55 protein-coding genes, 1 pseudogene and 1 riboswitch (2 of these 57 only partly in view) are annotated in these 55,496 nt (G+C 65.5%); of the genes and pseudogenes, 25 read left to right on the forward strand and 31 right to left on the reverse strand.

Annotated elements, in window-relative coordinates; all coding sequences use genetic code 11:
* On the forward strand, nt 1-829 hold the 3' portion of the coding sequence (locus CXX84_RS07020; protein ID WP_102975990.1) for a carbohydrate ABC transporter permease. The gene continues 74 nt to the left of window position 1, outside the view; 829 of the gene's 903 nt are visible here — the last part of the coding sequence; its start codon lies beyond the left edge, outside the window; it ends in the stop codon at nt 827-829.
* A 20-nt stretch (nt 830-849) separates the two neighbouring features.
* Nucleotides 850-1,866: a LacI family DNA-binding transcriptional regulator gene (locus CXX84_RS07025; protein WP_102975991.1), complete on the forward strand. Its 1,017-nt coding sequence runs from the start codon at nt 850-852 to the stop codon at nt 1,864-1,866.
* Between the two features lie 18 nt (nt 1,867-1,884).
* Here the strand turns inward: CXX84_RS07025 and CXX84_RS07030 are convergent, their stop codons facing one another.
* The 3 genes from CXX84_RS07030 to CXX84_RS07040 all read right to left on the reverse strand — a co-directional run bounded on the left by CXX84_RS07030 (nt 1,885) and on the right by CXX84_RS07040 (nt 4,984).
* The gene (locus CXX84_RS07030; RefSeq protein ID WP_102975992.1) at nt 1,885-2,679 is read right to left on the reverse strand and encodes an oxygenase MpaB family protein; all 795 of its coding nucleotides are present in this window, start codon (nt 2,677-2,679) and stop codon (nt 1,885-1,887) included.
* Nucleotides 2,680-2,757: 78 nt separating this feature from the next.
* Nucleotides 2,758-4,290: a DUF6297 family protein gene (locus tag CXX84_RS07035; RefSeq protein WP_102976245.1), complete on the reverse strand. Its 1,533-nt coding sequence runs from the start codon at nt 4,288-4,290 to the stop codon at nt 2,758-2,760.
* Nucleotides 4,291-4,306: 16 nt separating this feature from the next.
* Entirely contained in the window at nt 4,307-4,984 is a 678-nt protein-coding gene (locus CXX84_RS07040) for an ABC transporter ATP-binding protein (RefSeq protein ID WP_102975993.1), read from the reverse strand.
* Between the two features lie 81 nt (nt 4,985-5,065).
* On the opposite strand from CXX84_RS07040, the gene CXX84_RS07045 reads away from it, so the two are divergent.
* The 8 genes from CXX84_RS07045 to CXX84_RS19095 all read left to right on the forward strand — a co-directional run bounded on the left by CXX84_RS07045 (nt 5,066) and on the right by CXX84_RS19095 (nt 10,023).
* Nucleotides 5,066-5,578, forward strand: coding sequence for a hypothetical protein (locus CXX84_RS07045; protein ID WP_223253008.1), 513 nt, complete (start codon nt 5,066-5,068; stop codon nt 5,576-5,578).
* A gap of 3 nt (nt 5,579-5,581) precedes the next feature.
* Nucleotides 5,582-5,776 (forward strand): helix-turn-helix transcriptional regulator, encoded by a 195-nt coding sequence (locus CXX84_RS07050; RefSeq protein WP_102975995.1) that lies wholly within the window; start codon nt 5,582-5,584, stop codon nt 5,774-5,776.
* 142 nt (nt 5,777-5,918) lie between these two features.
* The gene (locus CXX84_RS07055; protein ID WP_102975996.1) at nt 5,919-6,323 is read left to right on the forward strand and encodes an Hpt domain-containing protein; all 405 of its coding nucleotides are present in this window, start codon (nt 5,919-5,921) and stop codon (nt 6,321-6,323) included.
* A 243-nt stretch (nt 6,324-6,566) separates the two neighbouring features.
* Entirely contained in the window at nt 6,567-6,899 is a 333-nt protein-coding gene (locus CXX84_RS07060) for a hypothetical protein (RefSeq protein ID WP_102975997.1), read from the forward strand.
* A 78-nt stretch (nt 6,900-6,977) separates the two neighbouring features.
* The gene (locus CXX84_RS07065; RefSeq protein ID WP_102975998.1) at nt 6,978-7,442 is read left to right on the forward strand and encodes a DUF4878 domain-containing protein; all 465 of its coding nucleotides are present in this window, start codon (nt 6,978-6,980) and stop codon (nt 7,440-7,442) included.
* Nucleotides 7,439-9,184 carry a DUF5671 domain-containing protein gene (locus tag CXX84_RS07070; protein WP_102976246.1) on the forward strand — a complete coding sequence of 582 codons (1,746 nt, stop codon included), beginning with the start codon at nt 7,439-7,441 and terminating at the stop codon, nt 9,182-9,184. The genes CXX84_RS07065 and CXX84_RS07070 overlap by 4 nt, the downstream gene beginning before the upstream one ends.
* 88 nt (nt 9,185-9,272) lie before the next feature.
* Nucleotides 9,273-9,695, forward strand: a complete 423-nt coding sequence (locus tag CXX84_RS07075; RefSeq protein ID WP_102975999.1) for a universal stress protein — start codon at nt 9,273-9,275, stop codon at nt 9,693-9,695.
* Nucleotides 9,696-9,858: 163 nt separating this feature from the next.
* Nucleotides 9,859-10,023 (forward strand): hypothetical protein, encoded by a 165-nt coding sequence (locus CXX84_RS19095; RefSeq protein ID WP_189337520.1) that lies wholly within the window; start codon nt 9,859-9,861, stop codon nt 10,021-10,023.
* Between the two features lie 148 nt (nt 10,024-10,171).
* Here CXX84_RS19095 and CXX84_RS07080 read toward each other — a convergent pair whose 3' ends face one another.
* From CXX84_RS07080 to gcvP, 10 genes are all read right to left on the reverse strand, one after another.
* Nucleotides 10,172-10,411, reverse strand: coding sequence for a hypothetical protein (locus tag CXX84_RS07080; protein ID WP_102976000.1), 240 nt, complete (start codon nt 10,409-10,411; stop codon nt 10,172-10,174).
* 118 nt (nt 10,412-10,529) lie between these two features.
* Nucleotides 10,530-11,450 carry a formyltetrahydrofolate deformylase gene (gene purU / locus CXX84_RS07085; RefSeq protein WP_102976001.1) on the reverse strand — a complete coding sequence of 307 codons (921 nt, stop codon included), beginning with the start codon at nt 11,448-11,450 and terminating at the stop codon, nt 10,530-10,532.
* Nucleotides 11,447-12,919: a D-serine/D-alanine/glycine transporter gene (gene cycA / locus CXX84_RS07090; protein ID WP_102976002.1), complete on the reverse strand. Its 1,473-nt coding sequence runs from the start codon at nt 12,917-12,919 to the stop codon at nt 11,447-11,449. The genes purU and cycA overlap by 4 nt, the downstream gene beginning before the upstream one ends.
* Nucleotides 12,909-13,742 carry a methylenetetrahydrofolate reductase gene (locus CXX84_RS07095; protein WP_102976003.1) on the reverse strand — a complete coding sequence of 278 codons (834 nt, stop codon included), beginning with the start codon at nt 13,740-13,742 and terminating at the stop codon, nt 12,909-12,911. Before CXX84_RS07095 ends, cycA begins: the two co-directional genes overlap by 11 nt.
* A 55-nt stretch (nt 13,743-13,797) precedes the next feature.
* Nucleotides 13,798-14,805 (reverse strand): lipoyl synthase, encoded by a 1,008-nt coding sequence (lipA, locus tag CXX84_RS07100; RefSeq protein WP_102976004.1) that lies wholly within the window; start codon nt 14,803-14,805, stop codon nt 13,798-13,800.
* Nucleotides 14,806-14,818: 13 nt separating this feature from the next.
* Nucleotides 14,819-16,261 (reverse strand): L-serine ammonia-lyase, encoded by a 1,443-nt coding sequence (locus CXX84_RS07105; protein WP_102976005.1) that lies wholly within the window; start codon nt 16,259-16,261, stop codon nt 14,819-14,821.
* Between the two features lie 388 nt (nt 16,262-16,649).
* Nucleotides 16,650-17,972 (reverse strand): serine hydroxymethyltransferase, encoded by a 1,323-nt coding sequence (glyA, locus tag CXX84_RS07110; RefSeq protein ID WP_102976006.1) that lies wholly within the window; start codon nt 17,970-17,972, stop codon nt 16,650-16,652.
* The gene (gene gcvH, locus CXX84_RS07115) at nt 17,969-18,352 is read right to left on the reverse strand and encodes a glycine cleavage system protein GcvH (RefSeq protein ID WP_102976007.1); all 384 of its coding nucleotides are present in this window, start codon (nt 18,350-18,352) and stop codon (nt 17,969-17,971) included. The genes glyA and gcvH overlap by 4 nt, the downstream gene beginning before the upstream one ends.
* Before the next feature lie 209 nt (nt 18,353-18,561).
* Nucleotides 18,562-19,683, reverse strand: coding sequence for a glycine cleavage system aminomethyltransferase GcvT (gene gcvT / locus CXX84_RS07120; RefSeq protein ID WP_102976008.1), 1,122 nt, complete (start codon nt 19,681-19,683; stop codon nt 18,562-18,564).
* 10 nt (nt 19,684-19,693) lie between these two features.
* The gene (gene gcvP / locus CXX84_RS07125; protein WP_102976009.1) at nt 19,694-22,546 is read right to left on the reverse strand and encodes an aminomethyl-transferring glycine dehydrogenase; all 2,853 of its coding nucleotides are present in this window, start codon (nt 22,544-22,546) and stop codon (nt 19,694-19,696) included.
* Nucleotides 22,547-22,706: 160 nt separating this feature from the next.
* Nucleotides 22,707-22,804: riboswitch (glycine riboswitch) on the reverse strand.
* Between the two features lie 129 nt (nt 22,805-22,933).
* Between gcvP and CXX84_RS07130 the strand changes: the two genes are divergently transcribed.
* On the forward strand, nt 22,934-23,293 hold the full coding sequence (locus CXX84_RS07130; RefSeq protein WP_102976010.1) for a VOC family protein: 360 nt from the start codon (nt 22,934-22,936) through the stop codon (nt 23,291-23,293).
* 60 nt (nt 23,294-23,353) lie between these two features.
* A pseudogene (locus CXX84_RS18980) lies at nt 23,354-23,437 on the forward strand (hypothetical protein); the annotation flags it as partial.
* 9 nt (nt 23,438-23,446) lie between these two features.
* Here CXX84_RS18980 and CXX84_RS07135 read toward each other — a convergent pair.
* Entirely contained in the window at nt 23,447-24,175 is a 729-nt protein-coding gene (locus CXX84_RS07135) for a GOLPH3/VPS74 family protein (protein ID WP_102976011.1), read from the reverse strand.
* 238 nt (nt 24,176-24,413) lie between these two features.
* On the opposite strand from CXX84_RS07135, the gene CXX84_RS19475 reads away from it, so the two are divergent.
* The gene (locus CXX84_RS19475; RefSeq protein WP_317614943.1) at nt 24,414-24,998 is read left to right on the forward strand and encodes a TRC40/GET3/ArsA family transport-energizing ATPase; all 585 of its coding nucleotides are present in this window, start codon (nt 24,414-24,416) and stop codon (nt 24,996-24,998) included.
* 25 nt (nt 24,999-25,023) lie between these two features.
* Nucleotides 25,024-26,178, forward strand: a complete 1,155-nt coding sequence (locus tag CXX84_RS07140; protein ID WP_317614944.1) for an ArsA-related P-loop ATPase — start codon at nt 25,024-25,026, stop codon at nt 26,176-26,178.
* Nucleotides 26,179-26,240: 62 nt separating this feature from the next.
* On the opposite strand, the gene CXX84_RS07145 is transcribed toward CXX84_RS07140, so the two are convergent.
* Nucleotides 26,241-26,585: a hypothetical protein gene (locus CXX84_RS07145; RefSeq protein WP_102976012.1), complete on the reverse strand. Its 345-nt coding sequence runs from the start codon at nt 26,583-26,585 to the stop codon at nt 26,241-26,243.
* Between the two features lie 635 nt (nt 26,586-27,220).
* On the opposite strand from CXX84_RS07145, the gene CXX84_RS07150 reads away from it, so the two are divergent.
* Both CXX84_RS07150 and CXX84_RS07155 read left to right on the forward strand, forming a co-directional pair.
* Nucleotides 27,221-27,766, forward strand: coding sequence for a flavodoxin domain-containing protein (locus CXX84_RS07150; protein WP_102976013.1), 546 nt, complete (start codon nt 27,221-27,223; stop codon nt 27,764-27,766).
* 456 nt (nt 27,767-28,222) lie between these two features.
* The gene (locus CXX84_RS07155; RefSeq protein ID WP_223253009.1) at nt 28,223-28,984 is read left to right on the forward strand and encodes a peptidase; all 762 of its coding nucleotides are present in this window, start codon (nt 28,223-28,225) and stop codon (nt 28,982-28,984) included.
* 184 nt (nt 28,985-29,168) lie between these two features.
* Here the strand turns inward: CXX84_RS07155 and CXX84_RS07160 are convergent, their stop codons facing one another.
* The 4 genes from CXX84_RS07160 to CXX84_RS07175 all read right to left on the reverse strand — a co-directional run bounded on the left by CXX84_RS07160 (nt 29,169) and on the right by CXX84_RS07175 (nt 32,970).
* Nucleotides 29,169-29,642: an SRPBCC family protein gene (locus CXX84_RS07160; RefSeq protein WP_102976014.1), complete on the reverse strand. Its 474-nt coding sequence runs from the start codon at nt 29,640-29,642 to the stop codon at nt 29,169-29,171.
* Between the two features lie 180 nt (nt 29,643-29,822).
* Nucleotides 29,823-31,346 carry a tripartite tricarboxylate transporter permease gene (locus CXX84_RS07165; protein WP_102976015.1) on the reverse strand — a complete coding sequence of 508 codons (1,524 nt, stop codon included), beginning with the start codon at nt 31,344-31,346 and terminating at the stop codon, nt 29,823-29,825.
* Nucleotides 31,346-31,993 (reverse strand): tripartite tricarboxylate transporter TctB family protein, encoded by a 648-nt coding sequence (locus CXX84_RS07170; RefSeq protein ID WP_102976016.1) that lies wholly within the window; start codon nt 31,991-31,993, stop codon nt 31,346-31,348. Before CXX84_RS07170 ends, CXX84_RS07165 begins: the two co-directional genes overlap by 1 nt.
* Nucleotides 31,990-32,970 carry a Bug family tripartite tricarboxylate transporter substrate binding protein gene (locus CXX84_RS07175; RefSeq protein ID WP_102976017.1) on the reverse strand — a complete coding sequence of 327 codons (981 nt, stop codon included), beginning with the start codon at nt 32,968-32,970 and terminating at the stop codon, nt 31,990-31,992. Before CXX84_RS07175 ends, CXX84_RS07170 begins: the two co-directional genes overlap by 4 nt.
* A gap of 236 nt (nt 32,971-33,206) precedes the next feature.
* Here CXX84_RS07175 and tcuA point away from each other — a divergent pair, with 236 nt between their 5' ends.
* Nucleotides 33,207-34,700, forward strand: coding sequence for an FAD-dependent tricarballylate dehydrogenase TcuA (tcuA, locus tag CXX84_RS07180; protein ID WP_102976018.1), 1,494 nt, complete (start codon nt 33,207-33,209; stop codon nt 34,698-34,700).
* 58 nt (nt 34,701-34,758) lie between these two features.
* A complete protein-coding gene (locus CXX84_RS07185) occupies nt 34,759-35,448 on the forward strand; it encodes a GntR family transcriptional regulator (protein ID WP_102976019.1) in 690 nt (229 codons plus the stop codon).
* An 88-nt stretch (nt 35,449-35,536) separates the two neighbouring features.
* On the opposite strand, the gene CXX84_RS07190 is transcribed toward CXX84_RS07185, so the two are convergent.
* The 6 genes from CXX84_RS07190 to CXX84_RS07215 form a co-directional block, all read right to left on the reverse strand.
* Complete coding sequence (locus CXX84_RS07190) at nt 35,537-36,577, reverse strand: metallophosphoesterase (protein WP_102976020.1); 1,041 nt, start codon at nt 36,575-36,577, stop codon at nt 35,537-35,539.
* Nucleotides 36,578-36,619: 42 nt separating this feature from the next.
* Nucleotides 36,620-37,483 carry a phosphatidylinositol-specific phospholipase C/glycerophosphodiester phosphodiesterase family protein gene (locus tag CXX84_RS07195; protein ID WP_102976021.1) on the reverse strand — a complete coding sequence of 288 codons (864 nt, stop codon included), beginning with the start codon at nt 37,481-37,483 and terminating at the stop codon, nt 36,620-36,622.
* Nucleotides 37,484-37,771: 288 nt separating this feature from the next.
* The gene (locus CXX84_RS07200; RefSeq protein ID WP_223253010.1) at nt 37,772-39,040 is read right to left on the reverse strand and encodes an MFS transporter; all 1,269 of its coding nucleotides are present in this window, start codon (nt 39,038-39,040) and stop codon (nt 37,772-37,774) included.
* 50 nt (nt 39,041-39,090) lie between these two features.
* Nucleotides 39,091-39,627, reverse strand: a complete 537-nt coding sequence (locus CXX84_RS07205) for a cyclophilin-like fold protein (RefSeq protein WP_102976022.1) — start codon at nt 39,625-39,627, stop codon at nt 39,091-39,093.
* A 136-nt stretch (nt 39,628-39,763) separates the two neighbouring features.
* Nucleotides 39,764-40,660 carry a helix-turn-helix transcriptional regulator gene (locus tag CXX84_RS07210; protein ID WP_102976023.1) on the reverse strand — a complete coding sequence of 299 codons (897 nt, stop codon included), beginning with the start codon at nt 40,658-40,660 and terminating at the stop codon, nt 39,764-39,766.
* Between the two features lie 75 nt (nt 40,661-40,735).
* Nucleotides 40,736-41,875 carry an alpha/beta hydrolase gene (locus CXX84_RS07215; RefSeq protein ID WP_146031847.1) on the reverse strand — a complete coding sequence of 380 codons (1,140 nt, stop codon included), beginning with the start codon at nt 41,873-41,875 and terminating at the stop codon, nt 40,736-40,738.
* 342 nt (nt 41,876-42,217) lie between these two features.
* Here CXX84_RS07215 and CXX84_RS07220 point away from each other — a divergent pair, with 342 nt between their 5' ends.
* The 4 genes from CXX84_RS07220 to CXX84_RS07235 all read left to right on the forward strand — a co-directional run bounded on the left by CXX84_RS07220 (nt 42,218) and on the right by CXX84_RS07235 (nt 44,975).
* Nucleotides 42,218-43,204, forward strand: coding sequence for a 1-phosphofructokinase family hexose kinase (locus CXX84_RS07220; protein WP_102976024.1), 987 nt, complete (start codon nt 42,218-42,220; stop codon nt 43,202-43,204).
* The gene (surE, locus tag CXX84_RS07225; RefSeq protein ID WP_102976025.1) at nt 43,201-43,983 is read left to right on the forward strand and encodes a 5'/3'-nucleotidase SurE; all 783 of its coding nucleotides are present in this window, start codon (nt 43,201-43,203) and stop codon (nt 43,981-43,983) included. Before CXX84_RS07220 ends, surE begins: the two co-directional genes overlap by 4 nt.
* Nucleotides 43,984-44,147: 164 nt before the next feature.
* On the forward strand, nt 44,148-44,432 hold the full coding sequence (locus CXX84_RS07230) for a DUF427 domain-containing protein (RefSeq protein ID WP_102976026.1): 285 nt from the start codon (nt 44,148-44,150) through the stop codon (nt 44,430-44,432).
* Nucleotides 44,433-44,501: 69 nt separating this feature from the next.
* Nucleotides 44,502-44,975, forward strand: coding sequence for a GNAT family N-acetyltransferase (locus CXX84_RS07235; RefSeq protein WP_102976027.1), 474 nt, complete (start codon nt 44,502-44,504; stop codon nt 44,973-44,975).
* A gap of 126 nt (nt 44,976-45,101) precedes the next feature.
* Here the strand turns inward: CXX84_RS07235 and CXX84_RS07240 are convergent, their stop codons facing one another.
* Nucleotides 45,102-46,574: an HNH endonuclease signature motif containing protein gene (locus CXX84_RS07240; RefSeq protein WP_102976028.1), complete on the reverse strand. Its 1,473-nt coding sequence runs from the start codon at nt 46,572-46,574 to the stop codon at nt 45,102-45,104.
* Nucleotides 46,575-46,728: 154 nt separating this feature from the next.
* Nucleotides 46,729-48,009 carry a wax ester/triacylglycerol synthase domain-containing protein gene (locus CXX84_RS07245; RefSeq protein ID WP_102976029.1) on the reverse strand — a complete coding sequence of 427 codons (1,281 nt, stop codon included), beginning with the start codon at nt 48,007-48,009 and terminating at the stop codon, nt 46,729-46,731.
* A 112-nt stretch (nt 48,010-48,121) separates the two neighbouring features.
* Here CXX84_RS07245 and CXX84_RS07250 point away from each other — a divergent pair, with 112 nt between their 5' ends.
* Genes CXX84_RS07250 through CXX84_RS07260 form a run of 3 tightly spaced genes read left to right on the forward strand, consistent with a single transcriptional unit; the run spans nt 48,122 to nt 51,844 of the window.
* Nucleotides 48,122-48,706, forward strand: a complete 585-nt coding sequence (locus tag CXX84_RS07250) for a hypothetical protein (RefSeq protein ID WP_223253011.1) — start codon at nt 48,122-48,124, stop codon at nt 48,704-48,706.
* Complete coding sequence (locus CXX84_RS07255) at nt 48,703-51,564, forward strand: ATP-binding cassette domain-containing protein (protein ID WP_102976031.1); 2,862 nt, start codon at nt 48,703-48,705, stop codon at nt 51,562-51,564. The genes CXX84_RS07250 and CXX84_RS07255 overlap by 4 nt, the downstream gene beginning before the upstream one ends.
* Entirely contained in the window at nt 51,548-51,844 is a 297-nt protein-coding gene (locus CXX84_RS07260; protein ID WP_146031848.1) for an OsmC family protein, read from the forward strand. The genes CXX84_RS07255 and CXX84_RS07260 overlap by 17 nt, the downstream gene beginning before the upstream one ends.
* Nucleotides 51,845-51,927: 83 nt before the next feature.
* On the opposite strand, the gene CXX84_RS07265 is transcribed toward CXX84_RS07260, so the two are convergent.
* From CXX84_RS07265 to CXX84_RS07280, 4 genes are all read right to left on the reverse strand, one after another.
* Nucleotides 51,928-52,497: a DapH/DapD/GlmU-related protein gene (locus tag CXX84_RS07265; protein WP_102976033.1), complete on the reverse strand. Its 570-nt coding sequence runs from the start codon at nt 52,495-52,497 to the stop codon at nt 51,928-51,930.
* Nucleotides 52,498-52,652: 155 nt separating this feature from the next.
* On the reverse strand, nt 52,653-53,612 hold the full coding sequence (locus tag CXX84_RS07270) for a carbohydrate kinase family protein (RefSeq protein ID WP_102976034.1): 960 nt from the start codon (nt 53,610-53,612) through the stop codon (nt 52,653-52,655).
* Between the two features lie 103 nt (nt 53,613-53,715).
* A complete protein-coding gene (locus tag CXX84_RS07275; RefSeq protein ID WP_102976035.1) occupies nt 53,716-54,510 on the reverse strand; it encodes an ATP-binding cassette domain-containing protein in 795 nt (264 codons plus the stop codon).
* Nucleotides 54,507-55,496, reverse strand: partial view of an ABC transporter permease gene (locus tag CXX84_RS07280; RefSeq protein WP_079595136.1) — the 3' portion only. Its footprint extends 57 nt past the window's final position; the window shows 990 of its 1,047 coding nt (coding positions 58-1,047); the start codon falls outside the window, past its right edge; the stop codon is at nt 54,507-54,509. The genes CXX84_RS07275 and CXX84_RS07280 overlap by 4 nt, the downstream gene beginning before the upstream one ends.

The following is a 55,496-nucleotide window of genomic DNA, read 5'->3' on the forward strand; positions in this document are numbered from 1 at the left end:
TGAGAAGCCGAGCTACCTTTCCACCGGCATCCTGATCCTTGGCGCCCTGTACTGTCTCTTCCCCGTGATCTGGGTAGTGGCCGCGGCGAGCAAGGACGGCAATGAGCTGTTTTCCACCTTCACGCTGGCGCCCAGTACCCACCTGTGGGACAACATCGCGGCCCTCACCGAGTACCGTGACGGGCTGTTCTGGCGCTGGATGGCCAACACAGCCCTGTACGCCGGAGTGGGGGCGGTAATGTCCACCTGGGTTTCGGCGCTCTCCGGCTACGTCCTGGCGAAGTTCGATTTCCCCGGCAAGTCCGGGATCTTCAAGGTCCTGCTCATGGGCGTGCTTGTCCCGGGCGTCATCCTGGCCATCCCGCAGTACCTGATGCTCGCCCAGGCCGGCCTGACCAATACCTACTGGTCCGTGCTCCTGCCGCAGATTATCAGCCCCTACGGCATCTACCTCGCCCGGATTTACGCGGCCGCATCGGTCCCGGGAGACGTCATCGAAGCAGCCCGCACCGAAGGTGCCAAGGAACTGTACATCTTCAACCGGATTGCGGCCCCCATGATGCTGCCAGGCCTGGTGACCATCTTCCTCTTCCAGTTCGTGGCCATTTGGAACAACTTCATGCTGCCGTACATCATGCTCGGCGACGACCACCTGTTCCCGATCACCGTTGGCCTGAACGGGCTGCTCAACCAGGGCGCCTCAGCACCTGCCCTGTACACCCTGGTCCTGGCCGGCGCCCTGCTGTCGATCGTCCCCCTGGTCATCATGTTCCTGCTGCTGCAGCGCTACTGGCGGGTAGATCTCGCCGCCGGCGCTGTCAAGGCGTAGTCCTAGATAGGCTGTGAACCATGACTCAACCCACCTCCCGGCCGAGGCCCAAGATCGACGACGTGGCCAAAGAAGCCGGGGTATCACGCGGAACGGTCTCCAGGGTGCTGAACGGCGGTCACTGGGTCAGCCCGTCCGCCCTGGAAGCCGTGAACGCCGCCATCAAAAAAACGGGCTACCGGGTCAACCCGCATGCGCGGAACCTGGCCACCAACAGGGCGAATTCGGTAGCTTTCCTGCTGACCGAAACACATGACCGCCTGTTCGAGGACCCCAACTTTGCGGTCCTGCTGCGCGGAGCGGCAGACGCGCTGGCAGTCCACGACATCCCGCTGGTCCTTATCCTGGCGGGCACCGACGACGAGCAGCGCCGTGCCACTGAATTCTTGACCGGAGGCCACGTGGACGGCGTGCTGCTGGTCTCCTCCCATGCAACCCGCAAGGGCATCATCTCCAACATCATCTCCGCCGGCATTCCCGCAATCTCCTGTGGAATTCCGCTGGGGTTCGAAAAGAAGATGGGCTACGTGGCGGCGGATGACTATGAGGGAGCCCGCGACCTCCTGCGCTACCTGCGGGATTCCGGCCGCCAACGGATCGCCACCATCACCGGCCCCCAGGACACCTCCGGCGGCATCCGGCGGCTGGAGGCCTACCGCGACGACCAGGGCGAAGACCTCACTGAGGCGCTCATCGCCCACGGTGACTACAGCAGGGAAAGCGGAGCCAAGGGCATGAGGGAACTCCTCGGCAGGGCTCCTGACCTCGATGCTGTCTTCGCCGCCAACGACCTCATGGCCCTGGGCGCCCTGGACGTGCTGCACGAGGCGGGACGACGGACACCGGAAGACGTCGCCGTCGTCGGCTTCGATGACATCAGCGCCTCCTCCGCGGCAACGCCCGCACTGACAACTGTCCGCCAGCCCTTCGAGCGGATCAGCGAGGAAATGGTCCGCCTGCTCCTTGATGTCATCAACGGCAAACGGCCCGCCGCCATCACCATTCCCACGGAGCTGGTGGTCCGGGAGTCGGCCTGAACGCCCAGATCCGGCCGGCTACGCCTGGACCGGCTGGCGGGAGGATGTGTCCAACTCAGCGAGGCAGTAGTTCTTGAACCAGTGCCGGATGCCCTGCGGCAGTTTCGGGTAGGTCACAGCGAGGATTTTCATGGTGCGGTGGAACCGGCGCTCGTGGTGCACGCTCCACGGCAGGCCGAAGTCATTACGCAGCGGGCCGGGAAGGAGGCCGGCGGTGAGGAACCTGCCGAAGGGCATCATGGCGCGGTACCAGGGCGCAGCATGCTCGGGGTACAAAAGGCCCCGGCCGACGCGTACGGCGGCGTCACCCGCCCGCAGGTTGGCCATGCGTGCGTCATAGTAGCGGCTGAACGCGGCACGGTCCTTGGGCCACATATCCGCCGGAAGCTGCAGGGCTGTGCCCAGCCTCGCGTAGTCCCGGTACATGGCCTCGGCGGATTCGTCGTCGAGCGGCCCGTAGATTTTCTCGATGATGGTGAGCGCGGTGTCATAGAGCGTTGCGGTCACCCACAGCTGCAGCTCGGGATCGTAGGCGTTGTAGCCCGGAGTTTCTTCATCGGCACGGCGGCGGACGGGAACGTGGGCGCGGTTTACCCTGCGGCGGACCTCTTTGACCTGCTCCTCGGTCCCGTACGTGACGGCATACACGTAGGTCAGGGTGCCCTTGAGCCTGTTGATGGGACGGTCCGTAAAAGTGCTGTGCTCGGCAACGCCGCGGCCCACGCCGGGATCGGCAAGCTGCAGCAGGATGGCCCGTCCCGCTCCGGCAAGCAGGATGACCTCCGCGTTCAAGTCCGCAAGTTCTTGCGCCATCTCAACAGGGTACCTGAGGGCTAAAGGACGACGACGGAGGGCACCTCCCGCCGTCGTCCGCAGCACCGTGCCACCGCTTTAGGCGGGCCGGCCGCCAAACCTGACCTCGTAGAGGATCGATCCGGCGCTCAGAGCCAACTGCGCGGGTATCAGCAGCGGGTGCACAAAGCCCAGGTACAGTGCGAGCATTACCGGCATCATCGCCAGGATGGTCATGTCCGTGCCGCGCAGCAGTGCGGAAACCTGGTCCCGGGGCACCGGCCCGAACGGGGTTTCGACGGGCGGCCTGGTCCAGTCCGGGGCAGGCCGGGTTGCCGCCCGGAGGGTACCGGCAGCCATGCCGGCGCCAGCCAGCACTCCCAGGGGGACAAGCAGCGGACCGGCCGGCCCCAAGGCAGCGAGGCCAGCGGTCAGCACACCCATCCAGCAGCCCATCGCCAGGGTTGGCATCGCGAGCCGGCTTAGCCGCGCCTGCCAAGGCGGCAGGGGCACCAGGGCATCGAGCTCCGGAATCAGGGCTGTCCTCCGGATAACCGTTCCGGTCCCGGACGCCGTGGCACAGCCTGCAATGACCAGCACTGCTATCTGCACCAGGGCAGGCAGGGCGGGGTCGATCAGGACCACGCCACCACAGATGGCAAGGAACAGCAGCGGTCCGGCAACCGGCGGCCCAAGCCGGAAGAAGGCAACGATGTCGGCGCGGACAAGGGCGGTGAACGCTCCGCTGACCGGCCTGGCAAAGAACCGTGCACCCCGGCGGCGTTGCCGGGGGCTCCGCGGTGCCACCGCCAGCGCACGGTGAAGTTCATTGGCCTCGAGGAAGAACACCGAGGCATGGACGTGTCCCGAGACTGCGCCGCCGCGCACAAGCTCCGCCCGCGGAACCAAACCGGCACGGGGTGCAGCGTACGCGAGCGCAGCTGCAGCGCCCGCCAGCGCAAGGGCCAGCGGCCACCGCGCTCCGGCCAGGAACGGCAGGACCGCCCCCGGCACAAGGGCGGCCAGCATCAGCGCCGGGTACTGTGGCGGGTTCTGCGGTGTCAGCTGCAGGACGGCGGCTCCGGCGACGGCGGTGACGGCAACTGCCCCGAAGGTCACCGCCGCCATAAGGTGGGCCGCAGCATGCCGGTCCAGGGCGGTGAGGACGCTGAACGGCAGGTACGCGACGGCGGCGGCCAGCCCTGTTGCCAGGGTCCGGCGAAGGAAGGAGGGGAGCACCAGGGGGCGCCGGTCCAGCGGCAGCGGCAGCCACCAGGCGGCCTCCGCAGGTCCTGCTGTGACTGGTCCCAGTTTTCGCGCCACGATGGCAATTGCGGCCAGGCCCGCATAGGTGAGCAGGAACCATAGAGTGGCCGCGGGCAGCACGTGCCACCGGCTGTCCACCAGACTGCTGTGGACCATGCTGCCGGCGATCCCATCACGCAGCGCAAAAACAAAAGACACTGCGATCGCAGCTGCGCATCCCAGGGCCAGGGCAGCAGAGTAGAGATTGGCCAGCACGTCCGGGAAGCTGGAACGGGCCCGGTTGTAGCGGCGGGTGGCCTGCCGCGTAAAAGCCACAACTTCGCGGGCCAGGTCCGGGTCGCCGGCGGAGCCGGGGCTGGTTGCCACCGGGGGTGTTGTTGTCTCAGGATCCCGCAATGACCGCAGCTCCTTGCGTAGGGGTCACCAGTTCCACAGCGTCGCCTATCACCAGGCAGCCGGTTGCCGTCTGCACAAGGAGCCGGGGATCGTGCGTCACCAGGACAACGGCCGCGCCGCGTTCGGCATGGCCACGGATCCGCCGGCCCAGGGCGTCCCGCATCACAGGATCAAGCCGCTGCTCGGGCTCATCCAGGATCAGCAGTGACGAGGGCCGGATGAGCCCCGCCGCCAGGAGAAGGCGCCGCCGCTGCCCCGAGGACAGGGAGTCCGGCACAGCGTCCGCCCGGTCCAGGAGTCCGAAGAACTCCAGTTCGGCGTCGGCTGACTGCTCCGGCGAATGCACCCCGTGGCCCCGCGCCACAAGCAAAAGGTGCTCGCGCACGGTGAGGGCAGGGAAGAAGACATCCTCGTCGAAGACGGCCGCCACCTGCCGCCGGAACCCCACAGCGTCGGGCGTCACGGGAAGCCCGTGAATGAGTACGTCTCCAGCCAGCGGCAGCTGCCGGCCCGCCAGCGTCCGCACCACGGTGGACTTACCGGCGCCGTTGATGCCGACAACGGCCAGGACCTCCCCCGGTTCCACGGCAACGGTAACGCCGCCGCACACTGGCGCCCCGTCGTAGCCCACCTGCAGTTCCCTGGCCTCCAGCACTGCCCCCACACTCGCCATCCCATCACCCTAACCGGGCATCGGTCCTGGACAAGTTTACTTTACAGTAAAGCTTCCTTTACACTCGTTCCATTGATCGCCAACAACAACTGGGGGACTGACATGACGGAGAACAACGGACACACCAAGGGGAACCCGGCACGGACCAGCTGGGGGCGGGTACGGTTCGGCGCCCGCACAGTGCCTGCGATGGTGCCCGCCATTCCCGCTGGGGGCCTCCTCGCCGTCCTGGCGGCCGCGGCTGCCACGCTGGCGGGCTTTTCTCCGCAGCGGCCACTGCTGGGCGCCGGCGTGGTGGCAGCACTCATGATGCTGCCGCTCACTGCCCTCGCCTGGGCCTTCCTGGTGGACAGGGATTCCCTGAAGGGGGCAGCGGCCCGCCCCGAGGAGTCCGTAGAGTCACGGTGGTACGACGCGTCTGCGGCCGGGGCCTTCCATGACCTGCTGACCCTTGCGGGCCTGGGAACAGCAGTGCTCTTCCTGACGCCGCTGGACATCGACGGACCAGTCGCGCTGCTGGCCGTGCTTGTTGCCGGGATGCTGTCCATGGGAGTGCGGTACACAGTGAACCGGAGGCGGGGTTAGCGGATGGAAAATCTGCTTCCTGAACTGCGCAAGGAACATGGCTGGTCGCAGCAAAAACTGGCGGACGCACTGGGAGTCTCACGGCAAACCGTCATTTCCATCGAAAAGGGCCGCTTCGACCCTTCCCTCCCCCTGGCCTTCCGCCTTGCCTCGCTCTTCGGCTGCACCATCGAGGACATCTTCACGCCGGACGCCTAGCACGAGCACTGCCGCCCTAAAATCGAGTACCCACCACTCGTGCCCTCCACCTCCGGTCCCCGTAGCGTCCTACGAAAGCCCGCGGACAACACCGCGGGTATTCCGGCTGCGAGAGGGGTCATGGCTGCATGGAGGCACCGTCATGACGCAGCAGGACGGCTACGCCCCGCCCCTTTTGGACCCTGCAGTGCTGGAACGGTTGCGCGATGAACTGGATGACGACGACAGCGTCTGGAAAGTCTTCGTTGAGGCCTTCATCGCGCAAATGCCCCTACGGCTGCAAAGAGTGCGCCTTGCCTTGACCACCGGAGACCAGGCGGGTGCCATGGATGCCGTCCTGAGCCTCAAGACCTCCAGCCAGATGGTGGGGGCCGAAAGGCTGGCGGCCCTCGCTTCGGACCTCGAACAGGCACTGCGCGGGGACGCCAGGGCCGAGGACCCTGCAGTTGTCCTGCCGCAACTTGCGGCGGACCACCTGCGGCGCATCAAACAATGCGCCCAACGGACCATCTATGTCCTGCAGGACCACCTGCGGCAGGGGCAGTGAGCTGGAGGGTGGCACCCGGCGGAACCTCCCGCCGTCGTCCGCTTCTTTGTGATGGCTACCGCCGCCAGCGGGCTGCGCACGGCCACAACCTGGGACTTTCAGCCCTATAGGCGCCTGAGGGTTCTTTGCCACCCTTGGAGAGGCGCCGTCCGGGTCCTCAGGTTGCGAGGCCGGAACGCCTTTGCAGGCAAAACGTAGAAGTGCGGACCGGGCCATGATGCGTCCGGCCAGGAGATGAGAAACATGGCAACGATGGATGAGTACAAGGCAGTGCACGGCGGTAAAGAACCACCAAGCCGCATGCACGCGATGGCTGAGTTCGGTGACGGCGGGTGCAACGTGATCTTCAAGGACAAGGGTGGCGTCATCGGCCGCTGGAGTTCATGGGAGGCAGCGAGCCAGGCACTCAACCAACTCCAAAAGCTCGGTTTCGGGTATGACTACCGGTTGCAGGAATCCCACGAATGGGCAAAGGCGGCCGGGTACACCAGCACGTGCTCTTTCTGCAGCATCAGCCGCCACTTCCCGGCCCTTGCCGGCACAGACATCGACAGTCAGTGGCCTTATGCCTGCTGAACCCGGGCGCCGCTGATTACTGCACCCAGGGCCTAAAGACACCTGCGGAAGTTGCGTCCGGGCGTGCATACTGGCGCCATGACCGACGCAGCGCGAAAACCGGACCGTATCCTCCTCGTGCTGCTTGGCGTCATCGGATTGCTAGTGGTGGTGGCCCTGGCCGTGGTGTTCTCCCGCGGGGATCCGGCTCCACTGGATGAGGCCAGCCCGGCGGGAGTTGTCCAGCGGTACAGCTCTGCGGTGATCGACGGCGACGTTGCCACTGCCGACACGTACCTCACGGAATCTGCCAGGACCATCTGCCGCGGCGCCTTTCCGGGTGAGCCCCGGCCCGCGCGGGTAGTCCTGGTATCGACGTCGGAGCGGGACCAGTCCGCCACTGTGCGGGTCTCGATCGTCAATTCGTCCCAGGAGGGACCTTTTGGCCCATCCGAGTATGAAATGGAGGACGCCTTCTCGCTGGTGAAGGAAGACGGGAACTGGAAGATCAGCCAGGCACCCTACACGCTGATGGCGTGCAGCGGAACGCCGGTGAAACCGTGAGCGCGCCGGCACGAATCCCCTCGGCGGGGCCTGCTCAGGTCACCCTGCGCCGGCTGATCCAGTACGCCCTGTTGTTTGCCCTGGTGGTGATCGCGGCCAGCGGCCTCAGCGGACTGCTGGAGCGGCTGCTCACGTCAGGTTCTGTCCTGGCATCCAGGGATGTGGGCGGCCTCGCCCTGTCCCTGGCGTTCACCCTGATCGGCGGACCGCTCGCGCTGGTTCTGTGGTGGTTTGTGTGGCGAAGGCTCGACGACGTGGAGGAGCGCACCTCTGCGGGCTGGGGGCTGTACATCACCGCCATGTACGGCGTTTCCCTCATCATTTTTACCACCTCACTGCTGGGCATGGCGGCGTCACTTATCGGCCGGCGCGACGGTGATTGGGCGCCCGCGCTTGCCAACGGCGTTGTATGGGCTGCCATTTGGCTGTGGCACCGGTGGATGTGGAAGCACCCCGGGAAGCCCACTGCCCACCTGGACGACGTGCGTGCCGTCGTCGGGTCAGTCTTTGGCCTGCTGCTCGGCGCCGGTGCCGGAACCGCTGCACTGAGCGGCCTGCTTGACGTCGCAATCCGCGGCTTTCCGCTGACGGTGACTGTTGAACCGTGGTGGTATTCCGTCCTCCGTTCACTGGTGTGGGCGGCCGGCGGAACCTTTGTCTGGTGGTGGCACTGGTTCAAGGAAGGCGGGCGCCGCTTCCAGACCAGTCTCGTGGACAGCATCATGGTCATCGTCGGGGTTTTCGCCGCCGGCATAGCTGCCCTTGGCGGGGCCGGCGTGGTGCTGTTTGTGCTGCTGCGCCTGGCGTTCGACCGCGACAACCCCATGAACGAGCTCCTCGAGCCGCTGGCTCCGGCGCTTGCTGCGGCACTTGTGGGGGCACTGGTGTGGCGGTACCACCGCACGGCGTCCATCCGGCGCTCCCCCAGCACCACGCGGGCAAGCGCCCTGGTCGCCTCTGCGGTTGCCCTTGCGGCAGCCGCCTCGGGTGTGGGCGTTGTTGTGAACGCGCTGCTTGCTGCCGCCGTATCGCCACTGGCAGGAGGAGCCACACGGACCCTGCTCCTTGGCGGCATCAGTTCACTCCTGGTGGGCGGGCCGGTGTGGTGGCTGGCGTGGAACCCCAGGGACCAGCCGCAGACCGCGGGGACAATTCCGCCGGGACGGCGCGTTTACCTCATCGCCTTCTTCGGCGTCAGCGCCGTGGTTGCCCTCATAACGCTCCTGGTCATCGGTTACCGGGTGTTCGAGTTCCTGCTCGGGGACGTTACCGGCGGCAGCCTCCTTGACCGCATCCGCGCACCGTTCGGGCTCCTGGTAGCCGCCGGCCTTGTGGCCGGCTACCACTTTGCCCTCTGGCGGCACGACCGCACCCTTCTTGCGGCCGCCGAGCCTGCCAGGCGGACCCTCGATCAGGTCACCCTGGTCGTCGGGAACCACACGGACGGCGACGCCCTGGCGCGGGGCGTTGCAGAAGCCACCGGCGGTGCCAGGGTCACCCTCTGGCTGAGGGCGGACGACGGCGGCCCGGCACTTCCGGTGCCACGCGCTGGTTCCGCGGGGGAAGCTTCTCCCTCCGCCGGCACCTTCACCGCGGAAGCAGCCCGCCAGGTGGCAGCCGCCCTGGACGGTGTCACGGCCCCGCACGTCCTGGTGATTGTGGGGCCGGGAGCGCGGCTGGACGTCATTCCGCTGGTGGGGACCGTTTCCAGCTCCCGCAGCATTGAGCGATCAGGAGGATGACGTGGGGTCTTCAGGGGTCTTCAGGGTGAAGTTCTTTAGACTGGCCAGTGGACGCTGAAACCACGGACCAAAAGTGAAGGAGCAAAGAATGAGTGGAGTAGTTGTTGTAGGGGTGGACGGCAGCCCGTCGGCAAGGAAAGCTGCGGAAATGGCGCTGGGCCTCGCGGAATCGCTGGGAGCTTCGCTTCACATTGTTACCGCCTTTGACGTGGACCGCTCCGAGACCTTCGGGGTCGGTTCGGACGAGGTGAAGGTCTGGAACTCGGACGCCGCCGAAAACGTCGCCAAGTCTCTGGCGGACGCGAAGCCCGGCATGGAGATCAGCCACTTCGCTGCCCGCGGCAAGCCGGCCGACGCCCTGATCAAGGAAGCCATGCGCCTCGACGCCCGGTTGATCGTTGTGGGCAACCGCAGGATGCGCGGCATCGGCCGGCTCCTGGGCAGCGTGGCCAACAGTGTGGCGCACAACGCCCCCTGCGATGTCTACATCGCCAACACCTACGAGGACTAATCGCCGAGCAAGCGGGCGACGGCGGGACCTCCCGCCGTCGCCCGCTTGCTTTCTGCGTCATTTCCTCAAGATTTGCGAAGTTTATCCCGTCGGTAGATAAACCCTCTTCCGCTGCCGCCTGCGCCTGCCTAGGGTTGCTTCACAGGCTCGCCAAGGGGGATATGTGAAAAGCTCAAACGACAGTACGCAAACTGCCAACGAGGACGTCCAGCAGCCGTCCGTCCCGGACCCGCTGGAAGGCCGGCAGCGTACCGTCGCCGAGTGGACCGGCGACCTCCTGCTCGGGTTGCGGCAGCCCGTCCAGTTCAGGCTTGCGGACTGGCCTTAGCCGCTTCGCCACCCGCCGGGACTCAATACTCCGGAAGTGCGGGCCACCTGGATCACCGGTATGACTTGGGAAAGCCATGCGCCCAACACGGCCAGCGCACTAATCCAGGTTGTTATCCGCCGTTTCCGGCCCGCACGGTCCGCTAATTTCAGGTTGAGACGTCCTTTTCGATTTCCTCGGCGAGGTCGTCCACGGCTTCGGGCCGCAGGCTGATGCCCGCCTCATCGAAACGTTCCTCCAGCACGTGGCTCACGTCGTCCTGGACGTGGCCAAGGCGGATCTCGTCACGCACCTCTTCGGCGATGCTTTCGGCAGTTTCCACGCCGTCAACCTCGTCGGTGGTGTCGTCGTCGAAGGGGGCATCTGCGGTACCGGCTGAGTCAGTCATACTTCATCGTGGCCAATTGCTGGTGAAGGGTCAACAACCTGGCCGCCGCTACTGAAGGAAAACGGACGACGACGGGTGCGTCCCGCCGTCGTTCGCTCCCGTTCGTGAAGCCGCCTGCCTAACGCAGGACGACGGTCCGGTTGCCCAGCAGCAGGATCCTGCCCTCGCAGTGCCAGCGGACGGCGTTCCGCAGCGCCACACACTCGGCGTCCCGGCCCACGGCCACCAGGTCATCGGCCGTATAGGTGTGGTCCACCTCGATGACCTGCTGCGAGATGATCGGCCCCTCATCCAGCTCCGCGTTGACGTAGTGCGCGGTAGCACCGACCGTCTTCACGCCGCGCTCGTACGCCTGGTGGTACGGCTTCGCGCCCTTGAAGCTCGGCAGGAACGAGTGGTGGATGTTGATGGTCCGGCCGCTGAGCCTGGCCGACAGCTCATCGCTGAGCACCTGCATGTACCGGGCCAGGACCACAAGTTCCACGTCGAACGCGTCCACAAGTTGCAGCAGCCGGGCCTCGGCGTCGGCCTTGGTGTCCTTCGGGACCGGCACGTGGAAGAACGGGATGCCGTGCCACTGGACCAGGCCCTCCTGGTCGCGGTGGTTGGAGACGACGGCGACAATCTCCACCGGGATGTCCCCGGTGCGTGCCCGGAACAGCAGGTCGTTGAGGCAGTGCCCCATCTTGGACACCATCACCAGCACCCGGCGTTTCCGGCCGTGCGGTTCCAGCTGCCAGTTCATCTGCCACTTTTCCCCAACAGATGTGAAGCTGCGGCGCAGGTCTTCGGTAGCCTGCAGCTCCTGCCCTGAGGCAAAGTGCACCCGCATGAAGAAGTGGCCCTGCGCCTTGTCGCCGTACTGCTTGATGTCGATGATGTCGCAGCCCTGCTCCAGCAGGAACTCCGAGACTGCGTGGACAATCCCGGGAGACTCCACGCAGTCGACAGTCAGGACATGCTCGACGGCGGTGCTGGGTTCCGATGCAACGGCACCTGCGGCAGGGCTTGGGACGGGCGTCTCCAGTGACGTGCTCATTTCTTCACTCCGTCAAAATCCCGGCCGACGGCCGCTGCCTCAGTGTCCAGGTCCTGCGCGAGCTCGGACTTGAAGGCCGCGTAGCGGGCCAGGTGGGCAGGGCGACGGCGGAGCACCAGCCATGCGGCGCCGAGCACCAGGAACCACACCGGCGTGACCAACAGGGCCAGAAGGGTGTCCGGTTGCGTGGTCAGCGCCCACAGGACGAAGGCGAAGAACGCGAACACCACCCACACCATGGGCACGCCGCCGGGCATCCGGTACTTGGATGATTCGTGCAGGTGTGAGCGGCGGCGCCGGAAGGCCAGGTAGCTGGCCAGGATGATGGACCAGACAAACACAAAGCAGACGGCGGACACGGTGGTGACCATCTCAAAGGCCTTGCCGATGTCCTGGCCCGCGTACATCAGGATGACGCCGGAGAGCAGCAGGACGCAGGACAGGAACAGGGCGTTCTGCGGCACCTTGCGGGTGGACAGGTTGCGGAAGACCGACGGCGCGTCCCCCTCCTGCGCAAGCCCGTAGACCATGCGGGAGGTGGAGTAGATGCCGGAGTTGGCCGATGACATTGCTGAGCTGAGCACCACCAGGTTCACCACAGTTGCTGCCGCGCCGAGGCCGGCCAGGGAGAACATGGCGATGAACGGGCTGTGGCCGGCTTGGAACTGGGTCCAGGGGGTGACGGACATGAGGATGATCAGTGCACCCACGTAGAAGAGCAGCACGCGGATGGGAATTGAGTTGATGGCCCGGGGCAGGTTCTTTTCCGGGTCCTTGGCTTCGGCAGCGGTGGTGCCCACCAGTTCGATGCCCACAAACGCGAACACCGCAATCTGGAAGCCGGCCACAAAACCCATGAACTCGTTCGGGAACATGCCGCCGTGGCTCCACAGGTTCGTGAAGGTGGCAGGGCCGGCGTCGGACTCGAAGCCCGTGAAGATCATGAACATACCCACGATGATCAGCGCCGCGATGGCAATGATCTTGATCAGGGCAAACCAGAACTCGGTCTCGCCGAACGCCTTCACAGTCACCAGGTTCAGGAGCAGGAGGATGGCCACGGTGGACAAACCCGGAATCCACAGCGGGAGGCCCGGCCAAAGCTCCTTGGAGTAGCCGGCAATCGCGATCACGTCTGCAATGCCCGTGATCACCCAGCAGAACCAGTAGGTCCAGCCGGTGAAAAAGCCCGCCCAGGGGCCCAAAAGGTCCGCTGCGAAGTCGCTGAAGGATTTGTAGTTCAGGTTGCTCAGCAGCAGTTCGCCCATGGCCCGCATGACGAAGAACAGCATGAAGCCGATGATCATGTAGACGAAAATGACGGACGGTCCGGCCGCCGAGATGGTTTTGCCCGAGCCCATGAACAGGCCGGTGCCGATGGCGCCGCCAATGGCGATCAGCTGGATGTGCCTGTTGGTCAGCTGCCGCTCGAGATGCGGCTCCTGGGAAAGTACAGGGTTAGTTGTCACGTGCTGCTCCTCGAATCAATGCTGTCTGGAGGGCGGAAGGGGAAGAAGCGGCCGCTGCGCTGCGGACCGCGTCCAGGCTGTTGAAGCTGTAAAGATGGATGCCGGCGATACTGTCCGGCTGGCTTTCGAGCCCGGCCACCAAGGCGTCCGGGGAGTAACGGTCTCCGCTGAGGAGTTTGCGTGCCAGCGGCCCTTTGCGGCTGAGGAATTTCAGGGAACTTCCGACGCCGATCTGCGTGGCAAGTGCCACCAGTTTGGCCCGCGGGACGGACCCGGCCACGCCCGCCCACACGGGCAGGTGGACGCCTTCGCGGCGCAGGAGCGCGGCGTAATCGTGGATCCTTTCGGCAGAGAAGCACATCTGGGTGACCACGTGGGAAGCCAGGTGCTGCTTGGCCAGCAGGCTGTCCAGCAGGTCGAGCGGGCTGACGGCCGGGTGGCCTTCCGGGTAGCCTGCCACCCCGGCCCGCATCAGGCCGCTGGTGTACTGGGCGATGTCCTCGAGGACCGGCAGGGCTGATTCGTACTCGCCGGCCGGCTGTTTCCGATCTCCGCCGATCACGAACACCTCGCGGATCCCTGCCGCATCACAGCCGCGAATGATCCCGGTGAGTTCGGCGCGGCTGCGGATGCTCCGGGCGGCCAGGTGCGGGATCACGGTGTAGCCGGCGTCGCTGAGCTCCACGGCCGTACGCATGGTGCGTTCGATGCCATGGTGGGGCAGGCACGTGACGCTGAGGGTTGTGGTCGCGGGCACCAGGGCCCGGACCTGCTCAACAATTCCCTCGGAAGGGATGATCTCAATTCTGATGGGGAACATCATTGGTCCTGTCTGGTCATCAGTGTTGTGGGATATCAGCTTTGGACTTGATACGCCATCAGGCCGAGGCGGCGAGCAGTGAGCTGGCTTCCTGGCGGGTGGTGCCGGAGGACTCGATGTGGGCGAGTTCTGCGGGGATCTCCCAGCCCTTCTTCCGCATCGCGGTGGCCCAGAGCCGGCCGGCGCGGTAGGAGGAGCGGACCAGCGGGCCGGACATCACGCCGAGGAAGCCGATCTCGGTGGCCTCGTCCTGGAGGTCCACGAATTCCTGCGGCTTGACCCAGCGGTCCACCGGCAGGTGCCGCTCGGACGGTCGCAGGTACTGGGTGATGGTGATCAGGTCGCAGCCGGCCTCGTGCAGGTCCCGGAGTGCTTCGGAGATTTCCTCGCGGGTTTCGCCCATGCCCAGGATCAGGTTGGACTTGGTCACCATGCCCAAGTTCCGGCCCTGCGTGATCACATCCAGGGACCGCTCATACCGGAACGCCGGCCGGATCCGCTTGAAAATCCTGGGCACGGTCTCGACGTTGTGCGCGAACACCTCAGGCTTGGAGTCGCAGATCGCGGCGATGTTCTCGGGTTTGCCGGAGAAGTCCGGGATCAGCAGCTCAACGCCGGTGCCGGGGTTCAGTTCGTGGATTTTCCGGACTGTCTCGGCGTACAGCCATACGCCCTCGTCCTCGAGGTCGTCCCGGGCCACGCCGGTGACGGTGGCGTAGCGCAGCTGCATCGCCTGCACGGACCGGGCCACCTTGGTCGGCTCGAACCTGTCGACCGGGGAGGGTTTGCCGGTATCGATCTGGCAGAAATCACACCGCCGCGTGCATTCGGACCCGCCGATCAGGAAGGTGGCTTCCTTGTCCTCCCAGCACTCAAAAATGTTGGGGCAGCCGGCCTCCTCACACACCGTGTGCAGGCCCTCTTTCTTCACCAGGTTCTTGAGCTGGACGAACTCCGGGCCCATCTGGACCTTGGCCTTGATCCACTCCGGCTTACGCTCCACCGGAACAGCAGAGTTGCGCTGTTCAACGCGCAAAAGCTTCCGGCCTTCAGGTGCCAATGTCATTTCTGTACTTCCTTTAGCATTCGACGACGTTGACGGCGAGGCCGCCCATGGCCGTTTCCTTGTATTTGGAGCTCATATCCTTGCCGGTCTCCCGCATGGTCACGATGACCTCATCGAGGGAGACCCGGTGGGACCCGTCGCCCCAGAGCGCCATCTTCGCAGCGTTGATCGCCTTCGCCGCAGCAATCGCGTTCCGCTCGATGCAGGGCACCTGCACCAGTCCCCCGATCGGGTCACAGGTCAGGCCCAGGTTGTGCTCCATCGCGATCTCCGCGGCGTTCTCCACCTGCGCCGGGGTCCCGCCCATCACCTCGGCCAGGCCGGCCGCGGCCATCGAGGACGCCGACCCCACCTCACCCTGGCAACCCACCTCGGCCCCCGAAATCGACGCCTGCTCCTTGTACAGCACCCCGACAGCGGCCGCGGCCAGCAAAAACCTGACGACGACGTCATCCCGGTCCTCCTGGGTGGCTTTGTCCATGCCCGGCGCGAAATGCAGCGCGTAATACAACACCGCAGGGATGATCCCCGCCGCCCCGTTCGTCGGCGCAGTCACCACCCGCCCACCGGAGGCGTTCTCCTCATTCACCGCCAGGGCGATCAAGTTAACCCACTCCTGCCAATACTTCGGATCATGGAACTCAGCATCCCCGGTGTCCCCGTCCTGGCTGTCACCGGCAGGCCGCGCGGATTCCTTCCGCAACCGGTCATACCAGTCCGGCGCCCGACGCCGGACCTTCAACCCGCCCGGCAGCACACCCTCACGCTTCAGGGACGTGGCCACGCAGCCCTCCATGACGGAGTAGATATGCAGCAGGCCTTCGCGGATCTCCTCCGGGGTGCGGCTGTCCTCCTCGTTGACCCGCATCACGTCGCTGATACCGAGGCCGGTCTCCCGGCAGTGCTCCAGCAACTCCGCGGCCGTCCGGAACGGCAAGGGAAGTTCCTTCTTGGACTCCTCCAGCTCCTGCTGGGCTGCGTCTTCCTCGCCCTCGCGGACAATGAACCCGCCGCCCACCGAGAAGAACGTCGCCGTGTGCAGAACCCGGCCGCCGGCGTCGGAGACCGTGAACGTCATGCCGTTGGTGTGCCGCGGCAGGACCGTCAACGGCCGCAGCACCATGTCCTTCACCCCATACGGCAACGCCACCGAACCGGCCAGCTGCAGCAGGCCCGTCTCCGCGATCGCCGCCAGGCGTTCCTCCACCTCATCGGGCAGGATCAACTCCGGATGAAACCCCTCCAACCCCAGCAGGACCGCAGTCATCGTGCCATGGCCATGGCCCGTCGCGGCCAGGGACCCGTACAGGTCCACCCGCAACGACGCCACCTTCGCCAACACACCGGAGCCCTTCAACTCCTCAGCAAAAACAGCAGCAGCCCGCATCGGCCCCACAGTATGAGAAGACGAAGGACCAATCCCGATCGAAAAAAGATCAAAAACGCCGACTGCCATGGCAATTCCTTACTGATAACTGTGATGAGGGGCGTGGCTGGCTTGGTTGGGTGGCTGCGGAATTCCTCCGCGTGCTGGCTCGTTCCTCGCCTCTGACGCACGCTTCCGGAATCCCCCAGCCACCCAGGGTTCCGTCACCAATGCGACAGGGCAAGCAGGAGACAACCTCCGCGACCCGGCATGTGCGGAAGGAAACAACACACACGTTGTCCGCTCCTGCCCGTGCTGGCAGCGAACTCGTGTCCGTGCCTAAGGTGCCTTGACCGCGCCCCTGTGGGACCGGTATCCGGAAGCGTGCGTCTAAGGGAGCGACACGTCCGCTCAGCGGGCGTCTTCGCGACCGAGCACGCGGAGGATGCCGGGCCCACCGGGCAAGGGTGACCACTGCTCAGGACAGGTTTGCGACGCCCGGGTAGAGCGGATGCGCCGCAGCCAGGGTCTCGACGCGGTGACGCAGCCCTGATAGGTCCGCATCGGCGTCGGCCGTCAAAGCCTCGGCGATGATGTCCGCAACCTCGCGGAAGGCTGCCTCACCGAAGCCGCGGGTTGCCAGCGCAGGCGTGCCGATCCGCAGGCCGGAGGTGACCATGGGCGGGCGGGGGTCGAACGGTACGGCGTTGCGGTTGACGGTGATGTCGATGGCCGCGAGCCGGTCCTCGGCCTGCTGGCCGTTGAGCTCGCAGTTGCGCAGGTCCACCAGGACCAGGTGCACGTCGGTGCCGCCGGAGATTACGCTGATGCCCTTGGCGGTGACGTCCGGCTGGACCAGGCGTTCGGCCAGGATCCGGGCACCGGCGAGGACGCGCTCCTGGCGCTCCTTGAACTCGGCGGACGCGGCGATCTTGAAGGCCACGGCCTTGCCCGCAATCACGTGCTCCAGCGGGCCGCCCTGCTGGCCGGGAAACACAGCCGAGTTGATCTTCTTGGCGATGTCGGCGTCGTTGCTCAGGATGATGCCGCCGCGCGGACCGGCGAGGGTCTTGTGCGTGGTGGACGTGGTGACGTGCGCGTGCGGCACCGGCGACGGGTGCAGCCCGGCGGCCACGAGCCCGGCGAAGTGTGCCATGTCCACCATGAGGTAGGCGCCCACGGAGTCGGCGATCCGGCGGAACTCCGCGAAGTCCAACTGCCGGGCGTAGGCGGACCAGCCGGCCACGATCAAAGCGGGCTTGGTTTCCTGCGCCAGGCGCTCCACCTCGGCCATGTCCACGGTGTGGGTGTCCTCGCGGACGCCGTACGGCACCACGTTGTAGAGCTTGCCGGAGAAGTTGATCTTCATGCCGTGCGTGAGGTGGCCGCCGTGGGCCAGGTTGAGTCCCATGATGGTATCGCCGGGCTTGATCAGCGCGTGCATCACCGAGGCGTTCGCCTGTGCGCCGGAGTGTGGCTGCACGTTGGCGAACTCCGCGCCGAACAGTGCCTTGATCCGGTCAATGGCGAGCTGCTCGACGACGTCCACGTGCTCGCAGCCGCCGTAGTAGCGCTTGCCCGGGTAGCCCTCGGCGTACTTGTTGGTCAGCACCGAGCCCTGTGCCTGCATCACGGCGACGGCGGTGTGGTTCTCGGAGGCGATCATCTCCAGGCCGTCGCGCTGGCGGGTGAGTTCGTCGTCAATCTTTGCGGCGATCTCCGGGTCCAGCGCCCGGAGATCCGCGTCCAATGACGGCGAGACTACCTGCTGGAAGGCGGTCACGTCAGCCGGGGCGCTCACAGCTCACCGCCGTTGGCTGAGGCGTACTCTTCAGCGGACATCAGGGGGCCTTCTTCGGTGACGGCCACCTTGAAGAGCCAGCCGGCGCCGTAGGGATCGTTGTTGATCAGGGCGGGGTCGGAGACCACGTCGTCGTTGATTTCGGTTACCTCGCCGGTGACGGGGGCGTAGAGGTCGGAGACCGATTTGGTGGATTCCACCTCGCCGCAGGTCTCCCCCGCAGTTACGGTGGAGCCGACCTCGGGCAGGTCCACGTAGACGATGTCGCCCAGGGCTTCGGCAGCCACGGCCGAGATGCCGATGTTGGCGGGGCCGGATCCGTCAGCAGCAACCCATTCGTGCTCGGCGGAGTACTTCAGTTCAGCAACAACTTTTGCCATGGTGTGTTTCCTTAGGTTCGTGTGTGAAAAGTGAGAGAGCGTTTGGTCAAACGGCGCATCAGGTGAGAGAGCGTTAGTTTAAGACGCGCGAAAGGTGAGCGAGCCTCGAGGGCCGGCGGAGCCGGGCTTTTCGAAAGCGTGCGTCAAAGCGACGAAGGAGCAGCACGCGTGAAAAGTCCGGTCTGCCGGTCCGAAGCCGACCCCCGAAACTACTTCTGGCGCTTGTAGAACGGGAGCTCTACTACTTGGAAGGGCTCGGGCTTGCCGCGCAGGTCGATGTCCAGGGCGGTGCCGGGCGCTGAATGTTCGACGTCGACATAGGCCAGGGCGATCGGGTAACCCAGGGTGGGGCTTGGCTGGCCGGAGGTCACCTCGCCGACGACGTTGCCGTCCTTGAGGACCGGATAGTGGCTGCGTCCGGCGCGGCGGCCCAGGCCTTTGAGGCCCACGAGCTTGCGGCCGGAGGTGGAGCCGGCACCAAGTTCCTTGAGCTCGGCCAGCACGGCCTTGCCCACGAAGTCCGACTCCTTCTTGAGCGAGACCACGGGACCCAGTCCTGCGGCGTAGGGGTTGCCCTCGCGGGAAAGCTCGTTGCCGTACAACGGCATGCCGGCTTCGAGGCGGAGCGAGTCGCGGCAGGCCAGGCCGGCGGGGATGAGCCCGTGGCCGGCGCCGGCCTCGAGCAGGGCATCCCACAGCCCGGCGGCATCCTCATTGGGGATGTAGATTTCGAAGCCGTCCTCGCCGGTGTACCCGGTGCGCGCCAGCAGCAGCTCCTGCCCGTTGATCTCCGCCTCAACCGCGGCGTAGTACTTCAGCTCGGTCACCAGCGGGTGCTGCTCGGCGGGGACCAGCTGAAGCAGGATGGCCTCGGCGTTCGGTCCCTGCACCGCGATGAGGGAGGTCTCGGCGGAGACGTCGTCAACAACAACATGGAAGCCCGCAGCCCGCTCGGCGAGTGCGGCGGCAACTACCGCAGCGTTGCCGGCGTTGGGGACCACCAGGTACTTGTCTTCGGCACGGCGGTAGGAGATGAGGTCATCGATGATCCCGCCGTCTTCCTGGCAGATCAGCGAGTACTTGGCCTTGCCTACGGCCACGGCGGACAGCTTCCCAGCCAGTGCGTAGTCCAAAAAGGCGCCAGCGTCCGGGCCGGTGACCCAGACTTCCCCCATGTGGGAGAGGTCGAACAGGCCGGCGGCGTTGCGGACGGCGTGGTGCTCGGCCAGTTCGGAGCTGTACTTCAGGGGCATCTGCCAGCCGCCGAAGTCGGTGAAGGAGGCGCCGGCGATCTTGTGCTGCTCGTAGAGCGCGGTGTAGTTCTCAGTCATCACGGAATCCTTAGTTCTCAAATTCGGAAAGCGGAGGGCAGGAGCAGACCAGGTTGCGGTCCCCTGCGGCACCGTCGATGCGGCCCACGGGCGGGAAGTACTTGTCCTGCCGAAGGGAGGCGACGGGGAAGGCGGCCTGCTCGCGCGGGTACGTCCGGTCCCAGGCAGAAGAGACGACGGCGGCCGCTGTGTGGGGTGCGTTGCGCAGCGGGGATTTCTCCACGGTGAAGTCACCGTTGGCCACCTGGTCGATTTCCTTGCGGATGGTGATCATGGCGTCGATGAAGCGGTCGATCTCGGCGAGGTCCTCGGACTCGGTGGGCTCCACCATGAGCGTGCCTGCCACCGGGAAGGACAGCGTGGGGGCGTGGAAGCCGAAGTCGATGAGGCGCTTGGCCACGTCCTCGGCGGTGACGCCGGTTTTGGCGGTGAGTTCCCGGAGGTCCAGGATGCACTCGTGCGCCACCAGCCCGGTTTCGCCGGTGTAGAGGACGGGGAAGTGCTCGTCCAGGCGGGCGGCCACGTAGTTTGCAGCCAGCAGCGCGGACTTGGTGGCCTCGGTCAGGCCCTGGCCGCCCATCAGCTTCACGTAGGCCCAGGAAATGGGAAGCACGCCGGCGGAGCCGAAACGGGACGCGGAGATAGCGACGCCGTGGCCGGCTTCGTGGGCAGCTTTGTTGGCGTCGCCCGGCATGAATGGTGCCAGGTGCGCCTTTGCGGCAACGGGTCCGACGCCGGGGCCTCCGCCGCCGTGCGGGATGCAGAAGGTCTTGTGCAGGTTCAGGTGGGATACATCGCCGCCGAACTTGCCCGGCTGCGCCAGACCGACGAGGGCATTGAGGTTCGCTCCGTCGACGTACACCTGGCCGCCGGCAGCGTGGACGGCGTCGCAGACCTCGCGGACGTCGGCGTCATACACACCATGGGTGGACGGGTAGGTGATCATGATGGCCGAGAGGACATCCTTGTGGATCTGGATCTTGCCCGCAAGGTCGGCGTGGTCGATGGTGCCGTCGGCGGCCGTGGCCACGACAACAACCTTCATGCCGGCCAGGACTGCGGACGCGGCATTGGTGCCATGCGCCGAAGCGGGGATCAGGCAGACGTTGCGCTGCTGGTCGCCACGGGAGTGGTGGTAGCCGCGGATCGCCAGCAGGCCCGCGAGCTCGCCCTGGGAGCCGGCGTTGGGCTGGATGGACACCTGGTCGTAGCCGGTGATCTCGGCAAGGTCGGCTTCAAGGCCGGAGATGAGTTCCCGCCACCCCGCGGTCTGCGAGTCCGGAGCGAACGGGTGGATCGAGGCGAATTCCGGCCAGGAGATGGCTTCCATTTCGGCGGTGGCGTTCAGCTTCATAGTGCAGGAACCCAGCGGGATCATGGTGCGGTCCAGCGCCAGGTCACGGTCGGAGAGGCGGCGGATGTAGCGCAACAGCTGGGTTTCCGAGCGGTGCGTGTTGAACACCGGGTGCTGCAGGTACGTTGAGGTGCGCAGCACGGACTCCGGCAGCTCAAACCCGGCAGCGTCCACAACGGGACCGGCGCCAAAGGCGACCGCCACTGCGGCGAGGACCTCCGGCGTCGTGGTTTCATCAACTGACACGCCAACGGTGTCCGCGTCGATGAGGCGCAGGTTGATGCCGCGGGCTTCGGCGGCGGTGATCACCTTGGCGGCCTTGCCCGGGACGCGGACGGTGAGGGTGTCGAAGAACGCGTCGGACACCAGTTCGCGGCCTGCGGCCTTCAGCGTGGCGGCCAGGGCGCGGGCGTTGCCGTGGACGGTTTCGGCGATCGCCTTCAGTCCGTCAGGGCCGTGGTAGACGGCGTAGAAGGAGGAGACGATAGCCAGCAGGGCCTGCGCGGTGCAGATGTTGGACGTGGCCTTCTCGCGGCGGATGTGCTGCTCGCGGGTCTGGAGCGCCAGGCGGTAGGCAGGGACGCCGGCATTGTCCTTGGAAACACCCACAATTCGACCCGGGAGGGTGCGCTCCATGCCGTCGCGGACGGCCATGTAGGCGGCGTGCGGTCCCCCAAAGAACAACGGCACGCCAAAGCGCTGGGTGGAGCCGACGGCGATATCCGCGCCCTGCTCGCCCGGCGGGGTGATGAGGGTCAGGGCCAGCAGGTCCGCGGCCACGGTGACCAGCGCGCCCCGTTCCTTGGCGTCAGCGATCACGGCGGACTGGTCCCAGACGCGGCCGGAGACGCCGGGCTGCTGGAGGACGACGCCGTTGATGTCGCCGTCGGGCAGGCCATTGGTGAGGTCGGCGACCTCCACCTCGAAGCCGAGGGCCTCGGCGCGGCCCAGCACGATGGCGATGGTCTGCGGGAGGAGGTCTGCGTCGAGGACGGTCTTGCCGTCCTTCGCCGTCTTGTTCTTGTTGGCCCGGCGCATCAGGAGCACAGCTTCGGCGACGGCGGTGGCTTCATCGAGGAGGGATGCGTTGGCCACCGGGAGGGCGGTGAGATCCTGGACCATAGTCTGGAAGTTCAGGAGTGCCTCAAGCCGGCCCTGGGAGATCTCGGGCTGGTACGGGGTGTAGGCGGTGTACCAGGCGGGGGCTTCGAGGATGTTGCGGCGGATCACCGGCGGCGTCACAGTGTCGTAGTAGCCCTGGCCGATCATTTGCACGGCCATCTTGTTTTTGCCGGCGAGCTTGCGGAGTTCGGTGAGGACCTGGACTTCGCTGAGCGCGCTCTCGAGGGCGAGCGGCTTGTCCTGGCGGATTGAATCCGGGACGGCGCTGTCAACGAGGCCATCGAGGCTGTCGTAGCCGACTGCCTTGAGCATGGTGTCGATGTCGGACTGGCGGCGCGCGCCGATATGGCGGTCTGCGAAGGTGGTGGGGGACGACTGAACCGTCATGAGGGGAACTCCATAATTCAGGTGGCGTAAGGTGCCACTTTGATTCGGGTTCCTCCCCACTCTGTATTGGACCTGAGAGTTTTGCATTGCCCTGCTGTTCAGCGGGACGCCACTTGCACCGTCGGTGAGCCCGGTTGCCCGGACTGCTTTCCAGAGTTGCCTTGCCGCGGCGGTACGTGGGCCTGAGAGATTCCTGGGGAGGATTTGCTCCTACGGCGCCTGCAGAACGTACCGGCAGGACTCTCCCGCCGCAGATCATAAGCACGTGCCACTGGTGGGTGACACGCCTCACACCTTACCGGGCCCGGCCGCGGAATGCAAAATTAAGGATCATTGCACTGTGGGAATTGGTTGAGCGCCTTGCACCGCCGTGGCTAGGCTGGGCGGATGTTGACCATCGGCAGCACCGTCCTCGGCGTCAATGACGTCGCCCGCGCAACCGCCTTTTGGCACGCCGCCCTCGGCTATGTCCCGCGCGAGCCAGGTGACGACACCTGGGTGACGCTGGTCCCGGCGTCGGGCTCGGGGGCTCACTTGGCCCTTATGCTCAGCCGGACTCCTGTCCAGGACCACCCGCGCATCCACTTGGACTTGTACGCGGACCACCAAGCCGCAGAGGTGGAACGGCTGGTCTCCCTGGGCGCCCAGCGTGTCAACTGGGACCTGTATCCGGAAGACCCGGATTTCGTTGTGCTTGCAGACCCGGACGGAAACCGTTTCTGCGTTGTAGACAAAAGCCCGCGGTAGCCCCGCCGCAGGACCCCGGGCAGGTGCCACGCTGCGGGAACGAGCCGGCTCGGCACGGCATGGTTCTACCCGGAGCCCAAGGCACGCGCCAGGCAGATCGAGGACCGGATCGCGTTCTGGCGCGGCGTGACTATCGAGAGCTAACGGTCAGCCTCACAGGGTGGCGGCTTCCTCCTCCGCCAGCCTGATCATGCGGAGCTCATCCTCCACCGCGCGGGACGGCCAGTAGTCCTTGGCCAGTTCACTTGCCCGCACCCTGTCCGCCGTCGGGAAGAGCTTGCCGAGCAGCCCAGCCGCTTGCAGCAGCGCGATCAGGGCGATAGTCCTGTCCTCGGGCTTCTGTGGGTCGGGTTTTGCGGTATCGGGTGCCTTGGGTTCTGGCGTTCCGGCATCGGTGTCCGTAGACGGCGGCTGGAGTTTCGCAGGAGAACCCCTGAGTGCCGTTTCGATCTTTTCCAGCAGCGCGGCCTCCGGCGCGTGGTCCTTCTCCGGATACCGCACGGGCCGGAACCGGCCCAGGTGCTTTTCTCCCACATGTTCCACGAGGCCCGCCGACACCATGCCCTCGTACATGCGCTGGGTTTCGGCGCGGCCCTCCAGCATGGAGACCCACCGCCGGGGACTGTGCGGCCGCGACTTGCCGCGGATGACGTCCAGTTCGTGCTGGAGGTCCGTTTCAGGCGTAGCCCCGGTAGCCCTGACGTGCTTTCCCTGGAGCTCGATGGCGCCGAGCAGGTCCAGTTCGGCCAGTATTGCCCCTGCCACGGTGGTCCGGAGGGCGAACACCGGAACTTCAGGTTTGCCGTCCTTGTCATTGGTGGCCAGGAGAAGGAATGCCTGGGGAAGACTCAGTTCACCGGTACGGGGTGTTTCCGCGTTCATGGCACCATGATGCGCGCATTCGGCGGTCACCGCTACGGCCGAAGTACCCGGGTTTCCCGCACGGATCGGCAGGCGGATTGATCCAGGCCAACTCGCAGGGTGTCCCCGAACCTCACCACCTGAGCGCAGCTAAAGGGGGAAGCGGACGACGGCGTGACCTCCCGCCGTCGTCCGCTTGCGTCAGCTCCGGGACGTTTGGCTCTGGGCCCATCCCCGGCCGGTTGGAAGACTGGCTGGCGTGAAGTTCCTCGAAAACCCGCCACGGTTCCTGTTCTTTACCGGCAAGGGCGGCGTGGGCAAGACGTCCGTTGCGTGCGCTTCGGCGCTCTCCCTTGCGCGTGCCGGCAGGAAGGTGCTGCTGGTCAGCACGGACCCGGCCTCCAACCTCGGCCAGGTGTTCGGCCTGACCATTGGAAATACCGTCACCGCTGTGCAGGATGTGCCGGGTCTTTTTGCCCTGGAAATAGACCCGGAACAGGCAGCCGAAGCCTACCGGGAACGGATCCTCGCTCCCGTCCGTGGAGTCCTGCCGGAGACGGAACTGGCAGGTATCGCCGAAAGCCTTTCAGGTTCCTGCACCACGGAGGTGGCCTCTTTCGACGAATTCACTAGCCTGCTCGGCGACGATACTTCCTACGCCGAGTACAACCACATCATCTTTGATACCGCCCCGACCGGCCACACCATCCGGTTGCTGCAACTGCCCGGCTCGTGGACCGATTTCCTCGCCACCGGCGCGGGGGAACCGTCCTGCCTGGGCCCCCTGTCCGGGCTGGACAAGCACAAAGAGGTCTACGCCCGGGCCGTCCAGGCACCTTGCTGACCCGCAGCGCACCCGGCTTGTCCTGGTGACCCGCGCGCAACCGTCGTCCCTGAAGGAGGTTGAACGGACCTGCCTCGAACTTAACCAGATCGGAATCGGCGGCGGGTACCTCGTGGTCAACGGGGTCCTGCCGGAAGCAGCCGGCGGGGAGGAACTGGCCAAGGCCCTGCGCGCCCGGGAGGGAGCAGCCCTCGCCGCCATTCCCGCAGCTGTTGCCGGGCTCCCCCGCGACATCCTGGAACTGAAGCCTGGCAACATGGTGGGGATCCCGGCCCTCGAATCCCTCTTTATTCCAACGTCCGGGGCCGAGGCTGCCGGGGCCCTGGCGTCGGGCGTTGACGTCGGGGACGCCCCGCTCGCGGCCCTGGTGGACGGGATCGAGGCCAACGGCCACGGGCTGGTGATGTGCATGGGCAAGGGCGGCGTGGGAAAAACGACGGTGGCTGCCGCCATCGCGGTTGCCCTGGCCAAGAGGGGGCATGCGGTCCACCTCACCACCACCGACCCGGCAGCCCACCTGTCGGAGACGCTCCACGGGTCCGTCGCCGGCCTGACAGTCTCCCGCATTGACCCGGCCGCGGCCATCCAGGAATACCGCGCCCACGTGATGGACACCAAGGGCAGGAGCATGGACAACGAAGGCCGGGCGGCCCTGGCGGAGGACCTGATGTCCCCCTGCACGGACGAGGTGGCCGTGTTCCGGCAGTTCTCCCGGGTGGTCCAGGAATCCCGGCGCCACTTCGTGGTGATGGACACCGCACCCACCGGCCATACCCTGCTGCTCCTGGATGCCACGGGTTCGTACCACCGTGAGATTTCCCGGCAGGTGGGGAACTCAATGGGGTTCGTGACTCCGCTGATGCGCCTTCAGGACCCGGTAGGAACCAAGGTCATCCTGGTCACCCTGGCCGAGACCACACCCGTGCTGGAGGCGGCGGAACTCAAGAATGACCTTGAGCGGGCCGGTATCCGGCCGTGGGCCTGGGTCATCAACAACTCAATCGCTGCTGCCCGCCCGGCCTCGCCGTTCCTCCGGGCCCGCGCGTCATACGAGGCGGACCAGATCACCAAGGTGCGGGCCATGACGGACAGGATCGCATTGATTCCCCTGCTGCCCGAAGAGCCCGTGGGTGAGGCGAAACTGACGGCCTTGACCTCTTTCACCACCCAGCGCGTGTAGCCGGAAGGCGGGACGGACGACGGCGGGGCCTCCCGCCGTCGTCCGTTTTGCTGTGAATCTGGCTAGGCAGCCAGCGGCATGTCGAACAGTTGCTCGGCGAGCCTGATGAGGTGGCTCGGGGTGTCGGTCTCTTCGCCGGGATCCACGAAGCCGAGGAACATGGCCGTTCCGTGGACGGTTTGCTCCAGTTCGACGCCGGCTTCCCGGATGAGGACTTCCGCCCGCAGGTTGGGAAAGGCCCGGCTTCCGTCGTTGTCGAGGTACGCACGCCAGCCGCTGCTGGCGATGTACCCGATGTCCCCTGCGGCCACTCGCTGGAGGGCTGTGTCGTCGAGGTCCAGCGGTTTGATGTGCACGGGATAGGCGAGGCGGGCCGGGACCACCAGGGCGTTGAAGGAGGTGTTCATTGGTCATGTCCTTGTGGCTGAAAAACGAGGGCTTGCTTGGCAGCGGGGAGGGCGCGGGCGGCCGGCCGGGCTAGGAGTCCCGCTCCCGGCCGCCCGCTGGCTGGTTAGCGCTGGTTCTTGCGCGGCTTTGCGAAATTCAGTTCGCTGTTCTCGTTCTTGGCCCTTTTATCGGCCCGCTTCTCGAGAATTGTCTTACCGGCCTTTTTTGCGGCTCCGCTTTTGGGGGATTTTCCGGACATCGGAATCACGCCTTTCTATGCTTTGCGTTACCCGATACCATACCTACTTTTATTTTTTAGTCCAGTCCGCAAAAACCGCAGAATGCAGGTCTTGATGCGACCACTTGGGCGGATGCACAGCTTGACCAAAACAGTAAGGGCCGGTTTTCCTGTTGTGACCGAAAAGGGCATGGCAGGTCTTTTTCAGTCATTAGTGGATTTCCACTGCCGTAAAAGCGGAATTTACAGATCCCCATGCATTTGTGCTTCATTCGGGCCGTCTCAAGAAAAAGGCGGGACTCCCTGCGGACCCCTTGATTCAGAACACGCCCCGCTCCGGGACGTTCGGCCCTACGGCCTGGTGCCGAGGCTTGGCAGACTGGCGTGTGCCGGCTACCGACAACGCAAGGACCCATCATGGCCGTGATCTACATTCCCTACGGAACCACTGAGGGCCAGGCCGCCCGGATCGCCGAGTTCATTTCGGACGTTGTCCACGCACACGGGCACAAGGCGCAGACTGCGGACATCAAGCACGCCGGGAACTTCATACCCGACTGGTACGACGCCGTGATCGTCGGCGGGTCCGTCCATCAGGGCAAGCACGAGGACTACGTCCTGGAGTTCGTGCAGAAGAACAAAGCCGTCCTGGAGAGCGTGCCGTCTGCATTCTTCTCCGTCAGCCTCTCAGCCCACGGGGACAGTGAGAGCGCCGAGGGCTATGTGACGAAGTTCGAGGAAGAGACGGGATGGCGGCCGGCCCAGGTGGGGCTCTTCAGCGGGGCCCTTGCCTACACGCAGTATGGGTTCATCAAGCGTCTCGTGATGAAAAGGATCGCCAGTACCAAGGGCTCCCTGGACACCGACACCTCGCAGGACTACGTCTACACCGAGTGGGACGGCGTGAAGCGGTTTACCGAAGACTTCCTGGAGAGGGCTACGACGCCGGGCGAGATGCTGTGAGGGCACAACAGGGTTAGCGGACGACGGCGGTAGCCTCCCGCCGTCGTCCGCTTCCGTTCGGCTTTCATGCGGCCTGAATGTCGGACCGTCTGGTTGGGGCGGAGTGAGTCCGTCCGCCGCTGAGTGCTGCCGCCTGTGGCGGGGGTTGGAAGCAGCCATTATGCTGAGCGAACCTGTCTTAAAGGATGGGTTTGGGGGCACAAGGGGGCGCCGGTGGTACCGGATTTCGGCACGAAGGATTTCTCAGGCACGCCTGCCAGAGGGCGTGACATCTCGGGCGTCCGGCGTTCGCCGAGCGGGCGCATCCCGCAGTGGGCAATTGACGAAGCTCTTGGCAAGCTGCAGGATCCCGAACCCTGGCGTACAGTCCCTGCACCACGTCCGAAGAAGCGACGCGGCTATCGCCGGATCAAGCCGGGAGGCACTCGAAAATGGAGGGCCCGGTCAGCCACGGTCTTGGGCCTTGCACTCGTCGTGGTGCTCTACTTCAGTCCGACCCTCTTCGACCGGTTCGTCCTGTCCGCGGCGCTGCCCCACCTGCCCGAATCAGACGTGCCTCCCCCGGGGTTTGAAGCTGCTTCGTCTCCGCTCGGCGTCCCGCCTGCCATGACCGGTTCCGCCGCGTTCGTCCTGCAGGAGTCGCCTGACCCGGGCCAACCATTTGTGGCCTATGACCCATGCCGCCCGGTCCATTACGTGGTCCGCCCGGAATTGGCGCCGCCGGGTACGGACCAGCTCGTCAGGGAATCCGTGGCCGCGGTTTCTGCCGCGACCGGGCTGCAGTTTGTCTACGACGGGCCAACGGACGAAGCACCGTCACAAGAACGGGAGGCGTACCAGCCTGACCGGTACGGCAAGAAGTGGGCGCCGATCCTTATCTCGTGGTCCACGCCGGAGGCAGCGCCGGAGCTCGAGGGAAGTGTTGCGGGAACCGGCGGCAGTTCGTCCATCCAGATGCTAGGCGAGCCCTATGTATACGTCAGCGGCCAGGTCCTTCTTGACGCACCGGACCTCGCGGAAACGCTTGCCTGGCCGGACGGGCCGGCATTGGTCCGGGCCATCATCATGCATGAGCTGGCGCATGTGGTCGGGCTGGACCACGTCAACGACCCCACACAGCTCATGTACGAAGCGAACAGCGGGCAGCTGGACTTCAATGCCGGCGACCGCGCCGGCCTGGCCTTGTTGGGGACCGGCGAGTGCGTCCCGCGGATATGACAGCGGGCTGACCTGCCGGTCCACAATCGGCTTCAGCGTGCTGTGGGTGCCGGTGCATCCTAACCGGTGCTTCGTCCACCGAGTGGTGCATCCGCTCTGCGCGCGGACGACGGCGGGAGGCGCCCGCCGTCGTCCGCTGCCTGTTTGTGAGGCGATGAGTCCTTAGCTGATCCCATGGGCGGTTCTAGAACTGCCCGGTGGGGCCGCTGTCCGTGACTTCACCGCGCCATCCGCCGGTTTCGGACCCGCGCGATTCAATGAAGTTTTTAAACTTCCGCATGTCGGCCTTGACCTGCATCTCGTCGATGTTCAGGGCCGCGCCTGCCTTTTCAGTGACGGTTTCCGGCGCCCATTCGAAGTGCACCTTGACCTTCGTGTGGTTGGCATCCAGCGGCGTGAACCTGATGATGCCGGCATGGGACTTGCCGTCGGTGCTGCGCCAGGCGATGCGGTCGTCAGGCTCCTGATCGACGATCTCAGTATCGAATTCCCGCTGGACGCCACCCACCTTTGTCACCCAGTGATTGGTGGTTTCCGTCATCTGGGTTACCGACTCCACACCGGACATGAATTGCGGAAAGGATTCGAACTGGGTCCACTGGTTGTACGCGGTCCGGACCGGGACAGCGACATCGACGGTCTCTTCAACGTGTTCCATCTGCTTCCTCCTTATGACGGACGGCCGCAATGGCGGACCGGCAACACGGCATCCTGCCGGTCAGGCAGCCGCCACCCTTGCACGATAAATCCGGTGGATGCCGGTGTCCAGACCATCGAAATTGACGTGACCATCGACTTTGCTGCGGGGCCGATTGCAGCGGCCGTACGGAGCCAGCCGCTATGAAACCAACACCGCCCGGCGGTTGGCCCGCCGATGCCGGAGGTGCTGGACTGCGCTGAGGACGAGGGCCGCGGCGAGGACAATATAGAGGGTGACAGTGATGGGGCTGCCCACCAGGATGCCTAGGTTCCCTTCGGATACCGCCAGGGCGCGTCGCAGTTCGGTTTCTGCCATGGGGCCGAGGATCACTGCGATCAGTACCGGTGCCAGGGGAATGTTGTAGCGGCGCATCATGAATCCGACAAGGCCGATGGCGATGAGGAGCCACAAGTCCAGGATTGCGGAGCTTACTGCGTAGACGCCGAGCATGGAGAAGACGGTGATGCCGGCGTAAAGGTAGTGCTTGGGGATGCTCAGCAGTTTGGCCCAGACGGAAGCGAACGGCATGTTGATCATCACCAGGATGACCAAGCCTATGAAGAGTGAGGCCAGCAGGGCCCAGACCAGGTCGCCGCTTCGTTCGAAGAGCAGGGGTCCTGGTTGCATTCCGTATTGCTGGAATGCGGCCAGCATGATCGCTGCGGTGGCTGACGTGGGCAGTCCCAGGGCCAGGAGGGCGCCCATCGCCGTTCCGGCGGTGGCGTTGGCTGCCGCTTCCGGTGCGGCAAGACCGCGGATGGAGCCGGTGGTGCCGAATTCCGGGTCGCTTCGCCGCTTAGCTAACTGCTTTTCAGTGCCGTAGGCCAGGAAGGTGGGTACTTCTGCGCCGCCGGCAGGTATCAGGCCAAACGGGGCGCCGAATGCGGTGCCCCGCAGCCAGGCCGGCAGGGCTTTCCTGAAGTCGGCCAGGTTCAAGCGGGCCCGGCCCTTGGCGTCGATCTGGGTTGCGGCGGGGTCGCGGTGGATGCGGGAGGCGATGTGGAAGACCTCGCCGAGTGCCAGGAGACCGACGGTGATGACGATGACGGAGATGCCGTCGAAGAGCTGGGGCATGCCCAGGGTGAACCGGGAAGTCCCGCTGGGGCCGTCGATGCCGACGAGGGCCAGGGCGAGGCCGATGCCCAGGGCTGCGAGACCGCGGATCACGGATTCGGAGACGACGGCGGAGATGGCCAGAAACGCAAAGACTGCCAGGGCGAAGTATTCGGCCGGGCCGAAGACCGTGGCCATCTTGACGAGGGTCGGAGCGAAGAACACCACAAGGGTGGTGGCTATCAGGCCGCCAATGAAGGCTCCGATCGCGCAGGTGGCCAGGGCCTTGGCGGCCTGTCCGCTTTTGGCCATGCGGTGGCCTTCGAAGGTGGAAGCCATGGCAGAGGAGTTGCCCGGGGTGTTAAGCAGGATTCCGGAGGTGGAGTCACCGAAGAGTCCGCCGAAGTAGATGCCGGCAAACATGATGAACGCCGCTGTGGGTTCCAGTGAAAAGGTGACGGGCAGCAGCAGCGCGACGGCCATTGCTGAACCAAGTCCGGGAAGGACGCCGACGGCGGTCCCCAGGATGGCGCCGATCAGCACCCACAGGAGGTTGATGGGGGTCAGGGCGCTGGCAAAGCCGCCCATGAGCAGTTCGAGTTGTTCCATCAGAGGATCCCTCCTATGAAGCCGGAGGGCAGGCTGAGGCCCAGTCCGGCGCCGAAGGCCAGTTGAGTTATTGAGGAAAAGAGCAGGCCCACACCGGCATCGAAAATTGGGCGGCGGCTGCCGAGGGCGCAGGCGACCACCCAGAACAGCGTGGCGGCGCTGATGATCCAGCCCAGCGGATTCAGGATCAGAACAAAGGCCACGAGGCCACCCAGCATCAGGCCTACCGTCCGCCAGTCCGTGTAGGTCTTCCAGGTTTTGCCGGGTGTTGCGGATAGTCCTTCCTCAAACGCCGCGTCTTCTTCCTTTCCCAGATGCCCCAGGTCGTGCAGCATGTCCGCGGAGAACTGCCCGTGTCCGGGGTGGATGGAATGGTCGGGTACTTTCGGTGACCTGAGGATCTGGATGGCCAGCAGGGTGGCTACCAGGTAAAGGACGACGCACACCAGGATGGGGAAGAACTGCGGGCCGGGCGCCGACTTGCCTTGCACTTTCATGGTGACAGTGCCGATGGTGAGGAAGACGGCCAGGGCGTAGAGCACGGCGACGACAACAAATTCGCTGCGGCCCGCTCCGAAGCGGGGCTTGGGTTTGCCCTGACTTTTCTTGACGGATCCTGCTTCTGGCTGGTGCTGGGTGATGCTCATAGGCCGAGGTCCTTTACGATTTCTTGGGCCGTTGCAACTTCGTCAGTGATGAACTCTTCGAACTCCTGTCCGGTTGAGAAGGTGTCCGTCCAGCTGTTGCGCTTTAGGGCTCCCTGCCAGTGATCGGAGCTGCGCATCTCGGTAACGATCTCGATGAATGCTGCCTTCGTTTCTTCCGTGGTTCCGGGCGCCGCTACAAAACCACGCCAGTTGGACATGGACGCGTCAACTCCCTGTTCCTTGAACGTGGGAACATCCACGCCCTCGAGCCGTTCGTCCGATGAGATGGCCAGGGCACGCAGGGTCCCGGCTTCGATTTGGTCCCGGACCTCGTTATAGCCGGACATGCCGGCGGAGGTGGTGTGAGACAGAAGTGAGGTCAGGGCTTCGCCGCCTCCGGAGTAGGCGATGTAGTTCACGTCCTTGGGGTCGATGCCCGCGGTCTTGGCCACCATGGCGCTGAGGAGATGGTCGATGGAGCCCAGGGAGCCGCCGCCGATCGAGGTTCCTCCCGGATCCTTTTTCCAGGTTTCCAAGAAGTCATTCAGCGTCTGGAACCTGGAATCGGCAGGAACCACCAGGGCTGCGTAGTCGTCCGCCATTCGGGCAATGGGGACAACGTCCGCCATGGACTCCGGGTTGTCGCCGAGCTCGATGGCCCCCACCATCACTCCGCCGGTCACGAGGAGCGCATCTTCGCGCCCCGGCGTCTGCACGAACTGGCTCAGGCCAATCGTTCCGCCCGCTCCCGGGACGTTGACCACCTGGACGTTGTTGACCACGCCGCCGCTTTTGAGCGACTGCTGTCCTTCACGGGCAAAACCGTCCCAGCCACCACCAGGGGCGGCGGGAGCGATCAAAGTGAGCTTGTTGCGCGCCGTGCTCGTTCCGCCGGCACTGCCTGCATTGATGAACGCAAGGGCGGCCACCACGGCAACAACCAGGCCAAACATGGCATTGCGTAAGGGGATTTTCATAGTTCTCGTTCCGTAACGACGTTGTTGGGCGGTGCGAAAGTGACTCTGCTGTGCTGCGGATCAGTCGTGTCACCGATCCTGACGGGACGACACCAGCAAGAATACGAGTGTATACAATGAAATACAGTTATACATGTGATGACAGTCACCGGCAAGTTTTGCGTCCAGAACTGCCCCTTGCTAGCACGGATACAGTTGTATACAGTCACATACACAACCTGATGAAAGGACTGCACATGTCTATCGGTAACGGAGCCGGACCCCACAGTGTGGACAGCATCGACGTGATTGTGGTGGGCGGCGGCAACGCCGGTTTCACTGCGGCCCACGCAGCGGCGGAGCGCGGACGGCGCGTCGTACTGCTGGAAAAGGGCGAGCAGGATATGGCCGGCGGAAACAGCTTCTATACGGCCGGCGCCACCAGGATCGTGCACAACGGCCTGGATGATCTGGAGGGATTGGTGGAAGCGGACGAGCGTCACGCCCGCACCGTTGTTCCCCCTTACAGCGCAGAAGAATACGCCTCGGACCTGGAAAAGGTCACTGAAGGCCGGAACGACCCCGCCTTGACGGAGGTCCTCATCGCTGAAAGCCAGTCCACCCTGCGGTGGCTTAACAGCCTGGGTCTGAAATACCGGCTGATGTACGAGCGGCAGGCCTATGAACGCCCGGATGGGTCCTTCCTCTTCTGGGGCGGCCTTCACGTGGGTAACGTCGCCGGCGGTGAAGGCCTGATCGAGGACCACACCCGCGTAGCCACCGGGCTGGGCGTTGATATTCGCTACGGCCACGCAGCGCAGAGCCTCATTGTCGAGAACGGGCGCATTGGCGGAGTCGTCGTTAAAACAGCTGAAGGTGAGCTGCGCCTGACCGCAGAATCCGTGATCCTCACTGCCGGCGGCTTTGAATCCGATCCCCAGTGGCGGCGGGAGCATCTTGGCGAAGGCTGGGAAAATGCCAAAGTCCGCGGAACGCCGTACAACACCGGCGACATGATCGCTGCAGCGCTGGAGATCGGCGCCACGAAGGGCGGGGACTGGAGCACCTGCCACAGCGTGCAGTGGGACGCCTTCACTGCCACGAACGAAAGCAACCGTGAACTCACCAACAGGCTGACCCGGCAGAGTTACCCGCTGGGCATCATTGTCAACAGGGAGGGCAAGCGCTTCCTGGATGAGGGCGCTGACTTCAGGAACTACACCTACGCCAAGTACGGCAAGGAAATTCTGAAGCAGCCCGGGTCGGTGGCCTACCAGATCTTCGATGCGAGCCTTCGCCCGATGCTGCGCGGCGAGGAATACGACATGCCCGGTATCTCCGTAGAAGTAGCGGACACCATTGAAGACCTGGCTGCAAAAATCGGGATTGACCCCGAGAGCCTGGCCAAGACCGTTACAGACTTCAACAACTCGATCGACCGTTCCGTACCGTTTGACCCCACGATCAAGGACGGGCGTGCAGCGGCAACTGAGCCGGTCAAGAGCAACTGGGCTGCCCCCATCGAAACCGGACCCTTCTATGCCTACGGCGTTACCTGCGGCATCACCTTCACATTCGGCGGTATTAAATCCGACACCCACGGCCGTGTCCTCAACGCCGAGGGCAAGCACATCGAAGGCCTCTTTGTGGCTGGTGAAATGCTGGGCGGACTGTTCAGCACCAACTATCCGGGCGGTACCGGACTTGCGGCCGGATGCGTGTTTGGGCGGCGGGCCGGCGTTCTGGCGTAAAGTTCCTTTCGGAACCAGCGCCCGGCAATTACCACTCCAATGTTTCAAGGACCAGCCAGTGACGGATACAGCAGCCCCCCGCGTTGACGGAGAAAGCATCTTCCAGAGCCTGCGCAGCGAAATCCTGTCCGGAGTGCACCAGCCTGGCACTGCCATTCGAGAGACTTCGCTTGCCCAGCGCTTCGGCGTCTCCCGGACACCCGTCCGGGAGGCGCTGTCCCGCCTTCAACAGGAACGGCTCCTGGAGCGCGCTGCCCGGGGCCTTCAAGTACCCCAGGTGGACCCCCAGCAGGTCATCCAGATTTATGACATGCGCATCCTCCTGGAAGAGGAGGCCGCGCGCCAGGCAGCACGCGCACGACAGTTCCCGGACCTGATGCGGCTTGAAGCGTTGCTCCAGCGGGACAGGCAACTGCAGGAACCGGATGACCACACCAGGATCACCACCAACCTGGACTTTCACGCTGCCATGTGGGACTGCACCCACAACCCTGTCCTCCGGGACCTGCTGGACCGTTTGTCCACCCACCTGATCCACGCACCCCGGTCCACGCTCTCGACCGGAAACCGTTGGGCCGAATCGCTGGACGAGCATGAAGCACTCGTACACGCCATCGAACAGCAGGACAGCGATGCCGCCGCGAAAATCGCGCGTCAGCACATGGAGACAGCGCGCACCTTGCGGCTGCAGCTGCTCCGGGAGACGGCCCTGCAACATCCAGTTGCCAGCCACGGTCCCCGCCGGTAATTCCCGGCGCCAATTTCATCGACAGCCGCAAAAGAAAAAGAGCGGACGACGGCGGGACCTCCCGCCGTCGTCCGCTTCCGTTAAGTGCCTAGGAGCTGAAGGGGACCTTCTCCCAGCTCAGGACCTCTCCGCCGTCGGCGCTGTTGCCGGCCACCGAGAACCGGACGTAGTTTGTGGCGTTAGCCGAGCCGTCCACCGTGATGCGCTGCAGGTTGTCAGCGGCCGGCTGGCCGTAGATCTCCAGCCACGGCGACCCCTCGGCCAGCGGCTGGTTCTCGGCGAAAACATGGCTGTCGCCGTTGATGAGGTACACCGGCGCATCGAAGCTGTTGGTTTCCGCCACGATGGCTGCAACGATCTCCCGGAAGCCGGACATGATCTCCGGGTTGGCGGTGGCAGCGGTGAGCAGCGAGGGGTCGAACATGTCGGCCTGGAGCATCAGGACAACCGTGCGGTCATTGCGGCGCTCAGCGTCGGCGAATGTCTCACGGATCTGGGCCAGGGCGGCGTCCGTCCGGTATTCCACCTCGGCCAACTGCTCCGGGGTGGCCGAGGTCTCGCCAAGGCCGGTCCACGGTTGCAGCGAGTTGTTGCTGCCCTGGATGTTCAGCACGGAGAAGGCCACCCGGTTCTGGGTGAAGCGGACGTTCTCGGGCAACCCAAGGTTCTCCTGCGTCTTGACTGGCATGGTGGCGCCCAGGGTCTTGCCGGGTTCGTCGAAGAAGACCTCCCGCAGCCTGTCCAGCCGTTCCAGCGGGTTGTAGGCGCCGTTGTTGGTGCGGTGGCAGTCCACCCACTCGTTATCTCCCGGGGTGAAGACCAGCGGATGGGTGAAAGTGTCGAACTCGGTGCGGATGGCGTCGAAGTACTCGTCGGAGCAGACTGAGGAGCCGTTCTTGATGTCGCCCACGTGTGCTACAAAGTCGAGCGTGGTGTCAGCGTTGATGTCCTGGATGCGGGCGGGAAACTTGGCAATTTCCGCGTCACCGTAAGGGATGTCACCGATGACGCCGAAGGTGAAGGCCTGCCTGTCGGTGGTGTCTTCAGCGGCGAAGGCGGGCTGGGACGCCAGGAGGCCGAGCGCCATGACGGCTGCCGCCGTCGTCGTTTTGATGGTCTTTGAAGGCATGGGGATGGTCCTGTTTCTGCTAGGAGCGGCTGAGGAGGCGGCTTAGGCCGTGCGGGCGTTGAGGAACTGCTGCAGGCCGGCGAGGTCGTCGGTGTTGATGTGGTCCACGCCGGCGTCGAAGAGTTCATTCCAGAGGGCGTCGCGGGCTGAGCCGGGAACATCCGGGGTGGCCCAGAAGCGGACGCGGTAGCCGTTGGCGTGGGCCTCGGCAACATATGCGTGGAGCCTGGCGCGCTCGGCCGCGGGCATGGGGCCGACGCCCTGCCAGGTGAAGAGCCTGGTCCAGTTGTCGCTGACCAGCGGCATCAGGTCCGCGGGCTTGCCGCTGGTGAGGTCGGCGGAGCGGCCGTCGTAGAAGCTGAACCGCTTGTCCTGGGCCTGCATGGTGGCGAGCGGGCGGTTGCCGCTGATGACAGCGGTGACCGGTCCGGTCTTGACGTTGCCGTTGGTGTAGCGGCTCATGATGTCGCGGTGTTCGGCCAGTTCCTGCTCAATGGCAGCGTAGGTGGCCTCGCCTTCGCTCTTGATGTCGATCAGGAGCTGCAGGCTGCCGTCCCAGTGCGGGTAGACGCTGTGCCCGGGCTGGCTGCGGACGAGGTCCTGGAGCGGGTCCAGGTAGAGGCTTTCGAGCGTGACCCCGGGCCGGACGTCCTCCCGGTCGTGCGCCACCAGCAGTTCGCCGTCCACCAGCCAGACGTCGGCTTCGACGCTGGTGAAGCCGTGCTCCAGGGCGTCGAACAGGGGGCGGCCATGTTCGTAGTCATTGTGGGCATGTGCCTGGGCCAGCGGTTGGCCGACGACGACGGGAGCCGGCTTGGCTGCCTCGGCTTGGGCGGGTGCAGCTGCTGCGGTTCCTGCCAGGGAGGCGAGGACAGCGACGGCGGCGAGGGTGCTTTTCACGAACACGGAGTACTCCTACGTACTGCTGGGATGTCCGCCCGGCTGTCTGGTGTGCCGGGCGAAAGGGGGCGTGAAAAGACTGCTGGCTGCAGGAGAACGGGTCGGAGCCGGCGGGTTGCTGTCTGGTGAACGGGGAGGGACATCGGCAGGAGGCGCGGTTCACCCGGCGCCGTCACCCCTGGTCTGCTGCCGGGTCAGCTCCACGCCGAGGATGCGGTCGTCGCGGTGTTCATGGGATCCTCCTCGTTGCTCCAGGACGTTTGGCAGCACGGCGGCAGGTTGCAGCCGCTGTGGCTAGCTGGGGAATGCTGTCCGGCGTCCGGTAACGGCGATAACGAGCGCGACGGCGGCAAGTCCCGCCGGGGCGGCGGGCAGGACCATCCCGTTGAAGGTGCTGATCACCAGCGCCCCCGTTACACCCGCGGCGAAGATGGCAAGGTTGAAGGCAACGCCAAGCATTGAGTTGGCGACGTCCGCGTTTTCCCCGCTTGCCGCACTGATGGCCGTTTGCAGCTGGGCTGCCGCGCCCCCGAAGGCGATGCCCCACAGGACGATCACTGCGAGGACTGCCACTAAGGACGAGTGGCCCACGATGAAGATGAGGCCGGCCAGAACGAAGCTCCCGAGGCTGAGCAGGACCAGGCGTCGAAGGCCCTTGTCGATCACGGCACCAGTGATGCCGATCCCTGCAATGGCGGCACCGCCGAACGTGACGAGTGCGATGTCCACCGGGAGATCAAGGCTTGCCTCGCGGATGTCAGTGCCGATGTAGGTGTACATGATGTTGTGTCCCAGCATCCAGGTGACGATGACGCCGAGGACAACCGCGACGCCCGGAATGGCGAAGACCCGTGCAAGGGGTACGCGTGTCCCTGCCCGTTGGCCCGGAGCGTCCGGGACCAGGAAGACCGCCAGCAGCAGTGTGACCACCGTAAGGAGTGAGAGCACCCCGAAGGACCAGCGCCAGTCGAAGGTGGTGCCCAGCCAGGAGCCGAAGGGAGTCCCGACCGCCAGGCCGACGGGCGTTCCAAGGGAGGCGACGGACAAGGCGCGGCCCGCATGTTCCGGGGCGGTGATGCGGCGGGCATACCCGGCAATCATCCCCCACAGCAGGCCGGAGAAGGCACCGGCCAAAAGCCGCGCTGCCAGTGAGAAGACGATGTCCGTGGAGAATCCGGCGATGAGGTTCGCGGCCAGGAAGCCGATGATCCCGACAAGGAAGACGGGCTTCCGGCGCATGCCCCGTGTCAGGGCGATTGCGGGCATGGCCGCAATGACTGTTCCCAGGGCGTAGGCGCTGACAAACTGGCCCGCAGTGCCCTCGCTGACACCCAGTCCCGAGGCGATGTGCGGCAGCAGGCCCGCGGGCATGGTCTCGGTGGCAATCAGGAGGAACCCCGTCAGGGCCATGACCAGCAGGGCGGCCCACGGAAAGGGCCCGGCGGGGACGGAAAAGTTGCGTGCCGGGACCGGGCCCTTCGGTTCTTCAAGGGTGTTGTCTTGGTGTTCCAGGGTGTCGACGGGCGCTTCGTGCCCGCCATCCTCAAGGGTTGCTCGAGTCACATCGGGTCCGTTCTTTTGCGAAGAATTTTTGGAGCAGGCGGTCAACCCGCTTAGTTTGCGTGAGCCAGCCTGGCGGTAAAACTGTCTGTCCGGTCGCGGATCGCCCCGAGGTTGTCGAACGATCCGATCCGCACAATTCCGCGGGCGTATCCGACGCTCTCGTAGTAGAGAACGAGGGCCTGGTCGGGCGCGTAGTAGCCGATGGTCAGTGGTTCTGCACTGTCGCCAGCAGGCACGCCGTCGAGCGAAAGCGCCTCCGGCAGCTCGGCGATCTTTTCCTGGCCGCCGTAGTCCCTGAAGGAGAGCGTCAGGGGAAGCTGGCGGACCAGGGAGCGTGCCGTCGCGTTGCTGGAAAGGGTGGCTGTCACGGACTCCTCATCGATCTCGATGATGACCGGAGTGCTGTCCGCCTCAGCCGCCTGGGACGGGTCCGGCGACGTCTGCGAAGACCCAGCGGCCGCCGTCGGTGTCTCCAGAGGGGAGGACTGAGGCCCGGTGGTGGCGGGGCCGTTCGAGGAGCTGCTGCATCCGGCAAGGGGCAACGCGAGCGCGATGATCGCAATCAGGGCCGGCATCTTCAGGCGCATGGGAGATGTTCCCCTTTCAAGAAAAACTGGACCATTCCAGCAAAGCAGACGACACAGAAGAGGAGGAGCCCCTGCTGTGAGGGGTACCGGGAGGGACCCCCAGGACGGCCAGTTCTTGAGTAGCTGCGTGGGACCGTCAGCTGTCTGTGGATGTCCTTTCGGACGCACTTTGGACGGCCTTCCCGTATTCACTGGCCGCCCATGATGCGAGCAGCTGCATGCGCTCAGCCGACGGCGACCCCGGCTCTGCGGTGTAGATCGTGAGAGTCAGTCCGGGTTCGGCGGCCATCTCCAACCCCTCGAAAGCAAGGGTCATACCGCCAACAATGGGGTGGTTAAAAGTCTTGAAACCGGTGCCGTGGTGGCGGACGTTGTGCGCACCCCAGCGGCGGCGGAACTCCTCGCTGCGGGTACTCAACTCACCGATCAGGTCGTGGAGTTCCTTGTTGTGCGGATCCCGGCCAGCTTCCGTCCGCAGGATGGACACGGTCACCTCCGCGAAGGCATCCCAGTCCGGGTAGAACTCGGGGGCACGTTCATCCAGAAACGTGAAGCGGGCGATGTTCGGAGGCTGGCCGGGCATGTCGTAGCAGTCCCTGTAGAACGCGCGGGCCAAGGGATTGACGGCCAGCAGGTCCATCCGGCCGTTGCGGACGAACGCGGGGCCTGCAGTGATCGCGTCCAGCGCCCACTGCAGGCTCTGGTGGGGCACGTAGGATTTCGAGGTCCGCCGCCGGGGCGGCCGCGCAACCGGACTGGCGGCCTGGGCGAGGTTGAACAGGTGCGCCCGCTCGGCGTCGTCCAGGCACAAGGCCCTGGCGATGCTCTCCAGCACCTGGCCAGAGGCGCCGCTGATGACGCCGCGTTCCAGGCGCGTGTAATACTCCACACTCAGCCCGGCGAGGGTGGCCACTTCGCTACGACGCAAACCCTTGACCCGCCGGTTTGTCCCGGCTGGCAGTCCAACCTGCTCCGGGGCGACCTGGCCGCGCCGCGAGACAAGGAATTCGCGTACTTCCGATCGGTTGTCCATGCCATTCACGCTAGGCCAAGTCCCGCGGCGGAGGGAGTCCCTTTCAGTACCTCTATCCCGCGTGCCCCTTCCTTCCTAGAGCTGTGTGCGGAAGAAGTCGGTGAGCTTGTCGAAGGGGATCAGGCCCACACGGTCGTAGAGGTCAACGTGCCCGGCTCCGGGAACCCAGAAGAGTTCCTTGGGCCCGGTGGCGAGCCGGTAGGCCTCTTCGCTGAACTCCCTCGAGTGGGCCTGGTCACCGGCGATGAACAGCAGCGGCCGAGGCGAGATCAGCTCGAGATCGTTGAAGGGGTGGAAGTTCATGAACATGGTGTTAGTGGCCAGGGCGGGGCGCGTGGTGGTGTTCGGGTGGTAGCCGCGGGCGGTCCGGTAGAAGTCGTAGAACTCCCGGTCCACCTCCGTGGAGCCTACCGTGAGTTCTTCCGGCGTGCCGCCGGTGTACTCGATGGCGCCGCCAGCGAACTCGACGTCGCGCTGGGCAGCTGCCTGCGCAATGAAGGCCTTGCGCTGTTCCAGGGTTACGGACTTGTTGAGCCCGTCGCGGTTGGCGGCGCCCATGTCGTACATGCTCACCGTGGCGATAGCCTTGATCCGGGGATCAATCTTGGCTGCGCTGATCACAAAGCTGCCGCTGCCGCAGATCCCGATGGCCCCGACTCGTTCCCTGTCAACGAAGGCTTGGGCGCGCAGGTAGTCGGCGGCGGCGCTGAAGTCTTCGGCGTAAATGTCGGGTGAGACCGAGTTTCCGGGCTTGCCGGCGCTCTCGCCCCAGAACGAAAGGTCAAAGGAAAGGGTGACGTAACCCTGTTCGGCCATCTTGGTGGCGTAGAGGTTGGCGCTCTGTTCCTTCACGGCGCCCATGGGATGGCCCACCACCAGCGCCGGGTGGGTGGTGCCGCGGTTCAGGTTGTTGGGGACGAACAGGTTGCCAACGACCTTCATCCCGTACTTGTTCTTAAAGGAGATCTTCTTCACCGTGACCTGGTCGCTGGTGTAGAAGTTGTCAGCCCCGTTGGAGGTGTCGCCCGATTCCAGGTTATTGCGTGAAGCAGCCGGGGCTGCGAAAGCCGGTCCGGCTCCTGCGAGCCCCGCCGCGCTGGAGAGCCCAAGGGCTGCCGCGCCGGCACCCGTCAGCTTGATGATGTTCCGGCGCGATACACCCTCCACCCGGAATTCCTTCGTGATGGTGTGGTTTTCGTTGTGGTCCGTTGTCATCGTATTCATCCTCGTGATCGTCCGTTGCATATCTTGATTGGACTTCGTCGTCTTTTCGAGCAGACCACGGTGCAAGGGTCAACGGGAGTCCCTGCTGAGACTGGTTCTGCCAGAGCCCCCATGGCCGGGGAGGCAGTGGAGGGCGTGGACGACGGCGATGCCTCCCGCCGTCGTACGTTTGCCTTAGGTGCCCCTCGGCCCAGCAGCGGCTGGCCACCAAGGTGCTAAGTATGCTTACCATGTTAAGCGACCCATCCGATCGACGACGGCCGGAGGACTCCGGTGGGAAGAGGTAACCATGGCCACGTTTCCTGGTGCAGAGCCGCGGAGGGCAGGTGACACATGGGTTCCGTAGTGATTTTCGCCCCGTCCCCCGTCCTGACAGTCACGGTGGAGGACGTCCAGGACACCGCTGACATCCACATTCACGCCGGCGGGCAGGGCGTCTGGCAGGCCCGCATGCTGAAGGCCCTCGGCGCCGAGGTGACCATGTGCGGGGTCTTCTCCGGCGAAACCGGACGCATCCTGAAGCACCTGATCGATGATGAAGGGGTTAGGGTCCTGCCGGTTTCCGGCGAAGGCAACAGCGGGGCCTACATCCATGACCGCCGCAGCGGTGAACGCGATGTGGTGGCGGAATCCCCCGGACACCGGCTGACGCGGCACGAGCTGGACGAACTGTACGGAGCCACCCTGCAGGCGGGGATGGAAGCCGGCACCGTGATCCTCAGCGGCACCGGGCGCGAGGACTCGGTCCCGCCGGACATGTACCGGAGGCTGACAGCCGACCTCCGCACAGCCGGATGCACGGTCATTGCCGACCTTGCCGGCGAACGGCTGAACGGCATTCTGGCCGGCAAGCCGTCAGTGGTGAAAATGTCGGACTCTGAAGTCGTGGACAGCGGCCGCGCAGGAGCTTCGGAAACAGGGCAGCTGATCGAAGCGATGCACGCCCTCGCGGCTGAAGGCGCGTCAGTGGTCATCATTACCCGCGCCAAGCTGCCTTCCCTGCTCCTCAGCGACGGTGAGGTCAGCGAAATCCACGTCCCGCAGTTCGAAACCGTGGAAACAAGCGGCGCCGGTGATTCCCTCACCGCAGGAGTGGCAGCCGTACTGGCAGATGGCGGGAACCTCCACGACGCGGTGGTTCTTGGTACCGCGGCAGGTGCCCACAATGTGACCCGGCACGGCCTGGGCTCCGGCGAGGGATCGGCCATCCGCGAAGTGGCCAAGCTGGTACAGATCGTCCCGCTGGATGACACCAGTGAGGACGAACCGGCCGAGCAGATGAGCCCCGATGAGCTGGCACGAAAGGTCAGGAAATCATGAACCAGCCCACCCGTGTCCTTATTACCAACGACGACGGCATCGGCTCCCCCGGCCTGCATGCCTTGGCAGCCGCAGCCCTTGAGGCGGGGCTGAGCGTAGTTGTCGCAGCCCCCGCCTCCGAGGCCAGCGGCAGCAGTTCCTCGATCACCGCGGTAGAAGAGGACGGCAGGATTTCGATTGAAGAGCGCCAGCTCGAGGGCCTGGACGGCGTTGAAGCCTTCGCCGTGCACGGAGCGCCTGCGTTCATCACCATGATCGCCACGCATGGCGCCTTTGGTCCCCCGCCGGACATCGTCCTGTCCGGAGTCAACCGCGGCGCCAATGTGGGCCGGGCGATTCTGCACTCGGGAACGGTGGGAGCGGCGCTCACGGCAGGCGTCAATGACGGACGCGGCATGGCGGTGTCCCTGGATACGGGCCTCAATCCCGAGAAGATCCATTGGGACACAGCTGCGCGGCTGGCCACCGGCCTGCTGCCGTTCCTGATGGACCAGGAAGCGGGAAGCGTGCTGAACCTCAATGTTCCCAACAGCGCCGGTCCCGAACTGCCGGAGTATCGCAGCGCCACGCTGACCAGGTTCGGCATTGTCCAGACCACCCTCGCCGAACGTGGCCAGCAGCATGTGCGGCTGGCTATCGCGGACACCACGGAAACGCCCGATCCGGACAGTGACGCGGCACTGCTGGCGGCAGGCTACGCCACGGTGACCGCCCTCCAGCCGGTCACTGGAACCGCGCTGCCCTCCCTCGCCGCACAGCCGCAGGCTTCACGGGGGTAATGCACCTTTCCTGGGGCGTAGGGATACAAGTGGAAGCGGACGACGGCGGGGACGTCCCGCCGTCGTCCGCTTGCCTTTGCCGGGGAACAAGTCAGCAGTCCCTTCCGTTGGCATACCTACACGCGTCGTCCCTCGGCGCCTGCAGCAGCCACGAAAGGAATCACATGGTCAGGGCTATCTGGAACGGAAAAGTCATTGCCGAATCCACGGACACCGTGGTGGTGGAAGGGAACCACTACTTCCCCCGCGACGCCGTCAACGCCGGCTACCTCCGGGACAGCGACCTGGACTCCTTCTGCCCGTGGAAGGGCACAGCCAGCTACCACACGCTGGAGGTGGACGGGAAGCAGAACGTGGACGCGGCCTGGTTCTACCCCGAGCCCAAGCCGCGTGCCGCCCAGATCGAGGACCGGATCGCCTTCTGGCGCGGCGTCACCATCGAGGACTGACGTAAAGATTTGCTCTCTGGCGATGCTGGCGCCAGTGCGATGCTGGCGCCAGGCGGTACATTGGAGCCGATGATTTCCATTGACCGGGACGACCCCGCGCGCGGTGACGTCCATAAGCTCCTCAGTGAACACTTGGCAGACATGTTCGCTACCTCCCCTGCTGTAAGCGTCCACGCCCTGGACCACTCTGCTCTTTCCGCGCCGTCAATGACGTTCTGGACCGCCCGTGAGGACGGGGATCTGCTGGGATGCGGTGCACTCAAGCTCCTGGATGTATCCTCCGGGTCCGCCACACAGGGCGAAATCAAGTCCATGCGCACCACCGCAAGTGCACGGAAACGGGGCGTAGCCACTCTGATGCTCCGGCACATTCTCGATGACGCCCGCACCAGGAACCTCGAGCGCGTCTACCTTGAGACTGGCACCGAGGACTACTTCGCCCCTGCGCGGCGCCTCTACGCCCGGCACGGCTTTACCGAGTGCCCGCCGTTCGCGGACTACGTTCTGGATCCCCACAGCGTCTTCATGGAGCTGGATCTCTGAACAAGGCCGCTCCACAAACACCGCAGAGACAGCCCGGAGCACCAGGCGCTCGGCCGTCGGGCAGCCGGCTGTCAGGCGGCGAGGCGCGCCAGGCAGCTGGATCGCGAGCCATCAGGGCGCAGGTCGTCAGGCAGCGAGGCGCGTCAGGATGGCCTGTTCGAACGGGCTAGTGACCTGTCGTGGTGGGGTGACGGGGACCGGCAGGCAATCCGGTGGAATGAGTGGCGGCTCCCGGTCCGGGTGCTCGGCCGGATACTGGCGGCCAGTCGGTGACATCCAGCCAGGTGGCTCGTTCTTTGTTGCCTGCGTCGGTGTCCAACCCGACCGGTGTTTGAGGCTGTGATGTTTTGGGCATGCCTGTCCAAGGTTGCTGATCCCGGTGGCCCCGCCGTGCTGCCACGCGGTGAGATGATCGGCTTCATTGTCCAGGCTGTGGTTGCTGCAGCCCGGGAAAGTGCATCTGCCGTCCCGCATCTTGAGCCAGCGCTTCAAAGCTTCGGGGAGCCGGTAGCTGGTACGGCCAATTTCCAGCGGCGCCCCATCCCTCGGGTTGACCAGGACGCGGTACAACGAACTGGCACCGTCCGCAACAAGCCTGCGTGCCACCGATGGCGGTACCGGCCCCAGCCCATCGACCTCGGCTGGTTCATCAGTGAGGCCGAGGAGGGAGAAGACCGGAACGGTCACGAGCACCTCAGCCTTGGGAGAAGGCACGTCTCCTAAGTCCTGGTTGGCACTGCCCAGCAGCAGCCCGGCGGTAACGTCGGCGCGCAACTGGCTAAGGGTGCGTGGTTCGTCCGGGCCTTGCAGTCCGCGGGCGAGCGCCGTCGACCTGTTCCTGATGGCCAAGGCGATGTCTCCGGGAAGGTAGAGCGATAGCCAGGCCATCCCATCCCGGTCCGGGCTGAACTCCATTCGCCGGTCTGCCACGCCCTTCGTGTGGCGTTCCTCAAGGGACTCGGGGTGGTGGCGCTCCCGCCAAACCCGGACCTTCCGCCGGAACCGGCCGGGCACCAGATCTCCTGGCGCGGCGCCGCGGGCCAGGTTCGCTGCGTCCGGGCCAAAGAAGTGAGCCTCCAGGGCGGAGACAGCAGCGGGAGTGAGCCCTGCGGCTTCGTCGACCATGATGCGGGCGTGCAGCCAGCCGATGTTGCCTGCCTGCAGCGCATCGAATGCCGCCGGCAGCGAGGTGGTCAACGCGTGGGCTTCTCCAAGCAAAGCAGACGCGGCGCGTTCTCCGATGGTGAGCACGCACGCGACTTCTGCCACCCGGCTCATCTCCTGCGCCGTCGCCTCGTAAGCGCTGGCCGGCGGGCCTTCAATTGCGTCTGCCGCCTCCGTGTAGGCAGCCACCAGCCGCACCTTCAGCGCCGCCGTCGCGGCCTCGAGGCGCGCCACCACCCCTAACCCGTCCAGGCAAACCTCGGAAAATTCCTGCAGCGGATCAGCATCATCGTCGGAAACACGCGTAGGCCCATCCAGGGCGTCCGGCTGCCCCGCAACAACGCCCGCGAGCTCATCAACCATCCCGGCCACCGACGCAACGGCAGTCGCCAGTACGGTTCTACCTCCCGCATCTGTTACCGCGCTGGTTTCCATAACCACAGCATCGCAGGGGGGTCTGACATTCTCTGCTCATCGTCGCCCTGCTCGTCGAAGGCGACCCCTCCTAAGGACCCCCGAAGGAACAAAGCGGACGACGGCGGGCCCTCCCGCCGTCGTCCGCTTTGCCTTGGCATGGGCCAGGGAACTCTTACCCGCCCAGGCGTGACAGTTCCTCCCCCATGGCCTGCGCAAACATGTCACCCGGGACGTTGGGGGCGTCGAAGTGGATGCCGCAGCACAGGTTCCCCGCGTAGGAGACTGCCGCGGCGCCGAGCCGCACGTTGCCGGCGAGCACCGCAACCGGCCAGAGCGCCACGACCGGGGCCCCGGCGAGCCGAAAGGTTCCTCCCGGACCCGGCACATTCGTGATAAACCCGCCCACCAGATGCTGCCGCCGGGCGAGGTGGTCCATGATCCGCGCGCCGACGGGGCCGCGCATGAACTCCAGGGTGCCTTGCTCCCTTGCCTGCGGCTTCTCCGCAAACGTCTGCCCGGCGATGAGCCGCAAACGCTCATCAGGGTCGGGCTCGCCGAGGGGCAGCCGCACAAGCATGACCCCCACCTGGTTCCCCGCAGTCCCGCGGCGCCGCAGCGCCACCGGCTCCGACACCGGCAGCCACGCCGGAACCGGTTCACCAGCCGCCACCAGGGCTGCCCGGAAGCCGGCCGCGGATGCAGCGAGAAGTCCATCGTTTACCGTGGCACCCTTCGGACGTAGCGCCGATTCGAGGGTGCCGATGTCTGTACGCAGGAAAGCGACGCCGTGGTGCGCGCTGCGTTCACCGAGCAGCGCCGTGCGGCCCACGCCATGGCCCCACAAGGTCTTGCGGATACGGCGCAAACCTGTCCCGAGGCGGCGCAGGGTGCGGCGCACATCAATCCTCGGATGGCGCCGGGGAGCCTCCGCTGGCGCAAACGCAGGCGGCTCATTCCCGGCACCCTCCCCCGCTTCGCCGGGATCGAAGAGCCGCTGCACAATGACTGCCGCCGTCACTCCGTCGGCCACGGCGTGATGGATTCGCAGCACGATGCCGAGCCCTCCCACCGTGGCACCCGGGACAACCAGGATCTCCCACATGGGACGGTCCCCGGCCAGCGGCTGCCCCATGAGCTCGGCGCATCTGTCCTGAAGTCCCGCAAGACCGTCCACGGGCTCCACCAGGCGGACGTGGTGCTCCAAGTCGGGCTGGGATTCGACCCAGTGGTACCGGCGGCCCACCTGGGCTGCCCTTTTGCGGAGCGCCGGCAACTCCCCGATCCGCTCACGGAGGACCGCCCTGAGCCTTGCCATGTCCGGCGTGCCGTCCGGAGCCAGGAAACCACCCGGCTCAAGCAGGCTGGCGACGAGGAACACGTTGACCTGGCCGGCGTGGTCGAGCACCAGGTTCGCCTCATCAGCCGGGGCCAGTCTTTGCGTCGCTGAGTGCATGCCTTGACGTTAACGTTGAAGAGCCGGCTTGTCAGGCGGGTTCCGTTGAAGCCTCACGTCATACAACGCCACGGCCTCCGGATCCTGGCAGGCAACGCCCTACCCTTAACAGGTGACTTTGACTAAGATGCGCACCGCCGCCGCGAGCTCCCTCGCCGCCGCCGGTCTCCTGTTTTCCCTTGCAGCATGTTCCGCGCCGGCTACCCAGCCTGCTGCCTCCGAGCCGGCTTCCACGGCAGCGGCTACTTCCACGGCTGCGGCTTCATCGAGCGCCGCACCCAGCACCTCCGACGGGCCGTGCGACGGCGTCAAGGTCATCGTTGATTCGGGCGCCCTGAAGGAGGCTGCAGCCGACACCTCCGTGTGCGTGGACGTGGATGAGCCCACTGTCGCTGCGGATGTGCTCAAAGAGGCCAACATCAAGACTGAGGGCACCGAGCAGTACCCCACCGAACTCGTATGCCGGGTCAACGGCGTGCCCGCTGCTGACTTGGACATCACGCATAAGGCCGGCACGTACCGGGAAGAATGCAAGGGCATGCCCGCTGCCTTTGCCTACTGGTCCCTCTGGACCAAGCCGGCCGCCGGTGACTGGGCCTACGCCCAGGAAGGCCTGGCCACCCTCAAGGTGAGCCCCGGCGAGAGCCTGGAACTGCTCTTCACGGTCGACGGCGAACCGGCCGCCCCCGCGGCATGACCTTCCGACCCGCGCCGTTACGTGCAGCGGCGGCCCTCGCCGTCGTCTTCGTCGCGGCGCGGGTCATCTACCGCGTCCTTTTCAACGGGGCGGGCATTGGCGACCCCGTCCTGCTCGACCTGCCGGCGATGCGGCTGCCTGCCCCGTACTCGCATGTGGTCCTCCTGGGCCCGGTCACTGGTCCCGGGCTGTGGGCGGCAGTCCTGTCCGCCCTGCCAATTGCCGGGATGTTCCTCGGCTTCGGGCTGCTCAACGCCTGGGTGGACGTGGCCCGCGGCTTCGTGCACCTGGCCCGCCGCGGCCCCCTGCAGGGCGTCGGCCGGATGCTGGTGGTGGCCTGGGCGGCGCTCCCCGCGCTTGCCGACGCCGTGACCTCCGTGCGCCTGGCGTTCCGGTTGCGGGGCGAAAAGTTTGGACCCCGCGCCCTGGTGCCCATCCTCGAACGCACCCTTGAGCACGCCGGCCGGGTTGCCGCGGCCCTCGAACTGCGCGGCTTTGGGAGCCGGACGGAGCACCGTTTCAGGAACGACGACGACGGCCCGCTTCTGGTGCGGGACGGCGGGTTCCGCATTGGGGACGCGCAGGTCCGGGTGGACGATTTTGCGCCGCCGGGCGGGTCCATCACGGTCATTACCGGGCCGACGGGCTCCGGCAAGTCCACCATCCTGAGGGGCATCGCCGGCCTGCTCTCCCACGTCGACGGGGGCCAAGTTTCCGGGACGGTGCGCGTCGCCGGAACGGACCGGGCCGCCACGCCGCCGCGCGACACTGCCCGCAGCGTCGGCGTCGTCTTGCAGAACCCCCGCGCCGCCTTCGCCACCACCAAGGTCCGGGACGAAATCTCCCTGGCCCTTGAACTACGCGGCGTTGCATCTACTGCCGCCAAGGCCCGGGTGCTGGAGGCCGCCGAACGTGTCGGAGTGACGGCGCTGCTGGACCGGAATGTCAGCACGCTCTCGGCGGGCGAGGCAACACTCGTGGCCATCGCCGCCGCAGTGGTGGAACAGCCGGCCCTGCTCCTGGTGGATGAGCCTCTGGCCGACCTCGACACTACAGCCCGCGGGCACGTCATCGCCGTGCTCCACGCCCTCGCTCGGGACGCCGGCGTCTGCGTCATCGTGGCCGAGCACCGGGCCGAGGCGTTGCTATCGGTTGCCGACTCGTGGTGGACCATCGACGACGGCGCCCTGGTACCTCCCACCGCTCCGTCGCCTTCCGTCCCCGTCCACACCACCCCAGCACCTGAACGGCAGTCTGACGCGGCGCCCGTACTCACGGCGACCAACCTCACCGTGCACCGCAAGGGCAATCCCCTGGTACGCGACGCATCCGTGACCCTGCACCGCGGCGAAGTGGTGGCGTTGGTGGGGCCGAACGGGGCGGGGAAGTCGTCCTTCCTGGTGGCGCTCGCCCTGGGTGAGGGCAAGCCCGGTAACGGTACCAGTGGTGAGATAACGCTCGACGGCGGCCGCGTTGCCCTGGTGCCGGACGCCTCGGACGACCTCTTCACCAGGGATACGGTGGCAGGCGAACTCCGGGCAGCTGAACGGCGCCTTGCCCGCGAAAAGGACGGCCGCCAGCTTGCGCCCGGCTTCGCAGCTGCACACCTCGCCCGGCTGCGCGGCGACGTCACTATCCCCATTGGCCAAGAGCATCCGCGGGACCTCTCCGCCGGCGAGCGCAGGATCCTCGCCATCGCGCTGCAGACCATGGACAACCCCCAGGCCCTCCTGATCGACGAGCCCACGAGAGGACTCGATCCTGCGGCACGCATAGCAGTTTCGGCGGCGCTGCGGGCGGCGGCTGACGCGGGCGCTGCAGTCCTCGTCGCCACCCACGACCACGACTTTGCCCACGGCCTCCGGGCCCGGATCCTCCCGATGCGCGACGGCGTCGCGCCCTCAACCAAGAGCGAGACCGCACCGGCTGTTGCCGCTACAGTCCAGCCGGCCACAGTGTCCAGAGTCCCGGCAGCTCGGTTCACCCACGAACGAACTAGCGTGCACAGCGCTAAGGAGCCCCGCCGCATCAGGATGCCACGCGGCGTCGAACTCGGCGTCCTCGCTGCGGCGAACGTCCTGGCCCTGGGTGCGTTCTGTTGGCCGCTGCTCGCCGCGGCCTTCCCGCAGGATGCCGCCGCAGCCCTCCCCTACGCTGCCCTGGCGATCGCACCCATAGCCGCCGTCGCCGTCGTCGTGTCCCTCGATGGTTCCGTCCGTTCGGCACACACCGTGGCGTTTCTCGGTGTCCTGGCCGCCGTAGGTTCCGCGGTCCGGGTGGCGAGCACCGGCGTCGGGGGCGTGGAAGCTGTCTTTATCCTGCTGATCCTGGCCGGACGGGCGTTCGGTCCCCGTTTCGGCCTGCTGCTCGGCGTCGCAACCATCGCCGTGTCCAGCGTTCTGTGGGGCGGGATCGGGCCGTGGACGCCGTTCCAGATCTTCGCGTGTGCGTGGGTGGGCGCGGGCGCCGGGCTGCTCCCCCGCCGGGTGCGCGGGCGGGCGGAACTGTGGATGCTGTGCGGCTACGGCGCCGTGGCGTCCTACCTGTTCGGCCTGCTGACCAACCTGTGGTTCTGGCCCTTCGCGGTGGGTGCCGGCACCGGCATCTCCTACCAGCCGGGTGCGCCGCTGGCCACGAACCTCAGCAGCTTCCTGCTGTACTCGCTGGTGACGTCGACGGCGGGCTGGGACACCCTGCGTGCCGTCACCACGATCATCGGAATCGTTGTGGTGGGCCGGGCCGTCCTCGCCGCGTTCCGGCGGGTGAAGCCGGTCTCCAGCTCAGGCGGAAGCTCTGGGAGCCACGCCGCACAAGTGCCGTCCGATCAGTCCGGGGATTGGCTTGAACTCAAGGTCTGAGGACACCGCTGCGATCGCCATGCGTGCCGCGGAAAAGGGAGTGAGCCTCAGCCTGCTCGAAGTCGATGTTGACAGTGAATCTGCCGACCGCGGTCTGCTGGGTATCGTTAAGGACACTCCTGCAGGTCCACTCGCTCTGCGCACAGTGGTCCGCATAGCAGCCCACGACACCGAAAAGAGCATTCTCCGCGACATTGTTGAATGGGCAGATGAACACTCCCCCGTTGACGATGCGGTCCGCCGCGCTGTCCCAGTGGAGTTGACCGTTGTAGTCGGCTGAGTCGAGAACAACTGATGGCGCCCAAGGGGCCCGGTGCACGCTTTCCACCGACCTGGGAAGCAGCCCACTGATCCCGGCACAGTTCAGTCCGACAGCGAGCGCACCACCCGTGCAGGCGAGCCCACAACGATGGACCGTGCCGGTACGTCCTTCGTGACCACGGATGCAGCAGCCACCACTGCGTCATCACCAATCGTCACACCGGGCAGAATTGTGGCGTTTGATCCGATCCAGACATTGCGGCCGATGACAACAGGGGCAGGGTGCATATCTGCGCGACGTTTCGGCGCCAGATCGTGGTTGAGTGTGGCGATCACGGTGTTATGGCCGATCAGGCAGTCATCCCCGATGACCACCCCGCCCTGGTCCTGGAACTTGCAGCCGGAATTGATGAAGATGCGCTTGCCGAGGGTGATGTTCTTCCCGAAGTCGGAGTAGAACGGCGGAAAAACCGTTACGGATTCGTCTACTGGATTGCCGGTCAGCTGAGCCAGGAGCTCCCTCACCAGTGCAGGTTCCTGGTACCCACCATTGAGCTCACCCGTGATGCGCAGGGCATCCTGGCTGACCCTGTGCATAACCGCATGCAGTGGCGAGTCCCCGGTGATGGTTTCTCCGGCGTTCAGTGCCTTCAGGAGGTGGTGCAGTTCCATGGTGTCCCTTCCATCAAAGCCGTGGCGCGGTCTGCGCAAGACCAAGGCCTTCAGGCAAAAGCGCTAAGGCCCCACGACGAGCGTACGCGCCGTGTTTCTGCCGCGAAGAATTGCGTGTGCAGCATCAGGGTTCTGGTGTCGAGGAATGATGTGCGTCAGGCATTTGAGTATTGAGCAGAGTCATGTGCTTCGACGGCTGCGTGTAGTTCCTCAAGGGTGGGTGGGTTCGCTCCCGGGCGCCGCACGGTAATGGCCGCGGCTGCAGCTGCGGTGTGTCCAACCTGCTCCAGGACGGCCGGGGCGAAGCCTTCGGTTCCTCGAGTGAGGAAGCCCAGGATCAGGGCTGACATGTACGAGTCCCCGGCGCCGATGGTGTCTGCGACTGTCGTTTTCACTGCAGGGATGTTGATGTTGGCGTCGGCGGACGCGAATTGTGAACCTTCGGCGCCCTTGGTGATGACAGTCAGCCGGGTGCCCAGGCCGAGGATGTGTGCCGCGGTTTCGCCCAGGCTCTTCCGGGGGTACAGCCACCGCGCGTCCTCATCGCTGAGTTTGACCACGTCGGTCAGGGCCACGAGCTCCTCGAAAATGGCTTTCGCTTCCGCGTGGCTGCCCAGCAGGGCCGGCCTGATGTTGGGGTCGTACGTGATCATGCAGTGACGGTGGGCCTGTTCGAGCAGGGCTTTTACGGCCGCGGCGCCTGGGCTAAGGAAAGTGGCGATGGATCCCGTGTGCAGGATTTTAGGGAAGTACGCGGGCGGCGTGGTGGCCAGGTCCCAGGAAATATCGAACTCGTACGTGGCGGAGCCGTCAGGTGCGAGGGTTGCTGTTGCCGACGGCGTCCGGGTGAGGGATTTTGAGCCGGGCAGAAGTACGACGCCTGCGCTGCGGAGATGGTTTTCGATGGCTGTTCCCCGGACGTCCGGGGCGATGGCTGTGAGCAGACCTGTGGTGACGCCGAGGCGGCCGAGACCGTAGGCGACATTGGCCGGAGAGCCGCCCGGGTGTTCCACCTGGCCGTGTGAGGTGGTGACCACGTCGGTCAGGGCTTCGCCTACGACAGTGACGTCAAGCGTCGGGTGAGCGTCGGGCCGGGCTGTTGTGAGGTAATCCATGGTCTGTCTCTCGTGGGGAGCTGATGGTGTGAGGGTTGTTCAAGCGACGTCAGTCCGCGCACCGGTAACCCGGTGCGCGGACTGATGTATGGGCAGCAGTTGGCTAGGCGGTGGCTGCGCCGGTCATGATCGCAACTGCTTCGGTCATGTTGTGGGTTTGCGGTGTGATCGTGGCCGCGCATTTGCCGAGGCGCTGGATGTGGATCCTGTCTGCCACATCGAAGACGTGGGGCATGTTGTGGCTGATCAGGATGACTGGCAGGCCGCGGTCCCGGAGGTCCCGGACCAGCTGCAGGACCTGGTTGGATTCGCGGACACCGAGGGCAGCTGTGGGCTCATCCAGCACCACAACTTTGGAGCCGAATGCAGCGGCACGGGCAACGGCAACGGCCTGGCGCTGGCCGCCTGAGAGGTTCTCCACCGGGACGGTGACGTCCTGGAGCGTGGAGATGCCGAGCCGTGTGAGCTCGTCCTTGGCTTTGCGGCGCATTCCCTTCGTGTCCAGGACGCGGAAGAGTTTGCCCAACGGACCCGGGAGCCGTTCTTCCCGCCCGAGGAACAGGTTTGAGGCCACGTCGAGTGCCGGTGACACCGCAAGGTTCTGGTAGACCGTCTCGATGCCGTGGGCGCGGGCGTCCTGCGGCCGTTTGAAATGCACCGGTTGGCCTGAGACAAAGAGTTCGCCGGAATCGGGGATTTCTGCTCCGGTGAGGCATTTGATCAGGGTTGATTTGCCTGCGCCGTTGTCGCCGATGACTGCCAGGACTTCGCCCGGGTACAGGTCGAGGCTGACGCCGTCCAGGCCGACGACGCGGCCGAAGGTCTTGACGAGGTTCCTGGCCTTCAGGATGGGCTCGCGCGTTGCGGTGCCGGCGGCTGCTGATTCTGTCATGGTCATGACTTGACCTTTCGGATCCACTGGTCGATGGACACAGCGAGGATGATCAGGACGCCTACCGCGAGGGTCTGGTACAGAACGTCCAGGCCTGCGAGGGAGAGTCCGTTGCGGAAGACGCCGACGATCAGGGCGCCGAGGAGGGTGCCCCAGACGGAGCCGCGGCCGCCGAAGAGGCTGGTTCCGCCGATGACGACGGCGGTGATGGAGTCCAGGTTCAGGTCCACGCCGGCGTTGGGGCTGGCTGCGTTGGTGCGGCCGATCTGGATCCAGGCGCCGATGGCCAGGACGGCGCCGGCGGCGAGGTAGACGCTCATGAGGACTTTGTTCACCGCGATGCCAGCCAGGCGGGCGGCTTCCTTGTCATCGCCCACGGCGTAGACGTGCCGGCCCCAGGCGGTTTTGCCCAAGATGAATGCGATGGCCACGTAGAGCAGGAGCATCACCACGACGCCTGTGGAGATGCGCACCGGCCCTACGGGGAAGGTGCTGCCGGTCCAGGTCAGCAGGTCCGGCATAGCGGAGCCGCGCACGGTCGCCCCGTTGGAGTAGAGCAGTGTCAGGGCGATGAAGATGTTCAGCGTGCCAAGGGTAACGATGAAGGGTGGGAGCCGGAACCGGGTGACCAGGAATCCGTTCAGGGCTCCTGTCGCGAGTCCGACGACCAGGCCTGCGAGCAGGGCAACAGGAGCGGGCAGCCCGTTGTTGACGGCGAGCTGGGCCACGACCATGGAGGAGAGGATCATGACGGCGCCGACGGACAGGTCAATGCCGGCCGTGAGGATGATGAGTGTCTGGGCGATGGCCAGGGTGCCGACGACGGAGACCTGCTGGGTAATCAGCGAGAGGTTTTCGACCCGCAGGAACCTGTCATTGAGGAGGCCGAACACGACCACCGCGATGAGGAGTACAAGGGCGGGGCTGACGGCGGGATAACGGTGGAGGATGTTGCGGATGCGGCTGAGCGGTGTCTGGCGGTCAAGGAATTC

It is taken from the genome of Arthrobacter sp. AFG7.2 (assembly GCF_002892835.1).
Taxonomy (GTDB): domain Bacteria; phylum Actinomycetota; class Actinomycetes; order Actinomycetales; family Micrococcaceae; genus Arthrobacter.

Excerpts from the sequence above, each read along its gene's own strand:
- gcvT (WP_102976008.1), bottom strand. The coding sequence starts at position 19,683 with ATGACTGAGAACTACACCGCGCTCTACGAGCAGCACAAGATCGCCGGC.
- CXX84_RS07080 (WP_102976000.1), bottom strand. The coding sequence starts at position 10,411 with ATGACTGACTCAGCCGGTACCGCAGATGCCCCCTTCGACGACGACACC.
- tcuA (WP_102976018.1), top strand. The coding sequence starts at position 33,207 with ATGTCTATCGGTAACGGAGCCGGACCCCACAGTGTGGACAGCATCGAC.
- CXX84_RS07030 (WP_102975992.1), bottom strand. The coding sequence starts at position 2,679 with ATGGCGCAAGAACTTGCGGACTTGAACGCGGAGGTCATCCTGCTTGCC.
- CXX84_RS07145 (WP_102976012.1), bottom strand. The coding sequence starts at position 26,585 with ATGAACACCTCCTTCAACGCCCTGGTGGTCCCGGCCCGCCTCGCCTAT.
- lipA (WP_102976004.1), bottom strand. The coding sequence starts at position 14,805 with ATGACATTGGCACCTGAAGGCCGGAAGCTTTTGCGCGTTGAACAGCGC.
- surE (WP_102976025.1), top strand. The coding sequence starts at position 43,201 with ATGAACCAGCCCACCCGTGTCCTTATTACCAACGACGACGGCATCGGC.
- CXX84_RS07075 (WP_102975999.1), top strand. The coding sequence starts at position 9,273 with ATGAGTGGAGTAGTTGTTGTAGGGGTGGACGGCAGCCCGTCGGCAAGG.
- CXX84_RS07135 (WP_102976011.1), bottom strand. The coding sequence starts at position 24,175 with ATGAACGCGGAAACACCCCGTACCGGTGAACTGAGTCTTCCCCAGGCA.
- CXX84_RS07220 (WP_102976024.1), top strand. The coding sequence starts at position 42,218 with ATGGGTTCCGTAGTGATTTTCGCCCCGTCCCCCGTCCTGACAGTCACG.
- CXX84_RS07065 (WP_102975998.1), top strand. The coding sequence starts at position 6,978 with ATGACCGACGCAGCGCGAAAACCGGACCGTATCCTCCTCGTGCTGCTT.
- CXX84_RS07240 (WP_102976028.1), bottom strand. The coding sequence starts at position 46,574 with ATGGAAACCAGCGCGGTAACAGATGCGGGAGGTAGAACCGTACTGGCG.
- purU (WP_102976001.1), bottom strand. The coding sequence starts at position 11,450 with ATGAGCACGTCACTGGAGACGCCCGTCCCAAGCCCTGCCGCAGGTGCC.
- CXX84_RS07190 (WP_102976020.1), bottom strand. The coding sequence starts at position 36,577 with ATGCCTTCAAAGACCATCAAAACGACGACGGCGGCAGCCGTCATGGCG.
- CXX84_RS07170 (WP_102976016.1), bottom strand. The coding sequence starts at position 31,993 with ATGAGCATCACCCAGCACCAGCCAGAAGCAGGATCCGTCAAGAAAAGT.
- CXX84_RS07205 (WP_102976022.1), bottom strand. The coding sequence starts at position 39,627 with ATGCGCCTGAAGATGCCGGCCCTGATTGCGATCATCGCGCTCGCGTTG.
- gcvH (WP_102976007.1), bottom strand. The coding sequence starts at position 18,352 with ATGGCAAAAGTTGTTGCTGAACTGAAGTACTCCGCCGAGCACGAATGG.
- CXX84_RS07175 (WP_102976017.1), bottom strand. The coding sequence starts at position 32,970 with ATGAAAATCCCCTTACGCAATGCCATGTTTGGCCTGGTTGTTGCCGTG.
- CXX84_RS07265 (WP_102976033.1), bottom strand. The coding sequence starts at position 52,497 with ATGGAACTGCACCACCTCCTGAAGGCACTGAACGCCGGAGAAACCATC.
- CXX84_RS07055 (WP_102975996.1), top strand. The coding sequence starts at position 5,919 with ATGACGCAGCAGGACGGCTACGCCCCGCCCCTTTTGGACCCTGCAGTG.
- CXX84_RS07165 (WP_102976015.1), bottom strand. The coding sequence starts at position 31,346 with ATGGAACAACTCGAACTGCTCATGGGCGGCTTTGCCAGCGCCCTGACC.
- CXX84_RS07105 (WP_102976005.1), bottom strand. The coding sequence starts at position 16,261 with ATGGCAGTCGGCGTTTTTGATCTTTTTTCGATCGGGATTGGTCCTTCG.
- CXX84_RS07215 (WP_146031847.1), bottom strand. The coding sequence starts at position 41,875 with ATGACAACGGACCACAACGAAAACCACACCATCACGAAGGAATTCCGG.
- CXX84_RS07160 (WP_102976014.1), bottom strand. The coding sequence starts at position 29,642 with ATGGAACACGTTGAAGAGACCGTCGATGTCGCTGTCCCGGTCCGGACC.
- CXX84_RS07245 (WP_102976029.1), bottom strand. The coding sequence starts at position 48,009 with ATGCACTCAGCGACGCAAAGACTGGCCCCGGCTGATGAGGCGAACCTG.
- CXX84_RS07095 (WP_102976003.1), bottom strand. The coding sequence starts at position 13,742 with ATGATGTTCCCCATCAGAATTGAGATCATCCCTTCCGAGGGAATTGTT.
- CXX84_RS07050 (WP_102975995.1), top strand. The coding sequence starts at position 5,582 with ATGGAAAATCTGCTTCCTGAACTGCGCAAGGAACATGGCTGGTCGCAG.
- CXX84_RS07255 (WP_102976031.1), top strand. The coding sequence starts at position 48,703 with ATGACCTTCCGACCCGCGCCGTTACGTGCAGCGGCGGCCCTCGCCGTC.
- CXX84_RS07275 (WP_102976035.1), bottom strand. The coding sequence starts at position 54,510 with ATGACCATGACAGAATCAGCAGCCGCCGGCACCGCAACGCGCGAGCCC.
- CXX84_RS07130 (WP_102976010.1), top strand. The coding sequence starts at position 22,934 with ATGTTGACCATCGGCAGCACCGTCCTCGGCGTCAATGACGTCGCCCGC.
- CXX84_RS07025 (WP_102975991.1), top strand. The coding sequence starts at position 850 with ATGACTCAACCCACCTCCCGGCCGAGGCCCAAGATCGACGACGTGGCC.
- gcvP (WP_102976009.1), bottom strand. The coding sequence starts at position 22,546 with ATGACGGTTCAGTCGTCCCCCACCACCTTCGCAGACCGCCATATCGGC.
- CXX84_RS07060 (WP_102975997.1), top strand. The coding sequence starts at position 6,567 with ATGGCAACGATGGATGAGTACAAGGCAGTGCACGGCGGTAAAGAACCA.
- CXX84_RS07270 (WP_102976034.1), bottom strand. The coding sequence starts at position 53,612 with ATGGATTACCTCACAACAGCCCGGCCCGACGCTCACCCGACGCTTGAC.
- CXX84_RS07235 (WP_102976027.1), top strand. The coding sequence starts at position 44,502 with ATGATTTCCATTGACCGGGACGACCCCGCGCGCGGTGACGTCCATAAG.
- CXX84_RS07230 (WP_102976026.1), top strand. The coding sequence starts at position 44,148 with ATGGTCAGGGCTATCTGGAACGGAAAAGTCATTGCCGAATCCACGGAC.
- CXX84_RS07210 (WP_102976023.1), bottom strand. The coding sequence starts at position 40,660 with ATGGACAACCGATCGGAAGTACGCGAATTCCTTGTCTCGCGGCGCGGC.
- CXX84_RS07150 (WP_102976013.1), top strand. The coding sequence starts at position 27,221 with ATGGCCGTGATCTACATTCCCTACGGAACCACTGAGGGCCAGGCCGCC.